Genomic DNA, 56,517 nt, shown 5'->3' with positions numbered 1-56,517 from the left:
GGCCAGTGGCGTGAACGCACGCGGGTTCTGCTGTGAGACCCTCGCAGGTACGGTCAACGCGCAAGTCCAATCTCAGCGAATGAGGCTTGCCTAACCTTACCTAAAAGGTACCCGATCGCGCCCCCTGAGGTGGGCCCGGTCACAGCAGCGTCGCTCAACGGGGGGTTGTTCGCGCTCAGCGGACATCGCCCGATCTGTGGAATCCGCTGGGCCCGACCTGCGTTGATGCTGATGTCAGAGTTCCACGGACGCGACTGTCCGCTGACGGGAACCACAGGCCTCGGTACCGCCCACTACAGTGGAGCCACGGTGCCGCGCTCACCAGGGTAGATCGGTGGAGCCGAGGACCGCCGACGCAGCAGTCAGGGAGTGCGAATGTTCGAAAGGTTCACCGACCGCGCGAGGCGGGTGGTTGTCCTTGCCCAAGAAGAGGCACGGATGCTCAACCACAACTACATCGGCACCGAGCACATCCTCCTGGGTCTGATCCACGAGGGTGAAGGTGTCGCCGCCAAGGCGCTCGAGTCGTTGGGGATCGCGCTGGAGGGCGTCCGCCAGCAGGTCGAGGAGATCATCGGCCAGGGCCAGCAGGCCCCGAGTGGACACATCCCCTTCACCCCACGCGCGAAGAAGGTCCTGGAGCTGTCGCTGCGCGAGGCGCTGCAGCTCGGACACAACTACATCGGCACCGAGCACATCCTGCTCGGCCTGATCCGCGAGGGCGAGGGCGTTGCTGCGCAGGTCCTCGTGAAGCTGGGCGCCGACCTCAACAGGGTGCGGCAGCAGGTGCTGCAGCTGCTGTCCGGCTACTCGACGGAGAAGGGCTCGTCGGAGGCCCCTGGCCGCGGCGAGGGCACCCCGTCGTCGTCCCTGGTCCTCGACCAGTTCGGGCGCAACCTCACGGCTTCGGCCCGTGAGGGCAAGCTCGACCCGGTGATCGGGCGCACCAAGGAGATCGAGCGGGTCATGCAGGTGCTGTCCCGCCGCACCAAGAACAACCCGGTCCTCATCGGCGAGCCCGGCGTCGGCAAGACGGCCGTCGTCGAGGGCCTGGCGCAGATGGTCGTCAAGGGCGAGGTGCCCGAGACGCTCAAGGACAAGCAGCTCTACACGCTCGACCTCGGCTCGCTGGTCGCGGGCTCGCGCTACCGCGGTGACTTCGAAGAGCGCCTGAAGAAGGTCCTCAAGGAGATTCGCACGCGCGGCGACATCATCCTGTTCATCGACGAGATCCACACGCTCGTCGGCGCGGGTGCCGCCGAGGGCGCGATCGACGCGGCGAGCATCCTCAAGCCGATGCTGGCCCGCGGTGAGCTGCAGACGATCGGTGCCACCACGCTCGACGAGTACCGCAAGCACGTCGAGAAGGACCCCGCGCTGGAGCGCCGCTTCCAGCCGATCCAGGTGGGCGAGCCGTCGCTCGAGCACACCATCGAGATCCTCAAGGGCCTGCGCGACCGGTACGAGGCGCACCACCGCGTCTCCATCACCGACTCCGCGCTCGTCGCCGCCGCCACGCTGGCCGACCGGTACATCAACGACCGGTTCCTGCCGGACAAGGCGATCGACCTCATCGACGAGGCGGGCGCCCGCATGCGCATCCGCCGGATGACCGCGCCGCCGGACCTGCGCGAGTTCGACGAGAAGATCGCGGACGTGCGTCGCGACAAGGAGTCCGCGATCGACGCGCAGGACTTCGAGCGCGCCGCCAAGCTGCGGGACGCGGAGAAGCAGCTCCTGGGCCAGAAGGCCGAGCGGGAGAAGCAGTGGAAGGACGGTGACCTGGACGTCGTCGCGGAGGTCGACGACGAGCAGATTGCCGAGGTCCTCGCCAACTGGACCGGCATCCCGGTGTTCAAGCTCACCGAGGAGGAGACCACGCGTCTGCTCCGCATGGAGGACGAGCTGCACAAGCGGATCATCGGCCAGGTCGACGCGGTCAAGGCCGTGTCGCAGGCGATCCGCCGCACCCGCGCCGGCCTGAAGGACCCGAAGCGCCCCTCCGGCTCGTTCATCTTCGCCGGCCCGTCCGGTGTCGGTAAGACCGAGCTCTCGAAGGCGCTCGCGAACTTCCTGTTCGGCGAGGACGACGCGCTCATCCAGATCGACATGGGCGAGTTCCACGACCGGTACACCGCGTCGCGGCTCTTCGGTGCCCCTCCCGGTTACGTCGGCTACGAAGAGGGCGGCCAGCTCACCGAGAAGGTGCGCCGCAAGCCGTTCTCCGTCGTGCTCTTCGACGAGATCGAGAAGGCCCACCAGGAGGTCTACAACACGCTGCTCCAGGTGCTGGAGGACGGCCGCCTGACCGACGGTCAGGGCCGGACGGTGGACTTCAAGAACACCGTCATCATCTTCACGTCGAACCTGGGCACGTCGGACATCAGCAAGGCCGTCGGCCTCGGCTTCACCTCGGGTCAGGACACCGCGTCCAACTACGAGCGCATGAAGAACAAGGTCAACGACGAGCTGAAGAAGCACTTCCGGCCCGAGTTCCTCAACCGCATCGACGACATCATCGTCTTCCACCAGCTGACTCAGGACGAGATCATCAAGATGGTGGACCTGATGATCGCCCGCGTCGAGACGCAGCTGAAGAACAAGGACATGGCGATCGAGCTGACCGACAGGGCCAAGTCCCTGCTGGCCAAGCGCGGCTTCGACCCGGTGCTGGGCGCCCGCCCGCTGCGCAGGACGATCCAGCGCGAGATCGAGGACACCCTGTCGGAGAAGATCCTGTTCGGCGAGATCCAGCCGGGCCAGATCATCATCACCGACGTCGAGGGCTGGGACGGCGAGTCGGACCAGCACGACAAGGCGAAGTTCGTGTTCCGCGGCGAGGCCAAGCCCACCCGCGTGCCGGACTCGCCCCCGGTCGACCTGACCGCCTCCGCCGCTGCCACCGAGCAGCAGGACGCGCCGGCCGCCGAGAACGAGTGACCGAGCACCACTAGCACGACCGGCACGACCCGAACCGGCCCCCAGGCACACCGCCTGGGGGCCGGTTCGCGTTCGGAGCCGGTGGCCGCGGTCACTCGACCGCGTGGATTTGCCCGTTTCGCCGCCTCGGTGTGCGGCCGCTGCCAGACTGCTGAGCACCGCTGACCCGAGAGTGTTGAGGAGCGTCACGGCAGTGTCGGCCGAGTTTGATCAGCTTGTCGCTCAGTTCGAGCGGTTCCAGGCCCAGATGCACCGCGTGGACCAGCAGTTCGCCGGCATCGGCGAGATGCAGCAGCAGCTCACCGAGCTGGAAGCCGTCGCCACCTCGGCGGACAGGGCGGTCACCGTCGTGGCCGGCCCGTCGGGGTCCATCAGGGACATCCGCCTCACCGACCTGGCCATGCGCCGCCCACCTCACGCACTGGCCGCCGAACTGATGTCCACGCTGCAGAAGGCCGTCGCCGAGGCAGCCCGCCGGCAGGCGGGCATCGTCGAAGGCGCGCTGGGCGATGACATGCACCTCAAGGACCAGGTGCTGGAAACCCAGGCGCAGCTCTTCGGCATGTCCAAGGAGGACCTCGTCCGCGCCACCGCCGAGCAGGACGCGGCCGCGGCCCAGCAGCCGCCCCAGCCGACTCCTCCCGCACCGCCCGTGCCGCCGCGCGCGCCGGTTCCGCCGCCCGTGCCGCAGGCGGGACAGGTCCGGCAGCCGCCACCACCGCCACAACGCCGGCCCGCGCGGGAGTCCCCGGAGGACTTCTCCGACCAGAACGTGCTGCGCGAGGACTCGTGGCAGTCCCGCTCGCAGCAACCACCTTCGCCGGCGCCACCGAAGCAGGGCGGCGGCTACCTCAACCTGTACGACGATGAGGACGGACGATGAGCGGCTTCGACGTCAACCCGGCCGAGCTGACCGCGTTCGCCGGGAAGCTCGACGGTTACCGCAGCGCCGCGAGCGAGCTCGCCGGTCTGGTCGGCCGGTCGGACGTGGGCGGCAAGTCGTGGGGCGTGATCGGCCTGTTCGTCAAGGACGAGTACACGCAGATGCTGAACGACCTGAACGAGCTGTTCAAGGACATGCAGAACGGTTTGCAGTCGGGCGCCGACAAGTTCCGCGGCACCGCGCAGGGCTACCAGGACCAGGAGGACGCGTTGATGCAGATCTTCGACGGGCTCCAGGTCGAGATCGACAGGGGGTAGGCGCGGCATGGCGGAAGAAACCTCGAACGTCAGCGAGGGCGCGCAGAACCTGACCGGCAGCGTCGAGATCACCGTCGGCGAGAAGACCACGGGTGAGAAAGCACTCGAGGCGACGCCGTTCGTCGGCAGCTACCTCAAGACGTCCGAGGCGTTCGAGAAGCGTGGCGAGGCCGGTGGCGCGAGCACGCTGGCGTCCGAGGGCAGCGCGCTGCTCAGCTCGGTCGGCTCGGCGGCGCAGGGCATTGCGGTGGACCCGATCGGCTGGCTGGTCGGTCAGGGGTTGAACTTCCTCATCAGCGTGGTCCAGCCGCTGGAGGATGCGATCCACTTCGTCAGCGGCGACGGCCCGGCGCTGTCGCAGGCCGCCGACAACTTCGGTGCCATCGCCCGGGGTGTCGCCACCCGCCGGGAGAACTTCGACGAGGACCTGTCCAGCTCCGTGCAGACCTGGGGCGGGGAAACGGCCGACATGGCCGCGACCAGGCTGGGTGAGTTCGCGAGTGGCATCAGCGGTGTCGCGGGCCAAGCCGGCGAGCTCGCCCAGATGCTGACGATTTCCAGCATGATCATGCAGATCATCGAGGACATCATCAAGGCGATCCTCACCGAGCTGATCACCTGGTTGATCCTCATCTGGGTCCCGGCGCTCGCCGCCGCCGCACCCAGCTTCGGTGCCTCCACCGCGGCGGCAGGTGCGGCCACCGGTGTGCGTGTCGCGTCCACCGCCGGGCGGGTGTCGCGCATCGTGGCCAAGCTGCGCCAGTTCCTGCAGAAGATCATGGAGTTCCTGCGCAACGTGGGCAGCCGCCTCAAGAACGTGCGGACCGCGTTCCAGAAGTCCATGGCGGACAAGAAGGCCGGTGTCGCGACCGCCGACAAGAACCTGGAGCGCCTCAGCCCGTTCGCGGTGCACCGGCAGTGGGGCGACAAGCTCAACAGCTCCAAGGGCGACGTGGGGGAGCGGATGAAGCACGGTTTCGGCAAGTCGATGGTGGAGGCCGTGGGTGGTGAGGCGCTGGCCCAGGTCAACCCGTCGCACGAGAAGGGCCTGCGCAACATCGCCGCGGTGGAGAAGGCAGCCGAGAACGACCAGATCGGCACAGACGAACCGAAGCACCGGATCCAGGGCTACCTGGACCTCTGACCACGCTGGGGGAGCTGGACGCATGAAACCGTGGGAGCTCAAGCTCGGGCTGTTCGTCCTGATCTTGGTGGTGCTGCTGGCGCTGATGTTCTGGTGGAGGTGGCGGGTCGCCAGGAGGGAAGCCGCCGACCACGCCGCCGACCTGGCCAGGTTCGCGGCGATGATGGGCGGGACCGCGTCGGGTCCGGGCGAGGACGTGAGCGCCTGGTCCGCCGGGCTCCTCCGCCCGTTCGCCCACGAGTACGGCAACGTGATCGCCTGGCTGGGACGCGTTTCCGACTCGCGGTTCGAGCACGCGTTGGACTTCGAACGACACGGGTGGCGCATCCGGGTGACCGAGGCGTCGATCGAGCTGCAGGACCCGACCAACGCCGACGTCGCGAACACCCATCACGAACGCCGTGTCGAGGTGGCCACGTCCGAGCTCCCGCCGCTGAAGCTGGTGGTCCGCTCCCCGGGTGGGGGCGAAGGGGCGCGGAACTGGGCTGGTGAGGCGCCTCGACCGGTCGCGGACGGTGGGTCTCGGGAATGGCGTGAACTGACGCTTCCCGCGGGCCTGGACCGGGCTTTCGCAGCCCTCACCGGTGACCCGCACCGAGCGGCCGCGATGTTCGTCCCGGAGGTGGTGCAGCGGTTGCTCGCCGAGGCCGGTGCGGACGACTTCCACAACCTGACGCTGGAGGGCGGCATCGCCTACTCGGTGCTGCCCGGCCAGATCGACCCCGAGCGCCTGCTGCAGGAGGTCGACGCGATAACCGGTCTGCTGCAGCGTTTTCCGGGTGTGAGACCGAGGAACCCCGCTTCTGCCGCATGAGCACACCGACGTCGTCGGATGCGCAGAAGAGCATCCAGTCCTCGGCTCCCGTTCGTCCCCCTGAGAGTTGGTGTTGAGATCAGGATGCACGAGGGGCCTGACAGTTCCGCGAGGCAACGCAACCGTGCCACCGGCCGTCCCCCGAACGTGGACACCCGGATCGACCTCAGGCAGCCCAGGAACGGCTTCACCACGTTCGTGCTGGTCATCTGCGCCGTCGCGTTCGTGGCGGCGGCGTTGGTGCGGCTGCTGGGCATCGACGGCACCCGGTACATGATCGCCACGACGGCGTTGACGCCGTACATCACGGTGGCGGGGTTGGTCATCGGGTTGTTCGCGTTGTTCCGCAAACGGTGGGTCGTCGGGCTGACGATGACGTTGGTGGCCGTCGTGCTGGTCGCGAACGTGGTGCCGCGGGCGTTCTCGGACCCGCGGCCGAACGTGGTCGGGCAGGAGGTCCGGCTGATGACGTCGAACCTCCTGGTGGGCCAGGCGGACGCCGAGTTCGTGGTCGCGCAGGTCAAGGCCCGCCGGATCGACGTGCTCGCGATGCAGGAGCTGTCGCCCGCGATGGTGCGGGACCTCCAACGCGCCGGGCTCGACCAGGTGCTGCCGAACCAGGTCCTCATCCCGGAGCCGGGCGGGTCGGGCTCCGGCATCGCGTCCCGGTTCCCGCTCACCCGGCGCGACCTCACGCCTCTGGGCACGTTGCGGCAGGCAGGGGCACTGGTCGACCTGCCGGGTGCGCAGGACATCGAGGTGGTGTCGGTGCACCCGCTGCCACCGGTGGTCGACGAGGGGCCGGAGCCGTGGCAGCGCGAGCTGGCCGGGCTGCCGAGCCCCGACTCCACCGGCTCGATGCGGGTGCTCGCGGGCGACTTCAACGCCACGCTGGACCACGTCGGCATGACGCGGTTGCTCAACAAGGGCTACGTCGACGCCGCCGACCAGGTCGGCAAGGGGCTGGTGCACACGTGGCCCAGCCAGAGCGGCATCTGGCCACCGCCGGTCACGATCGACCACGTCCTGGTGGACCCGCGGTGTCCCGTCGACACCGTGGACGTGTTCGACGTCCCGGGCAGCGACCACCGCGCCCTGGTTGCACAGTTCGTTGTACCGCGCTAGCGGGTTGCCGCTACAACGACGGCATGAAGATCCTCGCCACCGCGGCTCTGCTGGGGGGCTTGCTCGCGCCCGCTCAGGCCGAGGAGACCATCAGCTGCCAGGCTCCCGACCCGTTCGACATGCGCGTCCAGGAGCACTACGACTTCGCGTTGCTCTACAAGACGCAGTGCGCGTCCAAGCAGAACTGGGACCGCACCTTCGCCGACGTCACCATCGCGACGGACCGGGTGTCCGTCACGGCCTCGACGGCGCTGGCCGGTGCCATCGTCTCGGTGCGCCACGGCGGCCGGGAGTACATCGGCAGCGGCGGCCACGGGTCGGCGTTGCAGTGGGCCGTCCGCCCGTCGGTCGCGAAGCTCGGTCAAAGTGACGGCCGGCCGCACACCACCGAGTGCTACAACCCGACCCAGGCCGGCAGCCAGAAGGACGACCACGACGAGCCGCCGCCGTTCCACGGCCCCTCCACCAGCGCGCTCACCCGGTTCGAGAAGACCGGACCCACCAGCTACGCCGCCGCGAGCAGGCTGGCGATGTACGTGCCGCTGGGGGAGCGCAGCAAGTTCGACTCGTGCGACCCGGCGCACTACCAGGACCCCGCTCCCGTCGCCGGTGAGGCGGTCAACCCGATGCCGCTCGGGCTGTCGCGGTACTGGCTCAACCCGGACGTGGACGTGCGGGACAACGTCATCCGGCTCGGCGCCGGCCTGCACGTCGAGGACGCGGAACCGGCGGCGCACCTCGGCGAGGTCTACACGACGGTCGTCGCGTACACGCTGAAGGACTTCACCCGCCAGTACACCTACGTCGACGGCGGGGCGGTGCCGTTCGTGGACGACTGGGACCACAAGAACCGCCCGCTGCTGCGCTGCACCGAGGGCGGTGAGCACTGCCTGGGCCTGTACTGGCAGCGCAGCCGGTTCCCGCAGGGCACGGCCTACGCCTACCAGGCGAGCGTCGAGCCGAACGAGTACACCGCGTGGGGCGGCTCGTACACGGTCGAGGTGACGTTCAAGACCACCGGGCAGCGGCACGCCGCACTGGAGGCCTACGCGGCCGTGGGCACCCAGCAGGAGGTCATCGCGACCCTCGACCGATTGAGTCGCGAACTGCCGTGAGGGCTTCGAGGGCGTTCATCGGCAACGAGACGCCCCGGCCGTGCCTGACCTCCGGCTCGCGCGGGTTGATCCTGACCAGCGCACCGGAGGCGGCACTGGCCAGCTCGGCCTGCCGCCGCACGGTCGGCACCGCGGTGCCCGCACCGATCTCGACCACCACCAGCCGCCGCTGCTCCCGCCGCCACCGCGCGAGCGCGTCGAGCTGCGCCTGGCTGCGGTGCGGCACCCAGCCCCAGTCGCCGAACATCAGGATGTTCGGCCTGGCCAGCCCGCCGCAGTTCGGGCACGTCGGCAACGGGTCGAGCGCGCGCATCGACTCCGGGTCGACCTCGACGTCGAACGAGCACTCCCAGACGTCGTCGCAGCACGGTTCCACGCACTGCGAGTGGTGGATCGACCCGTGCACCTCGGCGACGTCGGTGAACCCGGCCCGCTGGAACTGGCCGTCCACATTGGACGTGAAGACGCGCGCACCCCACGACCGCAGGATCGCGAAACCCTCGTGCGGCACGGTGTTGCGGTACAGCGCGAGCCGGTGGCCGTAGAACCCCCACGCGAGCGCGGGGTCGTCGGCGAAGTGCGCCGGGTCGGCGAGCTCCTCGAACCGCAGCCCGAGCCGCTCGTACGGCGGGTAGGCCCGCCAGAACCCCTCGGTGCCGCGGAAGTCGGGCAGCCCGGAGTCCACGCCGATGCCGGCACCGGCGCAGACGAGCACCGCGTCCGCGCCGGCGACCAGCTCAGCGGCTCTCTCGACGGAGGCGCTGTCCACCGCGGTCACTGCTTGGGCTTGCTCCCGAGCACGACCTCGAACTCCAGCAGGTCGGCACCGGACGACACGGGACGCGCGCGCTCACCGGAGTGCGCGGCGGCACCGGCCTGCCCGTCGCGCCACGCGACGAAGTCCTCGTGCGTCTCCCAGTGCGTGACGACGAAGTAGCGGTCCTCGCCCGCGACCGGCCGCAGCAGCTCGAAGCCGAGGAACCCCGGCTGCTCGTCGACCGCGCCGAGACGGGCGGCGAAGCGCTTCTCGAGCTCGGGGCCGTTGCCCTCGGGAACCTTGATCGCGTTGATCTTCACGACTGCCATGCCACCCACACTAGCGGCGGAGTACGCCGGGCAGCAGGTACTGATCACCCGGAATGCCCGAGTCGTGGAACCACGCCTGGAAGAACCCGTCGAGCTGCTGCCCGGACGCCTTCGCGACGTGGTCCTCGAACTGCGGCCAGGACGCGTTGCCGTCGCGGTGCTGCGCGGTCCACGAGCGCAGCGCCGGGAAGAACACGTCGTCACCGACCTGCCTGCGCAGTGCGTGCAGCGCGAAGATGCCCTTGTCGTAGACGCCGCGGAACTCGTTGCCCTGGCCCATGTCGTAGAGCTTCGGCGACCAGAACCGGGTGCTGCCGCGCTTCTGCTCCAGTTCGCGGCGGTAGCGGTCGTCGAGGTCCTCGCCCTCGTACTCGGCCCACAGCCACTGCGAGTACGACGCCAGGCACTCGTTCAGGCAGATGTCCGCCCAGCTCCGCAACGTCACCGAGTCGCCGAACCACTGGTGGGCGTTCTCGTGCACGACGGTCTCCAGGTCCGCCCAGGCCGCGTAGATCGGCCGGGTCTGGGTCTCCAGCGAGAACCCGATCTGGTCGGCGACCCAGATGCTGCCGGCCGCGCGCTGCGGGTACGGGCCGAACTTCGACTCCAGCAGCGCGAGGACCTCCGGCAGCCGCGCCTGGACCGGCTTCTTCTGCGCGGACGTGCCGGGTGCGTAGGCGTCGACCACCGGGGTGCCGCCGGGCAGCTGCGAGCGGACGATCTCCCACCTGTCGATGGCCACCGTGACCAGGTACGTCGCCAGCGGCGTGTCCTCCTGCCAGCGGAACGTCGACCAGCCGCCGTCCTTCGTCACCTCGCCCTCCAGGCCGTTCGACACGACCGACCAGCCATCCGGCACGCGGGCGGCGACCTTCAGCGCGGCCTTGTCGCGCGGGGTGTCGTTGGCGGGGAACCACGTCGTCGCCGAGTGCGGCTGGCCCGCGGCGAACGCGCCACCGGTGGACGAGACCTGCCAGCCGCTGCGGCCCAGCGAAGCGTCGTTGATCGTGGTCGGCTTGCCGCCGTAGGTGACGGCGATGACGAACTGCCCGCCCTTCGCGACCGGTGCGGACGGCGTGATCACGAGCTCGTGGTCGCCCTCCCGCGCGAACTTCGCGGGCCGACCGCCGACCTCGACCCCGCTGACGTCGAGGCCCTCCAGGTCGAGGTTGAACCTGGCCAGGTCGTCCGTCGCGGTCGCGGTGATCGTCGCGACGCCGTCGAGCCGCTGCGAGCCGGGGTCGTAGGTGATCGCGAGGTCGTAGAGCCGCACGTCGTAGCCGCTGTTGCCGTCCGCCGGGTAGTAGGGGTCGCCCGCACCGGCGCCCGCCTCCACCGCGGCCTGCGGTGACGTGTCCTGGCGCTGCTGCTGCGCGGGGTCACCGCCGGGTGTGCGGAACACGACCAGCAGACCGGCGACGAGCACGACCAGCACGAGGGCGACGAGGTACGGACGGGCCTTCATGCGTTAATCATCCCTGTGTCGGTGGTGGAGTTCGGCGGAACGGGGCGGGGCGTCCTGCTGTTGCACGGCCTGATGAGCAGGGCCACGGCCTGGTGGCCGGTCGCGCAGTGGCTCACACCGCACGGCCGCGTGGTCGGGATCGACGCGCGGGGGCACGGCCGAAACCCGCAGCGGGGCCCCTACCGCACCGAGGACTTCGTCGCCGACGCCGCGGCGGCGATCGAGCGGCTCGGCCTCGGGCCCGCCGTCGTGATCGGGCACTCCATGGGCGGGCTGCACGCGTGGTGTCTCGCGGCGGCCCGTCCTGACCTGGTCAGCGCGATTGTGGTCGAGGACTTCGCCCCGGACAACAGGGGCCGCACGATCGACGAGTGGAAGTGGTTCTTCGACGCCTGGCCGGTGCCGTTCCAGTCGCTCGCGCACGTGACGTCGTTCTTCGGCGCGCCGGTGTTCGCCGAGTACTTCGAGGAACGCGAGGACGGCTGGCACCTGATCGCGGCGATGGACGACCTCTACGAGATCGCCGCCGAGTGGGGCACGCGGGCGTACTGGGACCAGATCGCGGCCGTCCGCTGCCCGTCGCTCGTCATCGAGGCGGGCCAGGGCGGGCAGCTGCCAGGGCAGATGGCGGCGGCGGCGCGGTCGTGCGGCGGGCAGTACCTCCACGTCCCCGAAGCAGGGCACCTGGTGCACGCCACCGCTCCGTGGGTCTACCGCGGTGCCGTGGAGGCCTTCTTGAGCACGTCGACCTCACCGGTCTGAGTGTCCACGACCGACACCTCGCGGACCTTCGCGCGGATCGGCTCGACCGGGAACACCTCGGCGAACGCCGACCGGATCGCCGCCTCGCCGACACCGTGCACGAGCGTGCAGTGGGGGACCCAGTTGCCCGGCAGGTAGTAGGCGCTGGGGTTCTTCACGTTGCCGGCCAGCACGTCGTGGATCGCCGAGTGGACGGCCAGCAGCTCGGCGTCGACGACGGCGGCGAGCATCAGCACGTTGTCGACCGCGGCGAACGTGCCCAGGTGGTGCAGCCACAGGTCCGGCAGCCAGAGCCGTTCGAGGTCCTCGCGCAGCTCCTTGCGCACCTTCTGGCCGATGGTCGTTGCCGCCGCGTAAGTGAGGTGCGGTGGGAAGCCGGGTGTTACGCCGATGCGTCGTTGCAGGTCGCGGACCTCCTTGTCCGCGTCGTCGTCGAAGAACGCCACCAGCGCGTGCATCAGTGCTCTCCCGGCAGCGCGAACAGGCCGTCGCGGGTCTGCTCGACCAGGCCGTCGTCCAGCAGCGAGACCAGGCACTTCTCCCGCTGCGTGACGTCGTTCCAGACGAGGTCGAGCTGGATCTTGGGCACCGGGCCGGGTGCGCCGCGCAGCACGTCGAGCAGCTTGCCCCGCACCTGCCGGTCGGTGCCGGCGAACTTCTGCACCTTCTTCTCCGGCCCGGCGTAGGCGGGCCGCCCGGCCAGCTGCCACGCGCACTCCGCGTACAGCGGGCAGTCGGCGCACTTCTGGTTCTTCGCCGTGCAGATCAACGCGCCGAGCTCCATCAGGGCGGCGCTGAACACGGCGGCGTCGTCCCGGTCCTCGGGCAGGATCGCCTCGACGTCCCGCAGGTCTCGCTTGGTCGACGGCGGACCCGCGTCACCGGCACCGTGCACAGCGCGCGCGACGACCCGGCGGACGTTCGTGTCCACGACGGCGCACTTCTGCCCGTACGCGAACGTCGCCACCGCACGAGCCGTGTAGCTGCCGATGCCCGGCAACGACTCCAGCGTCTCGATGTCCGACGGCACCACGTCGCCGTGGTCGCGCGCGATGGCCGTGGCCGCCTCGTGCAACCGCAGCGCGCGCCTCGGGTAGCCGAGCTTGCCCCACATCCGCAGCACCTCGCCCTGCGACGACGCGGCCATCGCACTCGGGACCGGCCACTTCGCCAGCCACTCGTGCCAGATCGGTTCCACGCGGCTCACCGGCGTCTGCTGCAGCATGATCTCGCTGATCAGCACACCCCAGGCGGTGCAGTCGGGTCGGCGCCACGGCAGGTCGCGGGCGGCGGTGTCCCACCAGCCCAGCAGCAACTCGTGATTCATCGCTCGCCATTGTCGCAAACGCACGCGGGGAGCTTTCGTACTCTCGTGGTGCACGAAGGCTCCCCGCGTGCCCCTGGAGGGCACGCGGAAGTCCGCATTCCCCTGGATGTCACGCGGGGAGTCCCGCATTCCCCTGGATGTCACGCGGGAGTCCCGCGTTCCCCTCAGGGAAACGCGGGGGCCCCGCGTGGCACGAGGTCAGGTGGCGGCGGGGTCAGGCGGCGGCGGTCTCCGCGGCGTCGACCTCGCGCAGCTCGCCGGTGTGCACGTCGTAGACGAACCCGCGGACCTTGTCGGTGTGCGGGATGAACGGGCTGCGCCGCAGGCGGGCCATCGACCCGCGCACGCTCTGCTCGACGACCTTGAACGCCTCCACGGCCCAGGTCGGCCGCAGACCGGTGTCGGACTCCAGCTCGTCCTTGAAGTCGTCCTCGGTGACCATCTCGAGGCCGCAGTTCGTGTGGTGCACCAGCAGCACCTCACGCGTGCCGAGCTTGCGCTGGCTCAGCGCCAGCGAGCGGATCATGTCGTCGGTGACGACGCCGCCCGCGTTGCGCAGCACGTGCGCCTCGCCCTGCTTCAACCCGAAGATCTCGAACACGCGGATGCGCGAGTCCATGCAGGTCAGGATCGCCACCTGCAGGGACGGCCGCGCGGAGGAACGGTCTCCGGGAACCACGTTCCCGAGCTCGTAGTTCCGCTTGAGCAGTTCGTCGATCGCGGTCATGACTACCCTCCATGGCCTACCGGCGGACCCCCGCTCGATGGAACTTCAGCGAGCGCGCGTTCACAAGGGCTTTCCGGCAATATCACGTTCACCGGATCGAGCGACGCTCGCCTACGCCTGGATTCCACGTCACCCCGCTACGTTCGGGCCGTGATCGAGCCCACAGCACCACTCTCGTCCTCGGTGTACTGGCGCCGCCGCATCGCCGCGATCGGCGCGGCGCTGGTCACGCTGCTGCTCGTGATCTGGATCGTCGGCCTCTTCGGCTCCGGCCCCGACCAGCCGTCGCAGCCCACCAACGCCGCGGCCGCCTCGGCCTCCACGCCACCGCCGACGATGTCGGAGGCCGGTGCGGCGTCCTCCTCGACGACCCCGCCGCCCGCGGTGAGCACCCCGACAGCCGCGCCGCCTCCGCCGCCCGGCCCGCCGCAGCCGTGTCCCGACGACGCGGTCGTGGTGGTCGCGAAGGTCGACAAACCGGTCTACAGCGGCGGTGACCAGCCGGAACTGTCGATGGACGTGGTCAACAACGGTCCGGCGCCGTGCATCAAGGACATCGGCCGCGAGCACCGCGAGCTGACCGTGCTGACCGCCGACGGGCACACGGTGCTGTGGTCGAGCAACCACTGCCTCGCCGCGACGGGCAGGGAGGTGCGGGTGCTGGCACCGAAGGAGGTCTTCAACTTCGGCACGAAGTGGGCCGCCTCGACCTCGCAGCCGGGGTGCGGACCGCACACCCGGCTGGGCGCCGGCGACTACCTGCTGGTGGCGAAGCTGGCCGGGAAGGCCAGCCAGCCCACCGTGTTCCGGCTGGGGAACTAGGAGCTGTTTGAAGTTTGGATCATGTGGTTGAGGTCAGGGTCCTCAACCACATGACCGCTGCCCGCAGGCGTAATCCGGCTTCGTAGCTGTGTGGTGACTTGTCATAGCGTGTGGCCAGGCCACGCCATGTCTTGATCTTCTGAAAGCAGCGTTCGACGGTGTTGCGCCGCTTGTAGAGCGTGGGATCGAAGCAGACCGGCCGCCCTCCGGCCGAGCCCTTGTTCTTCCGGTTGGCTTGCTGATCGGTCTTCTCCGGGATCACCGCGGTGATCCGCCGTCGACGCAGATAAGCCCGGTTGGCTTTGGAGGAATACGCCTTGTCCGCGGCCACCGCGCCCGGCCGGGTGCGCGGCCGACCGGCCGCGCCGGGGACCCGGATCTGGCCGAGCACGGCCTGGAATTGTGGGCAGTCCGCGGCCTGGCCGGGCGTGAGCACGAATGCCAGTGGCAGCCCGTGTGCGTCGACCGCGGCGTGGATCTTGCTGCTCAGCCCGCCTCGGGACCGGCCGAGCCCAGCCGCTTTCGCCCTGGCTTTGCGGCGCCGCCGGAGCGCGGCACGGCCCTGATCGGCAGACGTGCCCGCGCTTTCCTGATCCGCGCCCGCCTGTGATTGATCACCCGCAGAACCCGCTGCTGGGTGGGCAACGGAGCCCCTTTTTCCTCGGTCAGTGCCTGTTCCAGCGCATCGAGCGTCTCGCCGGCGATCGCCAGGCCGGCCGATTCGTGGTGAGCCCGCACGATCGTGGAGTCCACGCTGACCAGCTCAAGCCCGACCTGCCCGCGGGAGGCGGCCTCGGCGATCAGCGCGTCCATCAGCGCCTGGAACATCCCGGCCTTGGCCCAGGCGTTGAACCGGGAGTAGACGGTGGACCAGGGCCCGTACCGCTCGGGCACGTCACGCCAGCCCGACCCGGTGCGAAACCGCCACAGAATCCCGTTGAACTGATCCCGCACGCGCCGCGGCAACGGCCCCGTGGCCGCGACCGGCACATGCGGCTCGATCAACGCCCACTCGGCATCGGTCAGATCAAAACGCGCCACATTCGTGTTCTACCAGCACGCCACCGGCCAACCTAGATCCGAACTTCAAACAGCTCCTAGGCCCGGCTCACGGGCCGAACCAGCGCTCCTCCGCCCCGCCCCGCGGCGGGCCCGACGTGTTGCCGATCATCAGCTCGGTCGCGAGGTTCACCGACCGCGGCCGGGACCGCTCGTTGGCGTCGAGCAGCAGCTTGCCCGCCGCCCGCCCCTTCTCCAGCACCGGCTGGCGCACGGTCGTCAGCCCGGCCTCCTCGGCCCCGCGAATCCCGTCGAACCCGGTGACCGTGAGGTCGTGCGGCACCCGCAGCCCGCGCCGGGCCGCCTCGGTCATGGCACCCAGCGCCAGCACGTCCGAGGTGCAGATCAACGCCGTGACCTGCGGGTCCCGGTCGAGCACCTGGGCGGCACCGGAGGCACCGGACGAGGGGTTGTGGTCGAACCGCTCGACCACCGGCACCTGCGACCAGTCGACACCGGCCTCGCTGAACGCCTCGGCGAGACCGGAGAGGCGGTTGCGCTGCACGTGGAAGTGCGCGGCGTGCTGGCGGTCCGGCGTCACGAACCCGTCGTTGCGGTCGCGGGCCAGGCGCATGCACACGACGCCGATCCTGCGGTGCCCCAACGAAATCAGGTGCTGCGCGAGCTCGTACATCGCCCCGCGGTCGTCGATGCCGACGCGGTCGACGGTGCCGAGGTCGGGCTGGTCGCAGACCACCGTGGGCACCGGCCGCTCCAGCACGGCCGCGAGGTGCGGGTCGTCGTCGGGCACCGAGTAGACGACGAAGCCGTCGACGCCGGCGCGGTGGACGGACGCGACGTCCTCGCGTTCGGGGTTGGCGGGCACCAGCAGCAGGCCCGTGCCCGCGTCCTCGCACGCCAGCGCGAGGCCTTCGAGGAAGCCGATCGCCGCGGGGTCGCGGAAGGCGTAGGAGAGGTTCTCGGTGAGCAGCAGGCCCACCGCCCCCGCCTTGCGGGTGCGCAACGAGCGCGCCACAGGATCCGGGCCGGGGTAACCCAGCCTTCGGGCCGTGTCCAACACCCGGCGACGCAGCTCGGGGGAGAGCTGGTCGGGACGGTTGTACGCGTTGGACACCGTTGTCCGGGAAACGCCCAGCTCAGCGGCCAGGGAGGCCAGCGTCGCAGGACGTCGCACATGCATAGACCGCGCCATGAAAGGACCGTAACGGTTCAGAACCAATTCGTGAAGTCAGGGTGACCGGCGTCCCTCAAATGACGCATCCGCGCTGGTCGTCCCATCTGGCTTGTTCAGAATTTGGTCCAGACCAATATCCCCCGCCGGGTGTCTCACCTCGGGGCCGCTGACGACTCCCGCACGACCAGCCGCGGCCGGAACACGCGCGTGTAGTTGTCGTTGCCCTGCCTGCGCCGATCCGGGTCCAGGCGCTGCACGAGCTCGTCGATCGCGGCCGCCGCCATCTCCTCGATCGGCTGCGCCAGCGTCGTCAAAGCGGGCGAGGAGTAGGCAGCCAGCGGGATGTCGTCGAACCCGACGACGGACAGCCGATCGGGTACCGCGATCCCCCGCTGGTGTGCCTCGCGCATGACGCCCAGCGCCATGTGGTCCGACGAGCAGATCACCGCGGTCGGCGCCACCGTGTCGAGCAGCTGCGCCACCGCCTCGCCACCGCCCTCGGCGCTGAACGGCCCGTGCGCCACGTACTCCGAGCCCGCCGGCAGGTGGTTCTCCTCCAGGGCGGCGGCCCACCCGGCGCGCTTGAGCCGTGACGGCAGCGACCGCGCCGGCCCCGACACGAACCCGATCCGCTCGTGCCCGAGGTCGATCAGGTGCTTGGTGGCCAGGTAACCGGCCATCTGCTCGTCCACCGTCACGTCGGGCACGTCCAGCGCGGGCGTGGCGCCGTTCAGGAACACCATGTGCACGCCGTCGGCCAGCAGCTTCGCGTAGTAGCTCGGCCGCGGGGCCTGCCCGAGCGGGACCTCGACGTTGGTGATCTCCGGTGACACGAACACCATGCCCTCGACCCCGCGGGCGAGCAGCATCCGGACGTACTCCTCCTCGCCCATCGGCGCGCCGCTGCGGGTGTTGCACAGCAGCGAGGAGTAGCCCAGCCGCGCGGCGCGGGTCTCCAGCGCCTCCGCGAACGCCGGGAACACCGGGTTCGACAGCTCCGGCACCAGCAGGCCGATCACGCCCGTGCGCTGCAACGCGCCGAGTCCACGCGGGGTGTACGGCATCTCCGCGAGCACCGACAGCACCCGCTGGCGGGTCTCGTCGTTGACGCCCGCCCGCCGGTTCAGCACTCGGCTGACGGTCGAGATGGACACCCCGGCTGCCCTGGCGATCTCGGACAGTCCGGACACGTTGCCTCCCTGCTCAGCTTGGGTCGGCGCAAGCCTGCCGTGTCCAGAAAAATTTTGCAATGACGGTTCACGGGACGGGGCCGTTACGGCTTGGTTACGGTCGACGTCTTGACCTGACCATGGTTCGGGTAGTGAAATCGCCCGCAACATTCTCGCAAAACCTTGCAACACCTCGTCTCGCTCGGAGTCGAGGCCCCAGCTGGAGGGAACGGCAGCAACGATGCGACGGACAACCCTCGTGACCGCCATGGCGACGGGTGTCGCCCTCGTGCTCACCGCCTGCGGAAGCGGCGGATCGAGCAGCAACAGCGGATCCGACTCGGGCGAAGTGACGTTCTGGGACACCAGTGGCCCCAACGAGAGCCCCGCGTTCGCCAAGATCGCGAACGACTGCGCCTCGAAGGGCGGCTACAAGGTCAAGGTCGAGACGCAGGCGTTCGACACGGCGCTCGCGAACTACAAGACCGCAGCCCAGGGCGGCCAGGGCCCCGACGTCTTCCGCGCCGAGGTCGCCTGGGTGCCGCAGCTCGCCAAGCTGGGCTACGTCGCCGACCTCTCCGACACCGACCTCGCGAAGGACACCGGCGACTTCCTGGAGGCCCCGCTGGGCTCCACGAAGTTCGAGGGCAAGACCTACGCGGTGCCGCAGGTGACCGACTCCCTCGCGCTGCTCTACAACAAGAAGAAGCTCGCCGACGCGGGCGTCGAACCGCCGAAGACGTGGGACGAGCTCAAGGCAGCGGCCGCCAAGCTGGGCGGCGAGAAGGCGTTCTTCCTCAACAACGACGCGTACTACGCGCTGCCGTTCATCTACGGCGAGGGCGGTGACCTGGTCGACGCCTCCGCGAAGAAGATCGTGGTCAACTCCGAGAAGAACGTGAAGGCGCTGCAGACCGCGAAGGGCCTGCTCGACTCGAAGGCCGCGTTCACCTCGCTCGACGCCGGCAACTCCTACACCACGATGCAGGCCGCGTTCTCCAGCGGCGACGCCGCCATGGTGATCAACGGCCCGTGGGCGGTGGCCGACTACCTCAAGGGCACCGCGTTCACCGACCCGGCCAACCTCGGCATCGCGCCGGTCCCCGGCCCGACCGCGGGCAAGGGCAGCGCACCGGTCGGCGGCCACGACTACACGATCCGCCAGGGCACCAAGGCGAAGCAGTCGTCGATCAAGTTCGTCCAGTGCATGGCGTCGGCCGAGTCGCAGGCCGCCATCGCCAAGGAGCTGGGCCTGCTGCCGACCCGCAAGTCGGCCTACCAGAACGCCGACGTCAAGGCCAACGCCGTCGTCTCCGCGTTCGAGCCGGTCACCAAGGTCGCGCACGAGCGCGCCTGGATCCCCGAGGGCGGCCAGCTGTTCGACCCGCTGAAGATCGCCTACGCCGACGTCCTCGCCGGCAAGAAGGAGCCGAAGGCCGCTCTCGACGACGTCGCCAAGGCGTACAAGGAGCAGGTCGTCACCGAGTACTCGATCGGCTGATTGGTGTTGGACGGCCGGGGCCTGCCGCCCCGGCCGTCCGCCTGGGGTTCGGAGGAGATCGGTGCGTCGGTTCCTGGACCGGTACTGGTACGCGTATGCGATGGTGCTGCCGGTCGTGGTGGTCATCGCGGTGTTGGTGCTCTACCCGCTCGCGCAGGGCGTGTTCTTCACCTTCACGAACATCAACGAGGGCAACATCGCCAACCCGGTCCTGGACCGGCCCGCGTCCTACGACGTGGTGGGCTTCAAGAACTACCTCAACGTCCTGTCCGGCGGCGACTCCTACGGCGCCTTCTGGGGCACGCTGGTCCGCACGCTGATCTGGACGTTCGCCTGCGTGTTCTTCCACTACACCATCGGCCTGGGCCTGGCGATGCTGCTCAACCGCCAGGTGAAGGGCCGCTCGCTCTACCGCGTGCTGCTGATCCTGCCGTGGGCCGTGCCCGCGTTCATCAGCGCGTTCGCCTGGAAGTACATGTTCAACGCGCAGTACGGGATCATCAACCAGGTCCTGCGCGCCGTCGGACTGCCCGACCCGGTCTGGCTCGGCCAGTCCGACTGGGCCCTCGTGTCCGTGATCATGGTCAACGTCTGGCTGGGCACGCCGTTCATGATGGTGGCGCTCCTGGGCGGCCTGCAGTCGATCCCCGGCGACCTCTACGAGGCGGCGGAGATGGACGGCGCGACGCCGTGGCAGCGCTTCCGCCACGTGACCCTGCCCGGCCTGCGCTCGGTGTCGTCCACGGTGATCCTGCTCGGCATCATCTGGACGTTCAACATGTTCCCGGTGATCTACCTGGTGGCGGGCCCCAACCCGAACACCCGCATCCTGGTGACCTACGCGTTCGAGCGCTTCTTCTCCGGCGCGTCCCGCGACTACGCCATCGCGTCGACCTACGGCGTGCTGATCCTTTCGGTGTTGTTGGTGTTCGCCGCCGTCTACCGGCGGGCACTGCGCAAGCAGGGCGAGGTGTGGTGACGTGACGCTCGATGCTTCGTCCCTCCAGGTGGTCAAGGCCCCCGAACGCCGCCTGAGCCGGTCGGACCGCTCCGCCGGGTCCTCGATCCTGTTGCACGCCACGCTGATCACCGCGTCGGTCATCTCGGTGTTCCCGATCTTCTGGGTGTTCGTCACCTCGCTGAAGCCCGACGCCCGCGCCGTCGAACCGACGCCGAAGCTGTGGAACGAGTCCTCGTTCGACAACTACAGCCGCGTGCTGGCCGGCGAGAAGGGCGACTTCCTCGCCTGGTTCGGCAACTCCGTGGTGATCGCACTGCTGACCACCGTGCTCGGCGTGTTCATCTCGGCCACCGCCGGCTACGCGGCCTCGCGCTTCCGGTTCCCCGGCAAGCGCGGCCTGATGATGTCGTTCCTGCTGGTGCAGATGTTCCCGTTCGCGGTCCTGATCGTGCCGCTCTACAACATCCTGATCGCGTTGGGGCTCAACGGTTCCAGCATCGGCCTGGTGCTCGTTTACTGCACCACCGCGGTGCCGTTCTGCACGTACATGCTCAAGGGCTACTTCGACACGGTCCCCGCCGACATCGACGAGGCCGGCCGCGTGGACGGCCTGTCGCCGTTCGGCGTGTTCTGGCGGCTGATCATGCCGCTGGCCAAGCCGGGCCTCGCGGTGACGTCGTTCTACGCGTTCCTCACGGCGTGGGGCGAGGTGGCGTTCGCGTCGGCGTTCCTGTCGGCGGCGGACGAGTCGAAGACCCTGGCCGTCGGGTTGCAGGTGTTCGTGCAGCAGAACCGCACCGAGTGGGGCCACCTCGCGGCCGCGTCCATCCTGGTCGCCATCCCGGCGATCGTCGTGTTCTACCTGGTGCAGCGGTTCCTGGTGACCGGGCTCGCGTCCGGTGCCGTGAAGGGCTGACCGCGGGCGGCGCGTGAGAGCGCGCTCATCCATGCTGTCGGACGTAAGCGCTTGCGTTGCGAACTCGCGCAACGCAAGCGCTTACGGCCATTCCCGTAAGCGCTTGCAATGCATAACGTCGCGCCCAGACAAGCGGTGAAAGGTGCGTCACATGGCAGAGGTGTCCTACGTCAAGGCGTCGAGGGTGTTCTCCGGCAACCCGCCGGTGCGCGCGGTCGACGAGCTGTCGCTCGAGGTCGCTGACGGCGAGTTCCTGGTGCTCGTCGGCCCGTCCGGTTCCGGCAAGTCGACGGCGCTGCGCATGCTCGCCGGCCTCGAGGACATCGACGAGGGCGCCATCCACATCGGCGGCAAGGACGTCACCAACGTCCCGCCGAAGGGCCGCGACATCGCCATGGTGTTCCAGTCCTACGCGCTCTACCCGCACATGACCGTCGCCGAGAACATGGGCTTTGCGCTCAAGCTCCGCGGCGTCAACAAGACCGAGATCAAGGCGAAGGTCGAAGAGGCCGCCAAGATGCTCGACCTCACCAAGTACCTGGAGCGCAAGCCGAAGGCGCTCTCCGGTGGTCAGCGCCAGCGCGTCGCCATGGGCCGCGCCATCGTCCGCGAGCCCTCCGTGTTCCTCATGGACGAGCCGCTGTCCAACCTGGACGCCAAGCTCCGCGTCGAGACCCGCGCCAACATCGCCGCCCTCCAGCAGCGCCTCGGCACCACCACGATCTACGTCACGCACGACCAGGTCGAGGCCATGACGATGGGTCACCGCGTCGCCGTGCTCAAGGACGGCCTGCTGCAGCAGTGCGACACCCCGCGCGCGCTGTACGACCGCCCGGCCAACGCGTTCGTCGCGGGCTTCATCGGCTCGCCGGCCATGAACCTCAAGACCGTGCCGATCACGTCCGAGGGCGCGAAGCTCGACGGCGTCATCGTGCCGCTCTCGCGTGACGCGATCGCCGCCGCCGGTGGCCTGGACGAGGTCACCTTCGGCATCCGCCCCGAGGCCCTCGGCATCGTGCCGTCGGGCGAGGAGGGCATGGAGATGACCGTCGAGCTGGTCGAGGAGCTCGGCGCCGACGCGCTCGTGCACGGCGCCGTGAAGATCGGCGACTCGTCGCAGCGCTTCGTCGTCCGCGTCGACGGCCGCACGCCACCCACCCTGGGCCAGCACGTCAAGGTCGCCGTGCGCGACCACAGCGAGATCCACCTGTTCCACCCCGAGACGGGCGACCGCCTGGAGGCGTGAGTCACACGCGAAGGCCCCCGGCGTGACCGCCGGGGGCTTTTTCATGTCGTAAGCTGAACTCGACAACGGTTTCCATTACCTGATCGAGGGACGGCGTGATGACTCTCCGCAACGCTCTGGTCGGCACTCTCGCCGTCGTGAGCCTGGCAGCCTGCGGCACGACCACGCCGGCCGCGGACAACGGCAAGATCAAGGTGGTCACCTCCACCAACGTCTGGGGCAGCGTCGTCGCCGCCGTCGGTGGTGACGCGGTCGAGGTCAAGGCGCTGCTGGAGGACCCCGGCGCCGACCCGCACTCCTACGAGAGCAAGCCCGCCGACGCCGCACTGGTCAAGGACGCCAAGCTCGTCGTGTTCAACGGCGGCGGCTACGACGACTTCTTCGCGAAGCTGATCACCAGCGACGCCACCAAGAAGGTCGAGGCGTTCCCGCTGCGCGAGCACAGCCACGCCGAGGAGCCGGCCACCTCCACCGCCACCACGACCTCCGAGGCGCCCGCCGCGGACGACCACGGCCACGAGCACGGCGAGAACGAGCACGTCTGGTACGACCTGCACACCGTCCAGGCCGTGGCCGAGGCCGCGGCGAACGAGCTGAGCGCGCTCGCACCGGACAAGAAGGCGACGTTCGAGAGCAACACCCAGAAGTTCACCGCCGCGCTGGAGGACCTGGAGAAGAAGGTCACGGGCGTCGGCGCCGGCAAGAAGGTCGCCGCCACCGAACCGATCGCCCACTACCTGCTCGACGAGGCCGGCGCCGAGGACGCGACCCCCGAGGCGTTCAGCAAGGCCGTCGAGGAGGAGTCCGACGTCCCCGCCGCCGCGCTGGCCGAGATGAACCAGCTGGTCGAGGGCAAGAAGGTCAACGTGCTGGTCAACAACACCCAGACCGAGAACAACGTCACCAAGCAGCTCGTCGAGAAGGCCAAGGCGGCCGGTGTGCCCGTCGTCGAGGTCACCGAGACGTTGCCCGCGGGAACGACCGGCTACCTTGACTGGATGAGCAAGCAGGTGGACGCCCTTTCGCAGGCGCTCAAGGCATGACCGCGATCTCGCTGCGCGGCGCCCGGCTGTCCTACGGGGACAGAGTGCTGTGGGACTCCCTCGACCTCGACGTCGAACCCGGTGAGTTCCTCGCGGTGCTCGGCCCGAACGGCTCCGGCAAGACGAGCCTGATGCGCGTGCTGCTGGGCCTGCAACCGCTGTCCTCGGGCACGGTCGAGGTCAACGGCGGCAACCGCGCCATCGGCTACATCCCGCAGCAGCGAGCGCTCGACCAGTCCATGACGCTGCGCGGCCGCGACCTCGTCGGCCTGGGCCTCGACGGCTACCGCTGGGGCCTGGGCGTACGAGGTCGCGCCGCCCGCCGCATCCGCGTCGACGCGGCCATCGAGTCCGTGGGCGCCACCCGCTACGCCGACTCCCCGATCGGCCTGCTGTCCGGCGGCGAACAACAACGCCTGCGCGTCGCCCAAGCCCTCGTCGGCGACCCCACCGTGATGCTCTGCGACGAGCCACTCCTCTCACTCGACCTCGCCAACCAGCGCGTGGTGAGCGAGCTGATCGACAAACGCCGCCGCGAAGCCGCCACCGCCGTCCTCTTCGTGACGCACGAGCTGAACCCGGTCCTGCCACTCGTGGACCGGGTCCTGTACCTGGTCGGCGGCCGCTTCCGCATCGGCACCCCGGAAGAGGTCATGACCTCCGCGACCCTGTCCGAGCTGTACCGCACACCGGTCGAGGTCGTGCGCGTGCGCGACCAGATCCTGGTCGTCGGCGCCGGCGCCTGCGAGGAACAGACCCACCACCTGTCGGCAGGGGCCGCGTCGTGACCGCCTCCTCGTCCTCCACCCGTTCGTCGGCGGGAGCCGCGTCGTGACCTTCTTCGACCTCCTCGCCCTGGACTTCGTGCAGACCGCCCTGATCGCCGCTGCGGTCCTCGGCCTGGTCGCGGGCGCACTGGGCCCGTTCATCGTGACCCGCAAGATGGCCTTCGCCGTCCACGGCACCTCCGAACTCGCCTTCACCGGCGGCGCGGCCGCGCTGCTGCTCGGCGTCGGCGTCGGCTACGGCGCACTGGCCGGCTCGATCATCGCCGCGGTCCTCCTCGGTGTGCTGTCCCGCCGCGAGAGCGACCGCGACTCGGTGATCGGCGCGATCCTCGCCTTCGGCCTCGGCATGGGCATCCTCATGCTGGCCCTCTACAAAGGACGTTCGTCGAACAAGTTCGGCCTGCTGGTGGGCCAGATCGTCGGCGTCGACTCGACCGACCTGCAACTGCTGGTGATCTCCTCCGCAGCCGTCCTCGCCGTGCTGGCGGTGATCTACCGCCCCCTGTTCTTCGCCTCGGTCGACCCCGACGTGGCCGTCGCACGCGGCGTGCCGGTCCGCGGCCTGTCGATCGTGTTCGCGGTGCTCATAGGCGTCGCGACGGCGCTGTCGGTGCAGGTCGTGGGCGCTCTGCTGGTGCTGGCCCTCATGATCACCCCCGCCGCGGCGGCCATGCGGCTGACCGCGTCACCGGTGCGGGCGATCGTGCTGTCCGTCGTGTTCGCCGAGGTCGCCGCGGTGGGCGGAATCCTGCTGTCGCTGCAGCCCGGGCTGCCGGTGTCGGCGCTCGTCACGGCGGTGAGCTTCGTGATCTACCTGGTCTGTCGTGGGATCGGGGCTGTGCGGACCGGGGCTTCGCGGGCTGCGTGACAGGCCGCGGGTTGTCGCTCGGACGGGTGAATCCTGTCCGGATTTGCCTCGATCGTCGTCTGGTAGATGTCCGGGAAGCATGGTCATCTTCGCCCCGTGAGGAAGGAAGCGCGGGGGAGGCGGCAGGGGAACGTGGGGTTCTCATGGGAACGAGAATCAGCGAGTGCTGAGGGTTCGGCAGGCAGGATGATCGGGTCGCGCGGTCCGGGGCCGTGGCGTGAGGTCGCGGGCATGGGGTCGCGGGCGTGAGGGCGTGCCACTGGGCACGAGGCGCCATGGGTGTGAGACGCCACGGGCATGACGGCTGCCCCGAGCTCAGGCGGTCTCGGCCCAGACCGTGGTTGCTCGGACCGTGGTGTGCTCGGACCGTGCCTCGCCCGGAGCGCGCAGGCACCCGGCGAAGCGGCGACCCAGCCCGAACGCGGCTCAGGCCGAACGTGACGTGATGGGCTTCGTGACGTCGTCCGCCCGAGGAGCCGGCATCAACCGCGGCGGAATGTCCAGTCCGGCCACCCGGACCTGGTTGCGCCCGTTCTCCTTGGCCTTGTACAGGGCGGCGTCCGCGGAGTGCTGCGCGGTCGCCATGTCCGGGCCGTTGTCCGGGATGACGGCCACGCCGATGGACGCGGAGATGGCGCGCAGCGAGTCGCCGTCGGGTTCCGAGGGCTGGATCTCGCGGCCGTAGAGGGTCACCACGTTGCGGTGCTTGTCGGTGGTCGGGACGGCGAGACGGCCGATGGCCTCGCGGATGCGTTCGGCGATCGTCACGCCCTGGGCGACCGGGGTGTCCTTCAGGGCCACGACGAACTCCTCGCCGCCGTCGCGGCCGGCCACGTCGCCGGGGCGGAGCTTTTCGCGCAGGATGCGGCCGACCTCGGCCAGGACCGCGTTGCCCGCGGGGTGGCCCCAGGTGTCGTTGATGCGCTTGAAGTGGTCGAGGTCGATGACGAGGACGGTCATCGGGACGCCGTCGAGGCGGCAGCGTTCGGCGAGGCGGCCGGCGTACTCGGCGAGGCCGTTCGTGTTCAGCAGGCCCGTGCGGTAGTCGGTGTGCGCGTCGGCGGCGAGGCGTTGGTGGAGCTGCTCCTGTTCGCGCAGGAGTCGTTCGAGATGCGTGCGGCGCTCAGCCGCCCGGGACAACAGTGCGTTCACCAAGATCACGGGGACCACCAGCAGCAGGGGGCCGACCCAGTGGGAGGTCATGAGCATGCCGAGCATCGCGCCCGCGCCGAGCGTGCTCATCTCCAGCATGTTGTCGACGCGGGAGCCGAGGAACTCGAAGACCTTCGAGTTCGGGGTCACGATCTTGAACGCGACCGCCACGGTCATCACCTGGACGAACCAGTACACGAGGGCGGCTATCGCGAGGACCAGGACCAGGCCGAGGTCGGTGGGCACGTTTCCGGTCGCGGCCAGCGAGACACCCGAGAGGTGCACGAGCGCCCACGACAGCAGGGTGGAGGCCAGCATGGAGGCGGTGCCGAAGACGAAGCGGTACGGCTGGCGGCGGGCGATCGGCTGGATCAGGATGCGCATCCAGATCGTGGCGACCACCGCGAGGCCACCGGGCAGGGCGACCGCGGCGGCGAAGGTCCAGACCGATGTCAGGTCGATGTGGGGACCGGAGGCCTCGTTGCGGCGGGCCTCCTCGGCTCTGCGGACGATCGTCAGGTGGATCGTGATCGCGGCGATCAGCGCGCCGAAGCGCAGCCAGTCCGTGGTGGCGACCGGGGTGAGATTCGTCAGCAGCCAGATGGCGGCGCCGGTGACCGCGGCTTCGAGCACGAAGAAGTACGCGATCGCGCTGGGCGCAACGGTCCAAAGGTCCCAGTTGCGAATCGGAGTCAAGCCGAGTGCCCGCGATCGCCCGCGATCAGTCAAACTGTTCTTCACCACGACCCCCTACGCTCATGACACATCATGAGCAAGCCGCTGCTGACCCGGTCGTAGACCACCGCGCTGCTGCTCGTCGCAACGAGGAGGTGTCCTGCCATGAGCAACCGTGACTTCTGAACACCACCCTCCTCAATGCTTCGCCCGGAACCTCCGCGTTTGAGGTGCCTCCTCGATCGGGATATCGCTATTGGTGACCGTTCTGTTTCAGATTGCCACCGTCTTGCTGTCCGCGCGACGCCGCGCCCGGCGCCAGGCGAAGGTGGCCTGTGTCGCCAGCAGCAACCCGATGCCCCCCGCGCCCGCGATCGTTGCTGTGATCGAACCGACCGAATGGGCGACGACACCGGCCAGCGCCATTCCGCCGCCCTGGCTCGAACGCAGTGCCGCGCGCCCAATGCCATAGGCCCTTCCGCGGTACTGGTCGGGAAGTAGTCGCATCCACGCCGAACGAGCGGGTGTGTGATAAGCCCCGCCTATACCGGCGATGACCAACAAAACGATCGTCCACGTCAGGTTCGGGTTGAACGCGAACATGATCAACGGCGCCAGCGACAGGATCGCGAGCGGACCGATCAGGCGTTCCCGCTTGGCCGGGTCCCGCACGATGCGGAACAGCAACGCCACGCCGAGCACGTTCGCGGCCGGCTCGATCGCGAGGATCAGGCCCACCGCCCACACCGCGTCCAGGCTGGCCGCCAGCGGCACCGCCAGGCCTTCGGGGACCATCGCGAGCCCGGCCAGCAGCCGGACGCCCAGCAGGGTCCTCAGCCGCGGCTCCGTCACCATCAACGTGAGCACGCCGCGCGGCTCTTCGTCGTCCTTCTTCTTGCGTCCCAGCGGGTCCGCGGCAGGGCGGTGCTCGACCGACACCTGCACCAGGATCGCCAGGGCGGCGAACGTCACGGCGTTGATCGCCAACGCGATGCCGGGGTTCGTGTGGGCGACGAGGAAACCGGCGGCGGCGAGCCCGGCCATCTGAGCGATGTCCACGGACGTGCCGAAGAGCGCCACACCGTCGTCGTAGCGCTTGGCCGGCAGCACGTGCGGGAGGCTCGCCTCCTGGGCCGCCAGGTACGGCGAGGAAATCGCCAGCACCACGACCAGCAGCACGATCATCGCCCACAGCGGCATGCCGGGAATCGCCATCGCGGCCATGAGCACGGCCTGCATCCAGGCCGTCGTCACCATTACCGTGCGTCGCGGGAACCGGTCGGCGACCCAGCCGAGCAACGGACCCGAAATCAGCGGCGGGAAGAGCGTCAACGACCAGGTGAGCGCGGTCCACGCTGCGGATTGTGTTCGTTCGAACACGAGCAGCGACAATGCGACCGCGGCGAGTTGGTCACCGGCGGTCGAAGCGGTGGACCCGATCCACATGGCGCGGAACTCACGCAAACCCACGAGCTCGCGGAGCGCGCCTCGGGTCGTCATGCGTGTCCTCGGCGCGTCGCGGCCCGGCCGTGGCGAATCAGCTCGTCCTGATTCGTTCTACGCCGAGTCACGTCGCCCCCGCCGGTGGTAATCAATTCCTATCGACAATCACGGTAGAAGCTGCCTGACCGTTCAACGTCTGTCCTACCACAGTGTGTACCTAAACGGAGCAGGCCAGTTACCTAAAGTAGTTACAATAGCGAAACGCAGGCCTGATCTTCTTCACAGTTGACCTCGGATTCGCCTGGTTGGAGCCCAAATGGTCACGCAACGTGTCGCGTGGTGCCAATCGGTCCTCACCGGCTCGGCCAACCGGTGCAATCAGCTCCAACCGTCGTCCGCCGACTCCCGGCGGGTGCGGCAACAAAGGAACAGATGCGAAGGTACCCGCGCTCGGGAGTACCCGCGTAATAGGCCACGCCGATTGTCATCGCGGTCACCCGCAAGTGGCTGGCAACAGTTAAACGAGAACGTTTTCCCGCTCGCGGTCCGGCGTGGGTCCGCGAGCAGGAAAATGATCATTGACGTCGACTGCCGAGCCGTCTTTTCGTGGCGTGGCAGGGACTTGCGTCAGCCCTTGGCCGCGACCCGGCGACGGCGCGCCACTTCCGCGAGCACCACTCCGGCGGCGACGGAGGCGTTCAGCGACTCCACGCCCGTGGCCATCGGAATGGACACCGTCTGGTCGCAGGTCTCCTTCACGAGACGCCCGAGACCGCGACCCTCCGAGCCCACGACGACCACCAGCGGACCGGTCGCCAGTTCGAGGCCGTCGACGTCCACGTCGCCGTCCGCGTCGAGCCCGACGATCATCAGACCGGCCTCAGCCCAGTCACGCAGGGTGCGCGTCAGGTTGGTGGCCATCGCGATCGGCAGCTTCGCCGCCGTGCCCGCGCTGGTGCGCCAGGCAACCGCGGTCATCGACGCGCTGCGCCGCTGCGGCAGCACCACGCCGTGGGCACCGAACGCCGCCGCGGACCGCACGACCGCACCCAGGTTCCGCGGGTCCGTCACACCGTCCAGCGCCACCAGCAACGGCGGCTGGGTGGAGCGCTGCGCCTGCTCCAGCAGCTCGTTCGGCGTGGCGTACTCGAACGGCGGCACCTGCAGGCCGAGGCCCTGGTGCATCGCGCCACCGGTGATCCGGTCGAGCTCACCGCGGGCCACCTCCAGCACGGAGATGCCCCGGTCGGCAGCCAGGCGCACGGCCTCGGCCACGCGGTCGTCCGCGTCGATGCCCAGCGCCACGTACAGCGCCGTCGCGGGCGTGCCCGCACGCAGGCACTCCACGACGGGGTTGCGGCCGGCCACGGTCTCGGCCTGGGCCTTCTCGGTCTTCTGGCGGCGCTGCGTCTTCACCGCGTCGCTCTTCGCGACCGCCTTGGCCCGCTTGTAGGCGGGGTGGTTCGGGCGGTCCGTCGCCTTCGGGGTCGGACCCTTGCCCTGCAGCCCCTTGGACTTCTGCCCGCCGGAACCGACGACCGCGCCCTTCTTCGAGCCCGGATTGCGCATCGCGCCCTTGCGCTTGGAGTTGCCAGCCACGGAAGTCAGTCGTCCTTCAAAGTCCACTGCGGACCGTCGGGGGTGTCCTCGACGGCGATGCCCGCCTCGTCCAGCTGCTCGCGCAACGCGTCAGCGCGCGCGAAGTCCCTGGCCTTGCGGGCTTCCTGGCGCTCGACGAGCAGTCGATCCACCAGCGTGGTCAACGCCTGCCGCATGCCGGTGTCGGCGGACGACGCGTTGTTCCACTTCGGCGACAACGGGTCGACGCCGAGGATGTCGGCCATCCGGCGGACGCACTCGGCGGCCTCGCGGGCCGTGGTGTCGTCGCCGTCGGCGAGCGCGGTGTTGCCCTGGCGCACCTTGTTGTGCAGCGCGGCGAGCGCCTGCGGGGTGCCCAGGTCGTTGTCCATGGCCGCCACGAAGTCGGGGCACAGGGGACCCGCGAGGTCGATCGGGCCGAGCCTCTCCACCGCGCGGCGCAGGAACGACTCGACGCGCCGGTACCCGGTCACCGCGTCCTGCAGCGCGTCCCCGGAGTACTCGATGTTCGACCGGTAGTGCGGGCCGACCAGGTAGTAGCGCAGCTCGGCCGCGCTGACGAGCTTCAGCATCTCCGGGATCGACACCACGTTGCCGAGCGACTTCGACATCTTCTCGCCCGACATCGTCACCCAGGCGTTGTGCATCCAGTAGTTCGCGAAGCCGTCACCGGCCGCGCGCGACTGCGCCTGCTCGTTCTCGTGGTGCGGGAAGATCAGGTCCAGCCCGCCGCCGTGGACGTCGAAGGTGCTGCCCAGGTACGTCGTGGCCATCGCGGAGCACTCGAGGTGCCAGCCGGGCCTGCCGTTGCCCCACGGCGTCGGCCAGGACGGCTCACCGGGCTTCGCGGCCTTCCACAGCGTGAAGTCGCGCGGGTCGCGCTTGCCGCGGACCTCGGTCTCGCCCTGCTGCTGGTCGTCGATCTTGCGCCCGGACAGCGCCCCGTACTCGGGGAACGAGCGCACGTCGAAGTAGACGTCGCCGTCGACGTCGTAGGCGTGGTTCTTGTCGATCAGCCGCTGCATCAGGTCGACCATCTGCGTGACGTGCCCGGTCGCGCGCGGCGCGTACGACGGCGGCAGGCAGCCCAGCGCGTCGTAGGCGCTCTCGAACGCGAGCTCGTGCGTGTACGCCCACTCCCACCAGGGCCGGTCGTTCGCCGCGGCCTTGGTGAGGATCTTGTCGTCGATGTCGGTGACGTTGCGGACCAGCGTGACGTCGGCGCCGTCACGCCCCAGCCAGCGCCGCAGCACGTCGAAGTTCAGGCCGCTGCGGACGTGCCCGATGTGCGGGACGCCCTGCACGGTCGCCCCACACACGTAGATCGACGCCGTTCCGTTGACCTGCGGGTGGAACTCCCGCATGCTCCGGCTCGCGCTGTCGTAGATGTGGAGGCTCACACGGGAATGGTACGGGCCACATCCAGGAGCGCAGTGGGCCGGTCACTCGTCGGAACCGGATTGACGAGCCGGAAGGAGCAACCGACGGCTTCCGCTCCGCCGTCCGCCTCAGCGCTGTCGCCGACCATCACGGCGTTCGCCGGCGCGACGCCGAGCCGTTCGCAGGCGGTGGTGAAGATCTTCGGGTCCGGCTTGACCACGCCCTCCTCGTAGGAGAGCACGAACTCGTCCACCAGGTGCGTCAGCCCGTGCAGCTCGAACACGGACCGGATGTCCCACCCGATGTTGCTGACGACCGCGACCGGCACGTCGGCCAGGTGCTCCAGCGTCGCCTTCACGTCCGGGTAGGGCCGCCACGACTCGGGCGAGATGAGCTGCTCGTAGAACGCCTCGGCGTCCGGCACGAGCGCGTCGCGCAGCACCTTCACGTGGACCCAGCGGTGGACCTCGGGGTCGAGGTCGCGGCGGAACCAGGCGTCGGCCAGCTCGGGGTCCACGCCGTCGGCGATCCCGACCGGTGCGGTGAGCGCCCGCATCAGGTCGCCGTTGGACTCCAGCCCGGGGTGCTCGAGCCGGAAGAGCGTGCCGGAGAAGTCGAAGAGAGCGGCGCGGATCGTCACGCCGCGACTCTACGTGCCGCCGGGCTAGTTGGTCTGGACCTTTGTGAGCTCTGCCTCGACCTCGGCCGGGTCGTAGTCGATGGTCAGCCGCAGCTCACCGGACCCGCGCGCGTCCGCGAACCGGCGCACGAACTCGTCGATCTGCGCCAGCGGCTGGTCGGCGAGCCGCGCGGTGGCGGCGTAGAGGGGGCGGAACTTCTCCGGCGTGGCGGTGCCGCGCAGCTCGGCGGCCCAGGTCAGCAGGTTGTCGTAGACCTCGACGAACATCGTGGCCAGCCGGGTGATCTTCTCCTCGTCGCCCCTGTGGCCGTTCGCTCCGAACGCCAGCAGCTGCCGCTGCGGGGACAGGACCTCGGCGATGGCGTTGATGATGTTGTCGAACGCGCGCGTGCGGGCCGCGAAGTAGTCGAGCGCCTCGGTGTCCGTGGTGAACGTGCGGACGTTCCTCGCGAACGCCATGTCGTGGTCGACCCGCTTGCTCTGCAACCCGCGCAGACCCGCGCGCACGGTGTCCGCGAACAGGGCGTACTCCCAGCCCTCCGCCCGCTGCGGCGGGGTGGCGGTGCCGAGCTTCCTCGCCACCATCTCGGCGAGCCGCCGGGGGGTGACCCTGGCGGCGTCGAGGTAGCCGACACCCGTGCGCAGGCCGGGCAGCTCCGTGGCGTCGAAGCGCACCGGCAGCACGTACTCGTCGTCCTGGGTCATGGCCCGGTCGAACGCGCTCTGGCGCTCGTGCTTGGTCCACATCTTCGCCGCGTAGTGCCGCGAGACGAACATGACGCAGAAGCGGGACTCCTTGCGGTAGACCTCGTCGAGGTACTCGGTGAGGTTCTTGCCCCACAGGTCGACCTGCTCGTCGTCGTCGTAGAAGACCTTGACGCCCAGCTCCTTGAGGTGGCGGGCCACCTCGTCGACGTAGGTGCGGTCCTCGCCGGCGAACGACAGGCAGACGTCGTACTTGGTCACCGCGCGAACTCTAGTGGTGGGAACCATCACGTCCGGCGGGAAGTTCTCCGTTCATGAGCCCGGGCTACCTCTTCGCGCTGTCCCTGCCGGCGTTGGTCGCGGCCCTGTTCGTGTTGGCGGTGGTCGAACGGGTGGTGCGCCGCAGGAAGGGCACGCCGATGGCCACCGCGGGCATCGGGGAGCTGGGCGCGACGTTCGAGCCGGGCAAGCGCGACGAGGTCGAGTTCCGCAAGGAGGAGCGGCAGCTGCGCGACGAGGAAGGCGACGCGGCGCCGCCGAGGAGCCGGGTCGACCTGGACGGCGGCACGGCCGTGCTCAGGCTGCCGGACTAGGGGACGGGCACCAGCAGTGCCGTGGCGATCGCCGCGATGCCCTCGCCGCGACCCGTGAGGCCCAGGCCGTCCGTCGTGGTGCCGGCCACCGACACCGGGCCGCCGACGGCCGCGGACAGCGCGTCCTGCGCCTCCTCGCGGCGCTTGCCGATGCGCGGCGCGTTGCCGATCACCTGCACTGTGGCGTTTCCCACACGGTATCCGGCCTCCTCGACGAGCCGGCGGACCTCGGTGAGCAGCACCACACCGTGGGCGCCCGACCAGCGCGGGTCCGACGTGCCGAAGACCGCGCCCAGGTCGCCCAGGCCAGCGGCGGAGAGCAGCGCGTCGCACAGCGCGTGGGAGGCGACGTCACCGTCGGAGTGGCCCGCGCAGCCGTCCACGCCCTCCCACAGCAGCCCGGCGACCCAGCACTCACGGCCTGCCTCGATCGGGTGGACGTCGACGCCCTGGCCGATTCTCACTCTCGTTCCCCCGCGAACAGTGCCGCCGCGACCGCGAGGTCGAACGGCGTGGTGATCTTCATGGCGTGCGCGTGGCCGGGAACCGTGTGGACCTCGCCACCGTTCTTCTCCACAAGACCTGCGTCATCAGTCGCGGCGACACCGGAGCCATAGGCGGCTTTGAGAACGTCGACGCGGAAACCCTGCGGGGTCTGCACGACCCGCAGGCCGGCACGGTCGGGCGTGGAGACGACCACTCCGACCTCGTCCACCTGTTTGATCGTGTCGGCGACGGGCAACACCGGGACGACGGCGTCGTGACCGTCGCGCACAGCGGCCACGACCCCGGCGATGACCTCGGGAGGGGTGAACGCACGAGCGGCGTCGTGGACGAGCACGATGGAGGTGTCGGGCACCACGCGGAGCGCGTGGTCGAGGGCGAGGCGCACCGAGTCGGTGCGTTCGGAGCCCCCTGAAAGCACGTGCACCGCCCCGCCGGCCGGGGCCAGCGAGGCGGTAGCGGTGTGCACTTGGTCCACATCGGACGGTGGAGCTGCGATGACGACGTGCTGGACCTGACCCGACGCGAACAGGCCCTGAACGGCACGGGTCAACAGCGGTGTTCCGTTGACCGGTACCAGCGCCTTGGGCATTCCGTAGCCCAGGCGCTCACCTCGCCCTGCCGCAGGCACGAGCGCGACAACACTCATGTGCGGCGTTATCCGATGCTCAGTGTGTTCTGCCGAGAACTACGAGGCCGTGGCGAGAACTTCGTCGAGGAGGACCTCGGCCTTGTCCTCGTCGGTGCCCTCGGCCAGCGCCAGCTCGCTGACCAGTATCTGCCGCGCCTTCGCCAGCATCCGCTTCTCGCCGGCGGACAAACCGCGATCCTTCTCGCGCCGCCAGAGGTCGCGCACCACTTCCGCAACCTTGTTCACGTCGCCGGAGGCGAGCTTCTCAAGGTTGGCCTTGTACCGCCGAGACCAGTTGGTCGGCTCCTCGGTGTGGGGAGCGCGCAAGACCTCGAAGACCCGGTCGAGTCCCTCCTGGCCGACAACGTCACGCACGCCGACGATCTCGGCGTTGTCAGCGGGAACCCGAACGGTGAGGTCGCCCTGCGCCACCTTGAGGACGAGGTACTTCTTCTCCTCGCCCTTGATAACGCGGGTCTCGATTGCTTCGATGAGAGCGGCACCGTGGTGCGGGTAGACGACGGTCTCTCCGACCTTGAAAACCATGTGTCCTCTGCCCCTTTCGCTTCCTCCATCCTAACACGTCCGGCAACCCTTCCCACGCCGCTCGATGATCCGTTAGCGCTGGTCAGGGCCGCGCGGGGGGTTGACAAACCACCTGTTCGCGTGCAACGTAGCGGCCACACAAGATCGATTGGCACCACGTCGAGTCGGCTTTCCGGGCCCCGGTTAGGCTCTTTGCCTGGTGGTTGTTCCCTAGGAAGGACGCTGGAGCCGTGAACTCAGGAGTGTCTCGCCGGATGATCGTGACGGCAGCGCTGGCCGCGGGCCTCGGCCTGGTGGCGGTCGGCTGCAGCGCCGGTCAGATCACCCAGACCGACACCCAGGTCGCCGCCGTCGACGGTGCGAGCGGCAACGCGGGCCCGATGGCGGTCCGCAACGCCATGCTGGCCTTCCCGCCGGACGGCAACCGGTACCGCGAGGGCGAGGACGTGCCGCTGACGTTCGTCATCGCGAACACCGGCAACGACCCGGACAAGCTGCTGTCGATCAAGTCAGAGGCCTCCGGGTCCGAGCTGGAGATCGTCGGCAGCAAGGACGTCCCGGCCCAGTACGCGCTGCGCGCCGAGTACGACGCGTCCCACGCGCCGTCCAAGACCTCGTCGCCGTCCTCGTCGTCGCAGTCGTCCTCGTCGGTGTCGCTGACCCCGTCGTCGGGTGCGCCGTCCTCGGGTGCGCCGTCGACCACCGGCTCGCCGTCCTCGGGTGCCCCGACCTCCGGTTCGGTCGCGTCCTCGTCGGTCGCGTCGTCCTCCGGCAGCCCGTCGGGCTCGTCGTCCGTGTCGCCGACCTCGTCGTCGGCCGCGCACGACCAGTCGCTCGAGGTGCTGCAGATCCGCTGCACGCTCAAGAAGCTGAACAGGGACGTGACCGCCGCGCAGACGGTGAAGCTGACGTTCCTGTTCGAGAAGGCCGGTTCCGTGACGCTGGAGGTGCCGGTGGCGCCTTCGGGCCACAAGCGCGTCAGCGAAGGCCACGACGGCGGCCATTGAGTCGCTGCTGAACGCCGAAACGCCGCTCCGGGCCTGCCCGGGGCGGCGTTCGCGTTCCGGGGGCTCTCAGCGCGCCTGGAGCATCGGGCGGAACCGGTCGCGGTAGGCCCACGCCAGCCCGATCTCCGCGGCGACGACGACGAGCGCCGTCACGAGGCCGCCGGGCTCCAGGAACACGTGGAACAGGAAGATGTTCACCACGACCGGAGCGAGCAGCGCGAGCGCCAGCGGCACGAACCGGCCGACGACGAGCAGCAGGCCCGCCACGAGCTGCGTGGCCGAGGTCAGCTGCAGCATGTAGCCCGTCTCGTAGAGCGCCCCGCTGAACTTCACCCCCGCCTCCGCGAGCGTGCTGGGATCGGGTGCGGGCATGAAGTTCAGGAACCCGTTCAAGCCGGTCGTGGTGTAGAGCAGGCCGATCAGCACGCGGGTGACGGCGGTGGCGTAGCGGCCGGCGTTCACCTTGGTGGCGGGGCGGGTCGCGGTGGTGGTGGTCATTGCGGTCTCCTCGGTGGCTGTCGGGTCCTTCCACTGATGCGTCGAACGGCCACCACTCCGGATCGACAAGCCTGCAGAAGAATCTTGGAAGTTTCTTCTGCGACCCCCTCTGAGCTGGGTCTTCCGGTTTCTGTCGGTGCCGTGCTCTACCGTTCGACCCGTGGCGAAGACAGCGCGGCCGATCTTCCGTTGTGCCGAGTGCGGGCACGAGGTGGCGAAGTGGTTCGGCCGCTGCCCCGAGTGCCAGGCGTGGGGCAGCATCGAGGAACGCGGCACCGCGTCGGTGACCCGCGTGGTGGCCGGCGCCCCCACGTCGACGGCCCGCCCGATCGGCGAGGTGGACATCGAGTCCGCCCGCGCCCTGTCGACGGGCGTGAGCGAGTTCGACCGGGTCCTGGGCGGCGGCCTGGTGCCCGGCGCGGTCGTGCTGCTGGCGGGTGAACCGGGCGTCGGCAAGTCGACCCTGCTGCTGGAGACCGCGCACCGCTGGGCCGAGTCCCACGGCCGCTGCCTCTACGTGACCGGTGAGGAGTCCGCGGGCCAGGTCCGCCTGCGTGCCGAACGCACCGGCAACCTCCACCCCGAGATGTACCTGGCCGCCGAGTCGGAGCTGAGCGCGCTCCTGGGGCAGGTCGACGCGGTGAAACCGGCGATGCTGATCGTCGACTCCATCCAGACCATGTCGACGGTGAGCGTGGAGGGCGTGCCCGGCGGCGTGACCCAGGTCCGCACCGTCGCGTCCGGCCTGATCGCCATGGCCAAGGAACGCGGCCTGCCCGTGGTCCTGGTGGGCCACGTGACGAAGGACGGCTCGGTGGCCGGCCCCCGCGTCCTCGAACACCTCGTGGACGTGGTCCTGCAGTTCGAAGGCGACCGTCACTCGTCCCTGCGCCTGCTGCGCGGCATCAAGAACCGCTACGGCGCCGCCGACGAGGTCGGCTGCTTCGAGCTGCGCGACGACGGCATCGTCGGCGTCCCCGACCCCTCCGGCCTCTTCCTGACCCGCCGCGAGAAGGCCGTGGAGGGCACCTGCGTCACCGTCATCGTCGAGGGCAAGCGCCCCATGCTCGGCGAGGTGCAGGCCCTGGTCGCCAAGACGAACCTCCCCGCACCGCGCCGCGCGGTGAGCGGCCTCGACTCGGCCCGCATCTCCATGGCCCTCGCGGTCCTGGAGAAGCGCGGCAAGGTCAACCTGTTCCAGAAGGACGTGTTCACGGCGACCGTCGGCGGCATGCGCCTCGTGGAACCCGCGGCAGACCTGGCCGTCGTCCTGGCCGTGGCCTCCGCGGAACGCGAGATCGCCCTCCCCGCGGACCTGGTGGTCCTCGGCGAGGTAGGCCTGGCCGGCGAGATCCGCCGCGTGAACGGCGTCGGCAAACGCCTCCAGGAGGCCGCGCGCCTCGGCTTCAAGAAGGCCCTCGTCCCCCCGGACCACGGCCCCCTGCCCGACGGCGTGCGCGCGCTGGTGGCCAACGACCTGGTGTCGGCGCTGGAGGTGCTGGGCCTGAACCGCCGTCGCAGCGGCGGTGGCGGTGGCGGCAAGGACAAGCCGGAGGACGACGACTAGCCCCGCAGCCAACCGCACCGCTGAGCGTTGCGCGGGCGCGGCGTTCAGGGTTCCTCGGGCGGGGCCGCGCAGGAGGCGGGGTTGTCCACTGCAACACGACCACCCACCGCAACCACCGGCCTACGCCGAACCGGCATCCGTCACCGCAACCGGGGGACGCCATCACCCCCACCCACCCGAGGTGATCGAATACCCCACGTGCTGGGGAGACACGACCACGAGGTCGGCGAGCTGCTGCGCCTGGCCGCCGCGCAGGTGCCCGCCGACGTGCGGTCCGAGGACCTGCTCGACTACCTCGACCACGAGGAGTGGGACCTGGTCCTCGACCTCCTGGGCGACCACCCCGGCAACACCTGGCAGACGCCGCGCTTCTGGGCCCTCCTCGCGGAGGCGGCGACGGAGCTGGACCAGGACGAGGCCTGGTTCCAGTGGCGGTGCGTGGAGTCGATCCAAGGCCTGTTGCGGGTGCAGCTGACGCTCGCGCACGACGCGGAGCCCCTGGAAGCGCGCAACCAGCGCCCGACCTGGGACCTGACCGGCGACGAACGGGTCGCCGCGCTGTGGATCGAGTCCAAGCCGACGTTGTACGCCGGGGAACGCGCCACGGCCCGCCTGCGCCCGTTCGTCCCCACGGCCTGGGCGCACCTGGCGAAGGGGGACCGGATCTCGCTGCTGGGCCGGTCACCGGGGACGGCGACGGTCATCGAAAAAGTGCCGCCGCGGCCGTAGGAGCACGACCGCGGCGGCACTTGCGAAGAAGATCCCCTACTGCGACAGCAGCTGCGCGCACCTGATCAGGCCGAGGTGCGAGTACGCCTGCGGGTGGTTGCCCAGCGAGCGTTCCGCGATCGGGTCGTACTCCTCCGGCAGCAGACCGGTCGGGCCGGCCGCGGCGACGATCTGGCCGAACAGCTCCTCGGCTTCGGTGCGCCTGCCGGTGAGCAGGTACGCCTCGATCATCCAGGCGGCGCAGAGGTGGAAGCCGCCCTCGTCGCCCGGCAGGCCGTCGTCGCGGTGGTAGCGGTACACCGTCGAGCCGGAGCGCAGCTCTGCCTCGATGGCGGTCACCGTCGACTGGAACCGCTCGTCGGCCGGGTCGATCAGGCCGGACAGGCCGACGAACAGCGAGGCCGCGTCGAGGTCGTCGCCGTCGTAGGCCGTGGTGAACGACTGGACCTCGTCGTTCCAGCCGTTCTTCAGCACGTCGGTGGCGATCGTGTCGCGCAGCGGCACCCAGGACGGGTCCAGCTCGCGGCCGAACTGCTCGCCGAGCTTGATCGCGCGGTCGATGGTCAGCCAGCACATGACCTTCGAGTACACGTGGTGGCGCGGCGCGTGCCGTTCCTCCCAGATGCCGTGGTCGGGCTCGTGCCAGCGCCGCGACACCGCTTCGGCCATCGCCTGGACCATCGTCCAGTCGGCGTCCGACAACGACCCGCGGGCCGAGGCCAGCTGCACCACCAGGTCGACGACCGGGCCGAACACGTCGAGCTGCACCTGCTGGTTCGCGAGGTTGCCGACGCGCACCGGGCGGGAGCCCGCATAGCCGGGCAGTGTGTCGATCACGGCCTCGGCGCCGAGTTGCGTGCCGTGCAGCGTGTAGAGCGGGTGCAGGCGCTCCGGGCCCGGGATGGTCTCCAGGACGCCGTGCAGCCAGCCCAGGAAGCCGTCGGCCTCCGCGAACGAGCCGACCGACACCAGCGCGGCGGCGGTCATCGCGCCGTCGCGCAGCCAGCAGTAGCGGTAGTCCCAGTTGCGGACGCCGCCGAGCTCCTCCGGCAGCGACGTGGTCGCCGCTGCCATGATCGAGCCGGAGTCCTTGTGCACCAGGCCGCGCAGCGTCAGCGCCGAGCGCAGCACGAGGTCCGTCTGCACCTTCGGCAGGTTCAGGCCCGCCGCCCAGTCCGACCAGTAACCGGCCGCGCGGTCGCGGCGGACCGACTCGCCCAGCGCGTGCTCGGAGATGTCGTCGGTGCCGCAGCGCAGCTCCAGCAGCACCGGGGCGCCCTCGCGGGGGCGGACCACGGCGCGTGCGGTCTCCTGCACGCCGTCCGAGGTGATCTCCCAGTCGACGCCGGGGGAGCGCAGCACCATCGGGTCGGAGGTGCCGACCACGCGCAGGCCGTCGCGTTCGCGGATGAACCTGACCGGCACCTGGCCGAACTCCGGGCGCGGGGCGAACGTGATCACCGCGTTCGTCGAGCCGGAGATGCGCCGCACCAGGTCGGTGCGGTGCGAGGCGAGGTCGTGCTCCAGGTAGTCCGTGACCAGCAGGCGCGACCAGCGGGTCTCCACGATCATCGTGCCCGGCAGGTAGCGCTGGCCCAGCGGCAGCGACCCGTGCTCCGGCTTGATCGAGAAGTGGCCCGCGGCCGGTCCGCCGAGCAGGTCCGCGAAGATCGCGGCCGAGTCGGGCTCCGGGTGGCACAGCCAGTTGATCTTGGCGTCCGGGGTCACGAGGGCCACGGAACGCTCGTTGGCGAGCATGGTCAGGCGCTCGATCGGCACGGCCTGGTCGCCGTGCAGCCACGCGCGCCGTTCCTCCAGCAGGAACGCCAGCACCGTGGCCACGTCGGACGGGTCGTCGACCAGGTACTGGGCGAGCGACTCGCCGGCGCCGACGCGGATGCCCACGTCAGGGCCGGTCAGGCGGGCGAACGCCTTCTCGTCGGTGACGTCGTCACCGAGGAAGATCGCGGCGGTCGCACCGACCTGGTGGCGCAGGATGTCGAGGGCGTGGCCCTTGTTGGTCTCGACGACGGCCAGCTCGATGACGGCCTTGCCCTCGGTCACCTGCACGCCGTCCCACGTGCACGGGCCGGAGCGCACGGCGTCGAGGACGGCCTCGCCGATCTCCTCGGACGCGGCACGGCGGACGTGCACGGCGACGGAGGCCGGTTTGACCTCCAGCTGCACGCCCTCGTGGCCGTCGACGATCTCGTCGAGCTCGGCCTCGATGCGCCGCAGCAACGCCTTGGCGTCGGCGTCGAGCGCGTGCACGAAGCCGACGTCGAACTCGGAGCCGTGGGACCCGACGAGGTGGACCTCGCCGGGCAGGCGGGACAGGGTGGCCAGGTCGCGCAGTGCGCGACCGGAGATCACGGCCGACGTCGTCTCGTGCAGCGACGCGAGTGAACGCAGCGCGTTCACCGACTCCGGCAGCGGACGGGCCGCCTCCGGGTCGCTCACGATCGGCGCGAGTGTTCCGTCGTAGTCGCTTGCGACCAGCAGTCGCGGGGTACGGGCCAGCTGCACGATGGCGCGGCGCAGGTCGGCGGGGAGGGCCTCGGCGGTCAACGCCCCTCCTGGAGCACTCGATGGGTCAAGGGGATCTGAAAGGATTCAGACCGAGGTCTGCGTGCCCAGCGCCTCCAGGAACGACCTTGCCCAGCGGTCAACGTCGTGGGTGAGGACTTGGCGGCGCAGCGCGCGCATCCTACGGCGGCCTTCGGCGGGATCGATGTCGAGGGCGGCCTGCAATGCGTTCTTGACACCGTCCAGATCATGGGGGTTCACCAGGAACGCACTGGTCAGTTCAGCGGCTGCACCGGCGAACTCGCTGAGCACCAGAGCTCCACCAAGATCATATCGGCAGGCCACGTACTCCTTGCAGACGAGGTTCATACCGTCCCGAACGGGCGTGACGACCATGACGTCCGCCGCGCTCATGAACGCGACGAGCTCCTCGCGGTTCACCGACTGGTGCAGGTAGTGCACGACGGGCTTGCCGACCCGCCCGAACTCGCCGTTGATCCGGCCGACCGACTGCTCGATGTCCTTGCGCATCGTCACGTAGTGGTCGACCCGCTCCCGGCTGGGCGTGGCCAGCTGGACCATCGCGACGTCCTCCGGGTCGATCCGACCGTCCGCGATGAGCTCGTAGAGGGCCCTGATCCGGACGTCGATGCCCTTGGTGTAGTCGAGCCGGTCCACGCCCAGCAGGATGCGCTTCGGGTTGCCGAGGTCCTCGCGGATCTGCTTCGCGCGGGCCTGGGTCTCCTTCTTGCGCGCGACCGCGTCGAGGCCGGCGCTGTCGATGGAGATCGGGAACGCGCCCACGCGCACCGTGCGGTCACCGACCTGGACCACACCCGGCCGGGTCCGCACGCCGACGGTGCCGCGGCTCGGCTCCAGGCCCACCAGGCGCCGGGCCAGCCACAGGAAGTTCTGCGCGCCGCCGGGCCGGTGGAAACCGACCAGGTCGGCGCCGAGCAGCCCGCGGATGATCTCCGTGCGCCACGGGAGCTGCATGAACAGCTCGACCGGCGGGAACGGGATGTGCAGGAAGAAGCCGATCTTCAGGTCGGGCCGCTGCTCGCGCAGCATCGCCGGGACCAGCTGCAGCTGGTAGTCCTGCACCCACACCGTCGCGCCCTGGGCGGCCACCTTCGCGGTCGCGTCGGCGAACCGCTGGTTGACCTTCACGTAGGCGTTCCACCAGTGCCGGTGGAACGCCGGCTGCGCCACGACGTCGTGGTAGAGCGGCCAGAGGGTGCCGTTCGAGAACCCCTCGTAGTAGTCCTCGACCTCCTTGGCCGACAGCGACACCGGGTGCAGCAGCAGGCCGTCGTCCTCGAAGGGCGACACGTCGGCGTCGGCGACCCCCGGCCAGCCGACCCAGGCGCCGCTGTGTGAGCGGAGGAACGGTTCGAGCGCGCTGACCAGCCCGCCGGGGCTGTGCTTCCACCGTTCGGTTCCGTCGGGCAAGCGCTCCAGGTCAACCGGCAGCCGGTTGGCCACGACTACGAATTCCGCCCCGTTCTCGCCAATGTCCATGCTCACATTTCTGAGGCTAGTGCGGTCGCGCTCCCTCGGCGTGTCGTGTAACCCCCGTCACAGCGGGTTTCACTCCAACCGACGCTTCGTGGGTTTGAGCGGACCGGACATGCGCGGACCAGCGAACTTGCGCTCCAAACGGCCCAGTCCGGTGCGCACCGGCTGCGCCAGGTACTCGCCGAACACCACCCCACCGGCCAGGGCGAGAGCAATGCCACTCGCGAAGACGAGCGTGCTCAGCCCGGCCGGGTCGCCCTCCGCGGTCAGCTGGAACAGGCCGCGGTAGGTGGTCCAGCCCGGCAGCAGCGGCACCACGCCCGCCTGCACCACGACCAGCGTCGGGATGCGCAGCCTGCGGGTCATCGTCGCGCCGCCGAACCCGGTGATCGCGGCCGCCACCGCCGACGCGAGCAGCGCGTCCACCCCGAAGCTCGTGGCGAGGCCGTAGGAGGCCGTGCCGATCGCACCGGACACCGCGGCGGCCACCAGCGCACGCGGCCGGGCGTAGCAGGCGAGCGCGAAGAACGCACTGGTCGCCGCGCCTGCCGCGAACTGCATCGGCACCGCCGAGATCAACGCGGGCAGCGGGTCGCTGAGCCGGATGGGCAGCCCGAAGTGGACGGCCGTGCGGATGGCCAGCGCGACACCCGCGATCAGACCGGCGCTGAGCAGCACGGTCTCGACGGTGCGCCCGGCGGCCGTGACGTTGTAGCCGGAGATCGCGTCCTGCACGGTGCTGACCAGCGCCAGCCCGGACAGCAGCACCACGATCCCGACCGCGACCAGCAGGCTCGGCCGCACCGCGGGCAGCAACCCGGTCCAGTACACGGTCAGCGCGGCCCCCGTGGCGAGCGCGCCGCCGACCAGCTGCTGGAAGAAGAACGGCAGCGCGCGCCGGTTCAGCACCCGGCCGACCCGGTCGATCACGGCCGTGACGACGGCCGCGGTGATCACGAGCGACAGCCCGCCGCCGACCAGGAACGCGACCGAGGCCGCCATGCCGGCCCACGCGGCCGTGGCGACCCAGCGCGGGTACGGGTGCGGGGCGTTGGTGATCTGCTCGAGCTCCGAGTGCGCCTCCTCGATCGGCCCGAGGTTGCGCACCAGGTGCTCGACGGCGGCGAGCCGGGTGTAGTCGAGGCTGCGCTGCCGCACGACGCGGACGGCGGTGATCGGTGGTGCGGCCGTTCCCCGGTGGCACGACACGCTGATGGAGGTGTAGATCACGTCGACCTCGGTGTGCGGGAGCCCATAGCTCTCCGTGACCGAGAGGATCGTGGCTGTCACGTCCGCCGCGCCGGCTCCGCTGGCCATCTGGACCTCGCCGATCTTGAGAGCGAGATCGAGTACCAGGTGAACCGTGGTGTCGTCGGGCAATGAGGGACCGTGCAGGTTGTTCGGGTAAATCGCGCGCACCTCCGTCGTGTGATCGTGGGAAGTTCTCGTGCCGTTGCTGTGGCGTCGGCCACCTCCGATCGGGCGACCCGAAAAGGAGGACATGATCACTGTCCGTTGGTTACCCTCCTGACCTGGTCAAGGCGAGCGGTTCGGCGCTTTGCGCCACTCAGTTGGTTGGTCCGCCTCCGGTCGGAGCAATCCGATCACACTGAGAGCAGACCGTTCGCCGCAGGTAGCTCCCGCAACGGGCGCTTACGATGTTCGCGAACACGAGCCAGGCCGGCGTAGCTCAATCGGCAGAGCACTCGCCTTGTAAGCGAAAGGTTAGGGGTTCGATTCCCCTCGCCGGCTCTTCGACAACGGGGGTTCGCCCAGGTGGGCGGGCCCCTGTCGCATTCACGGGAGGCACTTCACCGGCTATTGCGACCGGGTTCGGTAATGGCTCCGGCACACAGCGTGGCGAACCGCCGATTGCGGTTCCGCATGCCGCCGACGGCCTGGTCCGTTCGCCAGTTCGGCGCCCGGTGTGCCTTCGGGGCGCGGGACGGGAATGGCGAGATCGGCCGCAAGACTGATCCTGTTCACCGGTGAACAGGCCGTGACCGCCCATTCATGTCCTGCTCCGTCCTGCTGGGACGTGACATTGTGAGCATCATGTCCTACCTCGCGGATAGCGCGCGCTACGACCAGATGACCTACCGGCGCACGGGACGCAGCGGCCTCAAGCTGCCCGCCATCTCCCTCGGCCTGTGGCACAACTTCGGCGGCGACCGGCCGTACGAGTCCGGCCGGGGCATCGCGCGCAGGGCGTTCGACCTCGGTGTCACGCACTTCGACCTCGCCAACAACTACGGACCTCCCTACGGTTCCGCGGAGATCACGTTCGGGCAGATCCTGAAGGACGACCTCCGGCCGTACCGCGACGAGCTCGTCATCTCCACGAAGGCCGGCTACGACATGTGGCCCGGCCCGTACGGCGAGTGGGGCAGCCGCAAGTACCTGCTGAGCTCGCTCGACCAGTCGCTGACCCGCATGGGCCTCGACTACGTTGACATCTTCTACTCGCACCGGTTCGACCCGGAGACGCCGCTGGAAGAGACCATGGGCGCGCTCGTGTCCGCGGTGCAGCAGGGCAAGGCGCTCTACGTCGGCATCTCGTCGTACTCGCCGGCCAAGACCCGCGAGGCGGCCGAGCTGCTGCGCAGCGCGGGTGTGCCGCTGCTGATCCACCAGCCGAGCTACTCGATGCTCAACCGCTGGATCGAGCCGGAGCTGCTGGACACCCTGGAGGAGGTCGGCGCCGGCTGCATCGCGTTCTCGCCGCTCGCCCAGGGCATGCTGACCGACCGCTACCTCGACGGCATCCCCGAGGGCTCGCGCGCCACGCAGGGCAAGTCGCTGTCCACGGACCTGCTCTCCGAGGAGAACCTCGGCCGCATCCGGTCGCTCAACGAGATCGCGAAGTCGCGCGGCCAGTCGCTGGCGCAGCTCGCGCTGACGTGGACGATCCGCGACCCGCGGGTCACCTCGGCGTTGATCGGCGCTTCGTCGGTCGAGCAGCTGGAGCAGAATCTCGCCGCCCTGCAGGCCCCGCCGCTGACCGACGACGAGCTCGCCGAGATCGACAGGTACGCCGTCGAATCGGGCATCGACCTCTGGGCCTCTTCGTCACAAGCCGAATGATCCCCCGGCACGCGGGAGTCCCGCGTTCCCCTCTGGGGCACGCAGGAGTCCCGCGTGCCCCTCTGGGCCCCGAGCTCCCAGGCCGAGTGACCGAACCGCACGCGGGGAGCTTTCGTACTCTCTGAGAGTGCGAAAGGGCCCCGCGTGCCGTCAGCGGTGGCGGGGGAGGCGGATTGTGAAGATGGTTGAGCCGGGGCGGCTGGCGAGGGTGATGGTGCCGCCGTGGGCGTGCACGAGCGACTGGACCACGGCGAGGCCGAGGCCGGAGCCGCCGCGCTGGCGGGTGCGGGAGTCGTCGACGCGGTAGAACCGGTCGAAGATCCGCGCCTGGTCCGCCTCCGGAATTCCGGGACCGGTGTCGGAGACCCTGATCACCGCCGAGCCGTCCTCTGCCGTCACCCGCAACGACACCAGCGTGCCGGGCGGGGTGTGCACGGCCGCGTTGGTCAGCAGGTTGTCGAGCACCTGCCGCAACCGGGTCGGGTCGGCGGCCATGGTCACCGTGTCCGCGTCGACCTCCAGCCCGTGCGTCGGACGGGCCGCCCGGAACGCGTCGGCGGCCGCGTCCGCCACGACCGCCAAGTCCAGCTCCTCGACGCGCAACGGCGGTTCGGTCGCCGCGGAGTCCAGGCGGGCCAGCAGCAGCAGGTCGTCGAGCAGCACGCTCATCCGCGCCGCCTCCGACCGCAGCTTCTCCAGGTGCTGCTCGCGTTCGCCCGGCTCGTTGGCCGCCGCGTACCGGAAGAGGTCCGCGTAGCCGCGCAACGACGTCAGCGGCGTGCGCAGCTCGTGCGAGGCGTCGGCGATGAACCGGCGCAGCCGCTGCTCGGCGGCCGTGCGCGCGGCCAGCGACGAGTCGATGTGCGCCAGCATGGTGTTGAACGCCTCGCGCAGCTCCTCGACCTCGACCCCGCCGCCGGCGCCGTTCACCCGCACCGCCAGGCGGTTCGAGTCGGTCAGGTCGTGCGAGGAGATGTCGTGCGCGGTGTCGGCCATGTCCGACAACGGCCGCATGCCCTTGCGGATCAACGCCTGACCGCCCACGACCAACGCGACCAGCGCGGCCAGGAACGCGATCACGCCGACCGTGATGAGCTGCGACAGCGTGCCGTCCCTGTCATCCATCGGGGCGCCGCTGACCAGCACGATCTCGTCCTTGACGATCTGGCACGCGCGCAGCCGGAACTTGCCGTCACCGCGCAGGTACTCGGTCTCGAACGTGTCCCCGTTCAGGGCCTTCCTCGCGAGCGCGTCGAACTCCGCGCGGTCGGCGGGCTGCTGGTCACCGGGCTGGGGCCGCAGCTCGCCGTCCTGCTTCACGTAGACGACCGCGTACCAGTCCGGCGGGATCTTGCCGACCCGCCAGTGCGCCTTGACCTCGTTGGCAGCGCCCTGCTGGCTGATCGCCATCTGGTCGTCGAGCCGCCGGTCGAGGAACGTCTGCATCGAGGCGACCATGACCCAGCCGACGATCACGAACACCGTGAGCGCCAGCGCGCCGAGTGCGAGTGCGAGGCGGGTGCCCAGCCGCCACCGGCTCAGCGGCTTCATTCCGCTGCTCGGCGCAGCACGTACCCCACGCCGCGCACGGTGTGGATCAACGGTTCGCGGCCGTCGTCGAGCTTGCGGCGCAGGTGCGAGATGACCAGCTCGACCACGTTGGACCGGCCGCCGAAGTCGTACTCCCACACGTGGTCGAGGATCTGCGCCTTGGTCAGCACGGCGGGGGAGCGCCGCATCAGGTACCGCAGCAGCTCGTACTCGGTCGGCGTCAGCGTGACGAGCTTGCCGCCGCGGCGGACCTCGCGGGTGTCCTCGTCCAGCACCAGGTCGGCGACCTTCAGCACCGACCGCTTCCACGACGGCCCGGTGGAGCGCCGCAGCACCGCCCGCAGCCGGGCCATCAGCTCCTCGACCGAGAACGGCTTCACGAGGTAGTCGTCACCACCGCGGGTGAGGCCCGCGACCCGGTCCGCGGTGCCGTCGCGCGCGGTCAGGAACACCACCGGCACCATCGCACCGGCCGACCGCATCCGGTCCAGGACCGTGAAGCCGTCGAGGTCGGGGAGCATCAGGTCGAGCACGACGATGTCCGGCTGGAACTCGGCTGCCGCTCTGAGCGCGTCCTCGCCGTTGTGCGCCGTCGAGGCCGTCCAGCCCTCGTAGCGCGCGACCGTCGCGACCAGGTCAGCGATGTGCGGCTCGTCGTCCACGACGAGCAGTCGAACCGAGTTGCCCTTGTCCACGTGCTCATGGTGCGTCACCTGGTGCCCCGCCCGCTCGATCGACAGGAAGTCGACAGCCCGGGCAAAGCGGGGCCACAGCTCGGACGCTGAGGATCGAGGAAGACCACCGAGATCGACGAGACCGCCCGACCGAGGAGCCCACCGTGACGACCACCCTGCAGCCTCCCGCGCGGCCGGCCGCTGCCGGGCGTGCGACGCCGCACAAGGCGCTGGCCAAAGCCGGCCTCTACGTCTTCCTCCTGGCCAACGCGGCGTTCGTCACCTACCTGTTCAACGCGGCCGGTGTCGGCTCGAACAAGCTGGTCAACCTCGGCCGGCTGACCGGGCTGTACGGCGCGCTCGCGATGGCGTTCCAGCTGCTGCTGATCGCACGGCTGCCGTGGCTCGACCGGCGGCTCGGCATGGACAAGCTCACCTCGTGGCACCGCTGGGTGGGCTTCACGATCTTCTGGATGCTCGTCGGGCACCTGACGTTCATCGCCTTCGGCAACGCGGGCCCGGACGGCCCGGTCGCGGAGGTCGTCCGGCAGGCCACCGAGCTCGAAGGCATCCTCCGCGCGCTGGTCGCGTGGGTGGTCATCATGGTCGTCGGCGTGGTGTCCGCCCGGTTCGCCCGGCGCCGGATGGCCTACGAGACCTGGCACTTCATCCACCTCTACACCTACGTCGCGATCTTCCTCGCGTTCACGCACCAGGTCGCGGTCGGCAGCACGTTCCGCAAGTCCGAGCTCGCCACCGCCTACTGGTGGGCGCTGTGGACGTTCGCGATCGGCGCCGTGGTCGCCGGCCGGCTCGTGCTCCCGCTCTGGCGCAACCGGCGCCACCGGTTCCGCGTCGCCGCCGTGGTGCCCGAGGCGCACAACGTCGTCTCCGTCTACGTCGAGGGCAGGGACCTCGACCGGCTCGGTGCGAAGGCGGGCCAGTTCTTCCTGTGGCGCTTCCTGACCAAGGACCGCTGGTGGCAGGCCAACCCGTTCTCGCTGTCCGCGGCACCGAACGGCAAGTACCTGCGCCTCACCGCGAAGGCGCTGGGCACCGGCAGCGCCGACCTCCGCAACGTCCGGGTCGGCACCCGCGTGTTCGCCGAGGGCCCGTACGGCGCCTTCACGACCATGCACCAGACCAGGCCGAACGCGCTGCTCGTCGCCGGTGGCGTCGGCGTCACGCCGATCCGCGCGCTGCTGGAGGAGATCAGGGGCCACGTCGTGGTGCTGTACCGGGTGAGCGACCCGCGCGAGGCCGTGCTGCTGCGCGAGCTCGAAGGCCTCGCCCGCTCCAAGGGGGCGGTGCTGCGGCTGGTCACCGGTTCCTCCGGGACCACCACCGCCAACGGGCCGCTGCTCGGCCCGGAGAACATCGCCGCGCTGGTCCCCGACGTGGCCGACCGCGACGTGTTCATCTGCGGCCCGAACGGCATGACCGACGCCGTCGTCCGCAGCCTCGACGAGCTGGGAGTGCCGTCGGGTCAGGTCCACGCCGAGCGCTTCGCGCTGGCCGACTGAGAGGGTTCGACGTGAAGAGGGCGATCCCCGCACTGGTGCTCAGCGTCGCCGGACTCGTGCCGGTGTGGCTGTACCAACCGGGCGCGGCGCACGAGGGTGAGATCAACGAGGCCGCCGCCGCACCGGAGACCCCGGCGCAGGGCCAGGCCCCGCCGACGACGACCGCACCCCGGTCGACCGCGCCGCAGACCGGGGCGCCCAGGACCTCCGCCGCCGCCGCGCCGACGACCCAGCCGCAGCAGCAGGACCAGGCCAGGACCGTCTCCGGGCCCGCGGTGCAGACCGACGAGGGCACCGTGCAGGTCCAGGTCACGTTCCAGGGCACGAGGATCACCGACGTGAAGGCGGTGCGGGCACCCAACTCCAACCCGACCAGGACGGCGCTGCCGATCCTGCGCCAGGAGGCGTTGAAGGCCCAGAGCGCCGACATCGACACGGTCTCCGGTGCCACCGCGACCTCCGAGGGCTACAAGCGGTCGCTGCAGGCCGCGCTCGACTCGGCGAGGTAGGGGTGCGAACCCTGCGACGCGTCGAGCAGGTCATGGGCCTGCCGATCTCGGTGGACCTGCGCGACGGTGACGACGAGCTGGCCGAGCTGGTGTTCGCCTCACTGCGGGACGCGGACGCGCGGTTCTCGCCGTTCAAGCCGGACAGCGAGGTCTCGCGGCTCGACCGGGGCGAGCTCACCGCGCGGGAGCTCACCCCCGACCTCGTCGAGGTGCTCGACCTGTGCGACTGGTACGAGACCTCGACCGGCGGCGCGTTCACAGCACGGGTGCCGGGCCGCGGCCTCGACCCGTGCGCGGTCGTGAAGGGCTGGGCCGTGCAGCGCGCCGCCGACCTGCTGCGGGCCGCCGGGGCCGGGCGGTTCTGCATCAACGCGGGCGGCGACGTCGTGGTCGCCGGCGAGCCGGAACCCGGAAAGCCTTGGCGCGTCGGCGTTCGGCACCCCGACCAGGCCGACGCGCTGTGCGCTGTGCTCGGCGTGCGCGACGGAGCCGTTGCCACGTCGGCGTTGTACGAGCGCGGGCAGCACATCCTCGACGGCCGCACCGGCGAGCCGGTGCGCGGGTTGCTTTCGGTCACAGTCGTCGCGGCCGACCTGGCGATCGCGGACACCACCGCCACCGCGGCGTTCTCCCTTGGGAGAGAAGGGATCGAGTGGGCTGCCGCGCAGCCGGACTGCGAGGTGCTCGTCGTCGACGAAGATCGGCGGGTGCACCGGAGTCCTGGACTTCCGGTACACATCTGTTAACATCCCGGCACAACGGGGCTTTGATCTCCGGGGCACATTTCGTTGATCAAGAGCTGACGCGGGGCTCGCGCTCGGGGTGAGACCAGGCCAGCTGTCGACCAACACTCGTGCGAAACGGTCTTGGGTACGCGCTATTCGGGAGCGCGCACCCAAGACCTTTTCTGTGTTCGTCGGCGCTCGCTCGCTCGCGCGGCGAGTTCGTCGAGAAGCCGGTCGTCCGCCCGACTCGCTCGCACCGAAATGGGCTTCGCCGATTCCGGCACGAGCGGGTGACCGGACGACCGGCACGAACTCGCACAACGTTTCCGGTCAGACGTAGCGGTGTTCGTCGAACTCGGCGTTCACCGCGGACCGGCCGAGGTCGCGGCCCATCGTGTCCAGCACGTCCACCAGCTCCAGCCCGACCAGCCAGTCCCGCGGCAGCGCGTCGGTGCCGTGCAGCGCGCCGAGGACGTTCCCGGTCAGCGCCGCCGTCGCGTCACTGCCGCCGGAGTGGTTGGCCGCGGCCCGCATCGCGTCGACGAACTGCACCGGCTTCGGGTGCGTCAGCACGGTGTAGACGGCGATGGCCAGCGCCTCGGGGCCGGTCCAGCCGCTGCCGAGCCGGTCGACCCGCACCGGGGTGGCGCCGTCGTGTTCCTCGGCCAGCACGACCGCGCGGGTCAGCACCGTCGCCGTGTACGTGTCGTCGCGCAGCACCCGGCCGATGACCTGGTCGATCGCCTCGCGCAACGGGCGGCCCTTCACCGCGAGCAGGTGCACCAGCAGCGCCAGCGCGCCACCGGAGACCCAGCCGCCGGTGCCGCCGTGGGTGAGCGCCGCGAACCGGCAGCCCAGGTCGTAGGCGATGGCCGCGGACGGCGCGAAACCGGCGGGCGCGGTGCGGGTGACGCCGTTGCAGCCGGAGGACTCGTTGTGCGGGTTCTCCGGAGTGGACGGTGTCTCGGCGGCCAGCGCGCGCAGGCACGTCAGACCGGGCGAGCGGCTCTCGTAGAGCCGTTCGTCCGCCAGCAGCCCCACCGCGTTGTGCTCGGGGGCCGGTTGCTGCTGGGTGACCAGCCAGCGCCGGTAGCTGTGCCAGACCATGTCCGACGGCTGCCACTCGCCGGTGTGCTTCCCGCGCACCCAGGCGCGCAGGTACCCGTCGGCGGTGAAGAGCGTCAGCTGGGTGTCGTCGGTGACCAGGGCGGGCTTCGGCGGCGCCAGTACGCCCTCGGTGCCGTGTTCGCGCTGGATGTCCGCCCAGCCCAGGTACTGCACCGGTGCGCCGAGCGCATCACCGAGAGCGCCGCCGAGCAGGCACCCGGCGCCGCGGTCAACCACGGAGTTCGGATCTCGCGGCACGGGTGAACAGTAGCGTCCCGCCGACTCGGGCCGCACTTGTATCTGAGACCAGCGGCGGCCCACCTGTACAAGCAACGAGGTCAGGAGCACTTGAGGGAGGGGCATGCGGAGCAAAACCGGACTCGAGTTCGGCGTGCTCGGTCCACTCCAGGTGCTCGCGGACGGCCGGGTGGTCACGCTCGGCCGCCGCGGCATGCGCGGTCTGCTCGCGATGCTGGTGGTCGAGGCGAACCGACCTGTCTCGATCGACCAGATCGTGGACGCGCTGTGGACGGACGCGCCGCCGGCCACGGCCCGCACGATCGTGCACGGCTACGTGTCACGGCTGCGCAGGGTGCTGGAGGAGGCCGACCCGTCGGGCTCCGCGAAGATCCGCACCACGCCGACCGGGTACCAGCTGACCGTCGACCCGTGGCGCCTCGACCTGCACCGCGCCCGGCAGCTCGTGGCGTCGTCGCGCGGCAAGCCCGCCGCCATCAGGGCGGGCTTGCTGCGCGAGGCCCTCGGGTTGTGGCGCGGGCCGGTGCTGGCGGACGTGCCGGGCGACCCGCTGACCTCCGACCTGGAGGAGCTGCGGCTCTCGGCGCTGGAGGAGCGCATCGAGGCCGAGCTGGAGCTGGGCCGCCACCTGGAGCTCGTCGGCGAGCTGCGCGGGCTGTGCACGGAGTTCCCGTTCCGCGAACGGCTCGTCGCGCACAGCATGCGCGCCCTCTACCGGTCCGGGCAGCGGGCCGACGCGCTGGAGGCCTACCAGCGGTTCCAGCGCCGCGCGGTGGACGAGCTCGGCCTCGACCCCGGACCAGAGCTGCGGCTGCTGCAGGAGCAGGTGCTGCGCGACGACCCGGCGCTCAGCCTCCTCGGCGCGGTCGACAGCCGGCCGGTGGCGCCCCGCGCGGGCATCGTCGCACCGGCGCTGCTGCCCGCGTCCGCGTCGCGCCTGTTCGGCCGGGACGACGACCGCAGGTGGCTCGACAACGTCTGCGCGACCAGGAACCTGCTCGCGACGACGGTGGCCGTGCTGACCGGCCCGCCCGGCGTCGGCAAGAGCGCCCTCGCGATCACGTGGGGGCACGAGAACAGCGAGATGTTCCCGCACGGCGTGCTGTTCGCCTCGCTCGGCGACGCCGAACCCGGCGAGGTGCTGACCCGGTTCCTGGTGGCGCTGGGCGTGCCCGCCGACGGCGTTCCCGTCGCCGTGGAGGACCGCATCGGGCTCTACCGCTCCCTGCTCAACCGCCGCCGCGTGCTCGTGGTCCTCGACGACGCGACCGGGTTCGACCAGGTCCTGCCGCTGCTGCCGCCGGGCTCCGGCTCGGTGGTGCTGGTGACCTCCCGCAGCCGGATGGAACGGCTCGTCGTCACCAACAGCGCGCGGGTGCGCAAGCTCGGGCCGTTGGCCGAGGAGGCCGCACGCGCACTGCTCGACGACGTGCTCGGCCGGCCGCTGTCGACGGAGGACCCGGTCGCCGCGCGCAAGCTCGCCGAGCTGTGCGGCGGTCTGCCGCTGGCGCTGCGGGTGGCCGCGGCCAAGCTGGTGATCAGTCCTGCGTGGACGGTCGAGGAGCTGGTGGGGGAGCTGGCCGACGACGGCCACCGGATGCGCGGCCTGGACCTGCCGGAAGCGGGCGTGGGGGTGTCGCGGGCGCTCGACCTGTCGACCCGCGACCTGCCCTCCGAGCTGAGCCAGGTGTTCACCTCCGTCGGCCTCGCGCCCGGCCGCTGGATGTCCTCGCACGCCGTCGCCGCGCTCACCCGCATCCGGGTCGAGTCGGCGCGGGACCGGCTGGAGCGGCTGGTCGAGGTCAACCTGCTGGTCGAACCGTGGCCGGACGGCTTCACGATGCACGAGCTGGTGCGCCTGTACGTGCGCGGCTCCGGCCGCGCGGACGTGGACTCGTTGCGGCGCCTGGTGAACTACTACCTCGTCGCCTGCGACCACGTCCGCCGCGCCATCCGGCCGGCCCGCGACGGCCTGGACTTCGCGCTGGGGGACAACGGGTCCACGTCGCTGCCCGGCTACGACGACCCGGTCGCGTGGTTCGACCGGGAGTGGCCGAACATCGTCGCGGTCGTGCACGCCGCCGCCGAGTCCGGCCTGCACGACCAGGTCTGGCAGCTGGTCCGGATGCTGCACCCCTACGCGACCGTGCGCGCGTTGACCGGCGAGTGGCTCGCGCTGGTCGGTTTCGGCACGGCCGCCGCCGAGGTCACCGGCAGCCGGCTCGGCCAGGTCCTCATGCTCGACACCACCTACGTCACGAACGCCCGGCTGGGCCGCCCGGTGCTGCTGCCCGACGCCCGCCGCGCCCACCGCCTGGCCACCGAGCTGGGTGAACGCCAGTACCTCGTGCTGACGCTCGCGCAGCTCGCGGACGTGCTGTTCCGGCTCAAGCAGCACGACGAGGCACTGCTGCACTTCTGGGAGTCCGTGCAGCTCGCGCAGCAGTCCGGTGACCTGGTCGGCGAGGGCCACGGCCTCAACAACGTCGCCCAGGTCGAACAGGCCCGCGGCCGCGTCGACGTCGCCCTGCGGCACCAGGCGCACGCCGTGGACGTCTACCGCCGCTCCGGCGACCAGCCCGCACTCGTCGACGGCCTCGCGAACCTCGCGGAGCTGCACCTGCAGGCGGGCCACCTCGACGACGCGGAGGCACTGGCCCGGCAGGCCGTTGACCTCGCCGCCGCCGCGGCGATGACCTACACCGAGGGCTTCGCCAGGCAGGTGCTGTCCGGGGTGCTGCTCCAGCGCTCGGAATGGGGTGCGGCCTCAGCGGAGCTGACCGCGGCGCTGCGGCTGTTCGCGCAGGTCAACTCGGCCCGCGTGGTGGAGGTGCGGGCCGCCCTGGACGCGTTGTCGTCCGAGGTTTAGCGGGCGTTTAGTCGACTGGTCCCAAAAAATGGGATGTTGGACGTGCAGGCCGCCGAGTGGGGGAATCACCGAGGGGGCGGCGCCTGCACCGAAGAGGGCCGACCGGCATTCGGGGGAGAGTGCCGGTCGGCCCTCGACGTCACTGCAGGTTCTCCTCGGAGCAGCGGACCAGCGGCAGCAGCTCCGGCCGCTTCGGCGCCAGACCGTCCCCCATGGACTCCCCGCGCAGCTGCCGCCTGATCCACGGCACGACGTGCTCCCGCGCCCACTTCAGGTCGGCCTTGCGCTGGGTCACCCAGTCCGCCTGCTCCAGCACCGGCCACGGCACGTTCCACGCGTGGTCGTCCGCGAGCCCCAGCACCTCGTACGCCTTGAGCGCCACCCGCTGGTGCCCCTCCGGTGACAGGTGCAGCCGGTCCGCGCTCCACGCGCGACGGTCGTGCAGCACGTGCATCGCCCACAGGTCCACCATCCGGCAGTGGTACCGCTCGGCGATCGACCACAGGTGCGTGTTGTAGATCGCGATCTTGCCCCGGATGCTGCGCAGCAGCGGGGTCGACCGCGTGTCGAACCCGGTGAAGATGACGACGTCGCTCCCGGCGGCCCGCAGGTCGGCGACGGCCACCTCGTACACCTCGGCCAGCGCGTCCGGGTCGCTGTTCGGCACGAGGATGTCGTTGCCGCCCCCGCAGAACGTCACCAGGTCCGGCTTGAGCGAGATCGCGAGCGGCACCTGCTCGTCCACGATCTCCTGCAGCATCTTGCCCCTGATCGCGAGGTTGGCGTACCGGAACTCCGGTGCCCGACGGGCGATCATCCCCGCCAACCGGTCCGCCCACCCGAGATAGGTGTCCCCTGGACCGGGATCGTCCATCCCCTCGGTGAAACTGTCCCCCAGGGACACCAGACTGTTCCAGCGCAGCACAACAACCCCCTTTCACCCGCGGCTCCCGTTCGCGGCGACTGGTCAGCATGCACAACCGGCCACCGGTTACGCCACCGTCGGTTGCGGCAGCCCGGGACTCGACGCAGTGGGTGATGATCCTTTTACCACTCGATCGAGCGAAGCTTGAGGCGGTTCAGGGGGATTCGTCTCTTTGAGTCGCTAGCTTCTGCCGGGTGCGTTCGGTTTTGCCGCTTCCGTCCGTCTCCCTGGGTGTCGCACTCATCACAGCCGCGATCTTCGCCGCAGCGGTGCTGAACCCGGCCCAGGAGACCGCCACACCCCCGTCCGCCCCGGAGGCCGCCGCACCGACCGAGGGCGGCACCCGGCCGCCGATGGAGTTCACGC

Annotated in this window: 52 protein-coding genes, 1 tRNA gene and 1 pseudogene (2 of these 54 running past the window's edge); 27 read left to right on the top strand and 27 right to left on the bottom strand. The window is 70.1% G+C overall.

The window, feature by feature from the left end; genetic code table 11:
* Positions 1-57 carry the beginning of a (2Fe-2S)-binding protein gene (locus ACZ7CF_RS12525; RefSeq protein ID WP_360385240.1) on the bottom strand. Its footprint begins 738 nt before the window's first position, so only the first 57 of its 795 coding nucleotides appear in the window; it begins with the start codon at positions 55-57; the stop codon falls past the left edge of the window.
* Between the two features lie 318 nt (positions 58-375).
* On the opposite strand from ACZ7CF_RS12525, the gene ACZ7CF_RS12520 reads away from it, so the two are divergent.
* The 7 genes from ACZ7CF_RS12520 to ACZ7CF_RS12490 all read left to right on the top strand — a co-directional run bounded on the left by ACZ7CF_RS12520 (position 376) and on the right by ACZ7CF_RS12490 (position 8,338).
* Positions 376-2,940 carry an ATP-dependent Clp protease ATP-binding subunit gene (locus tag ACZ7CF_RS12520; protein WP_360385242.1) on the top strand — a complete coding sequence of 855 codons (2,565 nt, stop codon included), beginning with the start codon at positions 376-378 and terminating at the stop codon, positions 2,938-2,940.
* A gap of 247 nt (positions 2,941-3,187) precedes the next feature.
* Complete coding sequence (locus ACZ7CF_RS12515) at positions 3,188-3,823, top strand: YbaB/EbfC family nucleoid-associated protein (RefSeq protein ID WP_470369681.1); 636 nt, start codon at positions 3,188-3,190, stop codon at positions 3,821-3,823.
* Positions 3,820-4,140, top strand: coding sequence for a WXG100 family type VII secretion target (locus ACZ7CF_RS12510; protein ID WP_470369604.1), 321 nt, complete (start codon positions 3,820-3,822; stop codon positions 4,138-4,140). Before ACZ7CF_RS12515 ends, ACZ7CF_RS12510 begins: the two co-directional genes overlap by 4 nt.
* A 7-nt stretch (positions 4,141-4,147) precedes the next feature.
* On the top strand, positions 4,148-5,284 hold the full coding sequence (locus tag ACZ7CF_RS12505) for a hypothetical protein (RefSeq protein ID WP_470369603.1): 1,137 nt from the start codon (positions 4,148-4,150) through the stop codon (positions 5,282-5,284).
* Between the two features lie 22 nt (positions 5,285-5,306).
* The gene (locus ACZ7CF_RS12500) at positions 5,307-6,098 is read left to right on the top strand and encodes a hypothetical protein (protein ID WP_458429628.1); all 792 of its coding nucleotides are present in this window, start codon (positions 5,307-5,309) and stop codon (positions 6,096-6,098) included.
* A gap of 147 nt (positions 6,099-6,245) precedes the next feature.
* Positions 6,246-7,223, top strand: a complete 978-nt coding sequence (locus ACZ7CF_RS12495) for an endonuclease/exonuclease/phosphatase family protein (protein WP_470369602.1) — start codon at positions 6,246-6,248, stop codon at positions 7,221-7,223.
* 23 nt (positions 7,224-7,246) lie between these two features.
* A complete protein-coding gene (locus ACZ7CF_RS12490) occupies positions 7,247-8,338 on the top strand; it encodes a hypothetical protein (protein WP_470369601.1) in 1,092 nt (363 codons plus the stop codon).
* Here the strand turns inward: ACZ7CF_RS12490 and ACZ7CF_RS12485 are convergent.
* Genes ACZ7CF_RS12485 through ACZ7CF_RS12475 form a run of 3 tightly spaced genes read right to left on the bottom strand, consistent with a single transcriptional unit; the run spans position 8,298 to position 10,889 of the window.
* Entirely contained in the window at positions 8,298-9,107 is an 810-nt protein-coding gene (locus tag ACZ7CF_RS12485; RefSeq protein ID WP_470369600.1) for an SIR2 family NAD-dependent protein deacylase, read from the bottom strand. The two genes, ACZ7CF_RS12490 and ACZ7CF_RS12485, sit on opposite strands and share 41 nt — an antisense overlap.
* 5 nt (positions 9,108-9,112) lie before the next feature.
* A complete protein-coding gene (locus tag ACZ7CF_RS12480; protein ID WP_360385256.1) occupies positions 9,113-9,424 on the bottom strand; it encodes an antibiotic biosynthesis monooxygenase family protein in 312 nt (103 codons plus the stop codon).
* 10 nt (positions 9,425-9,434) lie between these two features.
* Positions 9,435-10,889: a M1 family metallopeptidase gene (locus tag ACZ7CF_RS12475; RefSeq protein ID WP_470369599.1), complete on the bottom strand. Its 1,455-nt coding sequence runs from the start codon at positions 10,887-10,889 to the stop codon at positions 9,435-9,437.
* Between the two features lie 15 nt (positions 10,890-10,904).
* On the opposite strand from ACZ7CF_RS12475, the gene ACZ7CF_RS12470 reads away from it, so the two are divergent.
* Complete coding sequence (locus tag ACZ7CF_RS12470; RefSeq protein ID WP_470369598.1) at positions 10,905-11,651, top strand: alpha/beta fold hydrolase; 747 nt, start codon at positions 10,905-10,907, stop codon at positions 11,649-11,651.
* Here the strand turns inward: ACZ7CF_RS12470 and ACZ7CF_RS12465 are convergent.
* From ACZ7CF_RS12465 to ACZ7CF_RS12455, 3 genes are all read right to left on the bottom strand, one after another.
* Positions 11,600-12,109, bottom strand: coding sequence for a 2'-5' RNA ligase family protein (locus ACZ7CF_RS12465; RefSeq protein WP_470369597.1), 510 nt, complete (start codon positions 12,107-12,109; stop codon positions 11,600-11,602). The two genes, ACZ7CF_RS12470 and ACZ7CF_RS12465, sit on opposite strands and share 52 nt — an antisense overlap.
* On the bottom strand, positions 12,109-12,978 hold the full coding sequence (locus ACZ7CF_RS12460) for an A/G-specific adenine glycosylase (RefSeq protein WP_360385264.1): 870 nt from the start codon (positions 12,976-12,978) through the stop codon (positions 12,109-12,111). The genes ACZ7CF_RS12465 and ACZ7CF_RS12460 overlap by 1 nt, the downstream gene beginning before the upstream one ends.
* A gap of 214 nt (positions 12,979-13,192) precedes the next feature.
* A complete protein-coding gene (locus tag ACZ7CF_RS12455; protein WP_458429621.1) occupies positions 13,193-13,705 on the bottom strand; it encodes a beta-class carbonic anhydrase in 513 nt (170 codons plus the stop codon).
* 150 nt (positions 13,706-13,855) lie between these two features.
* On the opposite strand from ACZ7CF_RS12455, the gene ACZ7CF_RS12450 reads away from it, so the two are divergent.
* Positions 13,856-14,527 carry a hypothetical protein gene (locus ACZ7CF_RS12450; RefSeq protein ID WP_470369596.1) on the top strand — a complete coding sequence of 224 codons (672 nt, stop codon included), beginning with the start codon at positions 13,856-13,858 and terminating at the stop codon, positions 14,525-14,527.
* Positions 14,528-14,546: 19 nt separating this feature from the next.
* Here ACZ7CF_RS12450 and ACZ7CF_RS12445 read toward each other — a convergent pair.
* From ACZ7CF_RS12445 to ACZ7CF_RS12435, 3 genes and pseudogenes are all read right to left on the bottom strand, one after another.
* Positions 14,547-15,568: pseudogene (locus tag ACZ7CF_RS12445) on the bottom strand (IS5 family transposase).
* Between the two features lie 67 nt (positions 15,569-15,635).
* Positions 15,636-16,739 (bottom strand): LacI family DNA-binding transcriptional regulator, encoded by a 1,104-nt coding sequence (locus ACZ7CF_RS12440; protein WP_360385270.1) that lies wholly within the window; start codon positions 16,737-16,739, stop codon positions 15,636-15,638.
* Between the two features lie 134 nt (positions 16,740-16,873).
* Entirely contained in the window at positions 16,874-17,911 is a 1,038-nt protein-coding gene (locus ACZ7CF_RS12435) for a LacI family DNA-binding transcriptional regulator (RefSeq protein ID WP_360385272.1), read from the bottom strand.
* A gap of 220 nt (positions 17,912-18,131) precedes the next feature.
* Between ACZ7CF_RS12435 and ACZ7CF_RS12430 the strand changes: the two genes are divergently transcribed.
* The 7 genes from ACZ7CF_RS12430 (at position 18,132) to ACZ7CF_RS12400 (ending at position 25,213) form a co-directional block, all read left to right on the top strand.
* Complete coding sequence (locus ACZ7CF_RS12430; protein ID WP_360385274.1) at positions 18,132-19,391, top strand: extracellular solute-binding protein; 1,260 nt, start codon at positions 18,132-18,134, stop codon at positions 19,389-19,391.
* A gap of 61 nt (positions 19,392-19,452) precedes the next feature.
* A complete protein-coding gene (locus ACZ7CF_RS12425) occupies positions 19,453-20,370 on the top strand; it encodes a carbohydrate ABC transporter permease (protein WP_470369595.1) in 918 nt (305 codons plus the stop codon).
* A gap of 1 nt (position 20,371) precedes the next feature.
* A complete protein-coding gene (locus ACZ7CF_RS12420) occupies positions 20,372-21,268 on the top strand; it encodes a sugar ABC transporter permease (protein ID WP_470369594.1) in 897 nt (298 codons plus the stop codon).
* A gap of 151 nt (positions 21,269-21,419) precedes the next feature.
* Complete coding sequence (locus tag ACZ7CF_RS12415) at positions 21,420-22,514, top strand: ABC transporter ATP-binding protein (RefSeq protein WP_360385278.1); 1,095 nt, start codon at positions 21,420-21,422, stop codon at positions 22,512-22,514.
* Between the two features lie 98 nt (positions 22,515-22,612).
* Complete coding sequence (locus ACZ7CF_RS12410) at positions 22,613-23,557, top strand: metal ABC transporter solute-binding protein, Zn/Mn family (RefSeq protein WP_360385280.1); 945 nt, start codon at positions 22,613-22,615, stop codon at positions 23,555-23,557.
* Positions 23,554-24,345, top strand: coding sequence for a metal ABC transporter ATP-binding protein (locus ACZ7CF_RS12405; RefSeq protein ID WP_360385282.1), 792 nt, complete (start codon positions 23,554-23,556; stop codon positions 24,343-24,345). Before ACZ7CF_RS12410 ends, ACZ7CF_RS12405 begins: the two co-directional genes overlap by 4 nt.
* Positions 24,346-24,388: 43 nt before the next feature.
* Positions 24,389-25,213, top strand: coding sequence for a metal ABC transporter permease (locus ACZ7CF_RS12400; protein WP_360385284.1), 825 nt, complete (start codon positions 24,389-24,391; stop codon positions 25,211-25,213).
* A gap of 426 nt (positions 25,214-25,639) precedes the next feature.
* Here ACZ7CF_RS12400 and ACZ7CF_RS12395 read toward each other — a convergent pair whose 3' ends face one another.
* The 6 genes from ACZ7CF_RS12395 to ACZ7CF_RS12370 all read right to left on the bottom strand — a co-directional run bounded on the left by ACZ7CF_RS12395 (position 25,640) and on the right by ACZ7CF_RS12370 (position 33,068).
* Complete coding sequence (locus ACZ7CF_RS12395; RefSeq protein ID WP_360385286.1) at positions 25,640-27,061, bottom strand: GGDEF domain-containing protein; 1,422 nt, start codon at positions 27,059-27,061, stop codon at positions 25,640-25,642.
* A 252-nt stretch (positions 27,062-27,313) separates the two neighbouring features.
* A complete protein-coding gene (locus tag ACZ7CF_RS12390) occupies positions 27,314-28,540 on the bottom strand; it encodes an MFS transporter (protein WP_360385288.1) in 1,227 nt (408 codons plus the stop codon).
* A 570-nt stretch (positions 28,541-29,110) separates the two neighbouring features.
* Positions 29,111-30,082: a 23S rRNA (guanosine(2251)-2'-O)-methyltransferase RlmB gene (gene rlmB / locus ACZ7CF_RS12385; RefSeq protein WP_360385290.1), complete on the bottom strand. Its 972-nt coding sequence runs from the start codon at positions 30,080-30,082 to the stop codon at positions 29,111-29,113.
* A gap of 5 nt (positions 30,083-30,087) precedes the next feature.
* Entirely contained in the window at positions 30,088-31,482 is a 1,395-nt protein-coding gene (gene cysS, locus ACZ7CF_RS12380) for a cysteine--tRNA ligase (protein WP_470369593.1), read from the bottom strand.
* A complete protein-coding gene (locus ACZ7CF_RS12375) occupies positions 31,479-32,102 on the bottom strand; it encodes an HAD family hydrolase (RefSeq protein ID WP_470369592.1) in 624 nt (207 codons plus the stop codon). The genes cysS and ACZ7CF_RS12375 overlap by 4 nt, the downstream gene beginning before the upstream one ends.
* A gap of 24 nt (positions 32,103-32,126) precedes the next feature.
* Positions 32,127-33,068 carry a toll/interleukin-1 receptor domain-containing protein gene (locus ACZ7CF_RS12370; RefSeq protein ID WP_360385296.1) on the bottom strand — a complete coding sequence of 314 codons (942 nt, stop codon included), beginning with the start codon at positions 33,066-33,068 and terminating at the stop codon, positions 32,127-32,129.
* A 53-nt stretch (positions 33,069-33,121) separates the two neighbouring features.
* Here ACZ7CF_RS12370 and ACZ7CF_RS12365 point away from each other — a divergent pair, with 53 nt between their 5' ends.
* Positions 33,122-33,400, top strand: coding sequence for a DUF6191 domain-containing protein (locus tag ACZ7CF_RS12365; protein WP_360385298.1), 279 nt, complete (start codon positions 33,122-33,124; stop codon positions 33,398-33,400).
* Here ACZ7CF_RS12365 and ispF read toward each other — a convergent pair.
* The 3 genes from ispF to ACZ7CF_RS12350 are packed head-to-tail and all read right to left on the bottom strand — an operon-like array spanning position 33,397 to position 35,081.
* Complete coding sequence (ispF, locus tag ACZ7CF_RS12360; protein WP_360385300.1) at positions 33,397-33,864, bottom strand: 2-C-methyl-D-erythritol 2,4-cyclodiphosphate synthase; 468 nt, start codon at positions 33,862-33,864, stop codon at positions 33,397-33,399. The genes ACZ7CF_RS12365 and ispF overlap by 4 nt on opposite strands.
* Positions 33,861-34,553, bottom strand: coding sequence for a 2-C-methyl-D-erythritol 4-phosphate cytidylyltransferase (gene ispD, locus ACZ7CF_RS12355; protein ID WP_360385302.1), 693 nt, complete (start codon positions 34,551-34,553; stop codon positions 33,861-33,863). The genes ispF and ispD overlap by 4 nt, the downstream gene beginning before the upstream one ends.
* A gap of 39 nt (positions 34,554-34,592) precedes the next feature.
* The gene (locus tag ACZ7CF_RS12350) at positions 34,593-35,081 is read right to left on the bottom strand and encodes a CarD family transcriptional regulator (RefSeq protein WP_065915127.1); all 489 of its coding nucleotides are present in this window, start codon (positions 35,079-35,081) and stop codon (positions 34,593-34,595) included.
* A gap of 254 nt (positions 35,082-35,335) precedes the next feature.
* Between ACZ7CF_RS12350 and ACZ7CF_RS12345 the strand changes: the two genes are divergently transcribed.
* The gene (locus ACZ7CF_RS12345) at positions 35,336-36,088 is read left to right on the top strand and encodes a hypothetical protein (protein ID WP_470369591.1); all 753 of its coding nucleotides are present in this window, start codon (positions 35,336-35,338) and stop codon (positions 36,086-36,088) included.
* Positions 36,089-36,154: 66 nt separating this feature from the next.
* On the opposite strand, the gene ACZ7CF_RS12340 is transcribed toward ACZ7CF_RS12345, so the two are convergent.
* Positions 36,155-36,586, bottom strand: coding sequence for a hypothetical protein (locus ACZ7CF_RS12340; protein ID WP_470369590.1), 432 nt, complete (start codon positions 36,584-36,586; stop codon positions 36,155-36,157).
* Between the two features lie 160 nt (positions 36,587-36,746).
* Between ACZ7CF_RS12340 and radA the strand changes: the two genes are divergently transcribed.
* Together radA and ACZ7CF_RS12330 are read left to right on the top strand one after the other, a co-directional pair.
* Positions 36,747-38,153, top strand: a complete 1,407-nt coding sequence (gene radA, locus ACZ7CF_RS12335; RefSeq protein WP_360385309.1) for a DNA repair protein RadA — start codon at positions 36,747-36,749, stop codon at positions 38,151-38,153.
* A gap of 198 nt (positions 38,154-38,351) precedes the next feature.
* Positions 38,352-38,882, top strand: a complete 531-nt coding sequence (locus tag ACZ7CF_RS12330; RefSeq protein ID WP_360385311.1) for a hypothetical protein — start codon at positions 38,352-38,354, stop codon at positions 38,880-38,882.
* A 36-nt stretch (positions 38,883-38,918) separates the two neighbouring features.
* On the opposite strand, the gene otsB is transcribed toward ACZ7CF_RS12330, so the two are convergent.
* The 3 genes from otsB to ACZ7CF_RS12315 form a co-directional block, all read right to left on the bottom strand.
* Positions 38,919-41,450, bottom strand: a complete 2,532-nt coding sequence (gene otsB, locus ACZ7CF_RS12325) for a trehalose-phosphatase (protein WP_360385313.1) — start codon at positions 41,448-41,450, stop codon at positions 38,919-38,921.
* 45 nt (positions 41,451-41,495) lie between these two features.
* Positions 41,496-42,929, bottom strand: a complete 1,434-nt coding sequence (locus tag ACZ7CF_RS12320) for an alpha,alpha-trehalose-phosphate synthase (UDP-forming) (RefSeq protein WP_470369680.1) — start codon at positions 42,927-42,929, stop codon at positions 41,496-41,498.
* Between the two features lie 69 nt (positions 42,930-42,998).
* Positions 42,999-44,306: a threonine/serine exporter family protein gene (locus ACZ7CF_RS12315; RefSeq protein WP_470369589.1), complete on the bottom strand. Its 1,308-nt coding sequence runs from the start codon at positions 44,304-44,306 to the stop codon at positions 42,999-43,001.
* A 299-nt stretch (positions 44,307-44,605) separates the two neighbouring features.
* Between ACZ7CF_RS12315 and ACZ7CF_RS12310 the strand changes: the two genes are divergently transcribed.
* A tRNA-Thr gene (locus tag ACZ7CF_RS12310) sits at positions 44,606-44,678 on the top strand.
* A gap of 303 nt (positions 44,679-44,981) precedes the next feature.
* Positions 44,982-46,010, top strand: coding sequence for an L-glyceraldehyde 3-phosphate reductase (gene mgrA / locus ACZ7CF_RS12305; protein WP_470369588.1), 1,029 nt, complete (start codon positions 44,982-44,984; stop codon positions 46,008-46,010).
* Positions 46,011-46,160: 150 nt separating this feature from the next.
* On the opposite strand, the gene ACZ7CF_RS12300 is transcribed toward mgrA, so the two are convergent.
* Both ACZ7CF_RS12300 and ACZ7CF_RS12295 read right to left on the bottom strand, forming a co-directional pair.
* Positions 46,161-47,561, bottom strand: coding sequence for a sensor histidine kinase (locus ACZ7CF_RS12300; protein WP_470369587.1), 1,401 nt, complete (start codon positions 47,559-47,561; stop codon positions 46,161-46,163).
* Positions 47,558-48,256 carry a response regulator transcription factor gene (locus ACZ7CF_RS12295; RefSeq protein WP_470369586.1) on the bottom strand — a complete coding sequence of 233 codons (699 nt, stop codon included), beginning with the start codon at positions 48,254-48,256 and terminating at the stop codon, positions 47,558-47,560. Before ACZ7CF_RS12295 ends, ACZ7CF_RS12300 begins: the two co-directional genes overlap by 4 nt.
* A gap of 143 nt (positions 48,257-48,399) precedes the next feature.
* On the opposite strand from ACZ7CF_RS12295, the gene ACZ7CF_RS12290 reads away from it, so the two are divergent.
* The 3 genes from ACZ7CF_RS12290 to ACZ7CF_RS12280 are packed head-to-tail and all read left to right on the top strand — an operon-like array spanning position 48,400 to position 51,013.
* Complete coding sequence (locus ACZ7CF_RS12290) at positions 48,400-49,758, top strand: ferredoxin reductase family protein (protein ID WP_458429606.1); 1,359 nt, start codon at positions 48,400-48,402, stop codon at positions 49,756-49,758.
* 11 nt (positions 49,759-49,769) lie between these two features.
* Positions 49,770-50,267 carry an FMN-binding protein gene (locus tag ACZ7CF_RS12285; RefSeq protein WP_470369585.1) on the top strand — a complete coding sequence of 166 codons (498 nt, stop codon included), beginning with the start codon at positions 49,770-49,772 and terminating at the stop codon, positions 50,265-50,267.
* 2 nt (positions 50,268-50,269) lie between these two features.
* Complete coding sequence (locus ACZ7CF_RS12280; RefSeq protein ID WP_470369584.1) at positions 50,270-51,013, top strand: FAD:protein FMN transferase; 744 nt, start codon at positions 50,270-50,272, stop codon at positions 51,011-51,013.
* A 309-nt stretch (positions 51,014-51,322) separates the two neighbouring features.
* On the opposite strand, the gene ACZ7CF_RS12275 is transcribed toward ACZ7CF_RS12280, so the two are convergent.
* A complete protein-coding gene (locus ACZ7CF_RS12275; protein WP_470369583.1) occupies positions 51,323-52,357 on the bottom strand; it encodes an ADP-ribosylglycohydrolase family protein in 1,035 nt (344 codons plus the stop codon).
* Positions 52,358-52,460: 103 nt separating this feature from the next.
* Between ACZ7CF_RS12275 and ACZ7CF_RS12270 the strand changes: the two genes are divergently transcribed.
* The gene (locus ACZ7CF_RS12270) at positions 52,461-55,226 is read left to right on the top strand and encodes an AfsR/SARP family transcriptional regulator (protein WP_470369582.1); all 2,766 of its coding nucleotides are present in this window, start codon (positions 52,461-52,463) and stop codon (positions 55,224-55,226) included.
* A 139-nt stretch (positions 55,227-55,365) separates the two neighbouring features.
* Here ACZ7CF_RS12270 and ACZ7CF_RS12265 read toward each other — a convergent pair whose 3' ends face one another.
* Positions 55,366-56,130, bottom strand: coding sequence for an SGNH/GDSL hydrolase family protein (locus ACZ7CF_RS12265; protein ID WP_470369679.1), 765 nt, complete (start codon positions 56,128-56,130; stop codon positions 55,366-55,368).
* 215 nt (positions 56,131-56,345) lie between these two features.
* On the opposite strand from ACZ7CF_RS12265, the gene ACZ7CF_RS12260 reads away from it, so the two are divergent.
* Positions 56,346-56,517, top strand: the start of a protein-coding gene (locus tag ACZ7CF_RS12260) for a hypothetical protein (RefSeq protein ID WP_470369581.1). 227 nt of this gene lie beyond the right edge of the window; only the first 172 of its 399 coding nucleotides appear in the window; it begins with the start codon at positions 56,346-56,348; the stop codon falls past the right edge of the window.

The organism is Lentzea sp. NPDC036955 (assembly GCF_055608005.1).
This window is presented reverse-complemented; position numbering and strand designations above follow the sequence as displayed.

Excerpts from the sequence above, each read along its gene's own strand:
- ACZ7CF_RS12520 (WP_360385242.1), top strand. The coding sequence starts at position 376 with ATGTTCGAAAGGTTCACCGACCGCGCGAGGCGGGTGGTTGTCCTTGCC.
- ACZ7CF_RS12515 (WP_470369681.1), top strand. The coding sequence starts at position 3,188 with ATGCACCGCGTGGACCAGCAGTTCGCCGGCATCGGCGAGATGCAGCAG.
- ACZ7CF_RS12510 (WP_470369604.1), top strand. The coding sequence starts at position 3,820 with ATGAGCGGCTTCGACGTCAACCCGGCCGAGCTGACCGCGTTCGCCGGG.
- ACZ7CF_RS12505 (WP_470369603.1), top strand. The coding sequence starts at position 4,148 with ATGGCGGAAGAAACCTCGAACGTCAGCGAGGGCGCGCAGAACCTGACC.
- ACZ7CF_RS12500 (WP_458429628.1), top strand. The coding sequence starts at position 5,307 with ATGAAACCGTGGGAGCTCAAGCTCGGGCTGTTCGTCCTGATCTTGGTG.
- ACZ7CF_RS12490 (WP_470369601.1), top strand. The coding sequence starts at position 7,247 with ATGAAGATCCTCGCCACCGCGGCTCTGCTGGGGGGCTTGCTCGCGCCC.
- ACZ7CF_RS12480 (WP_360385256.1), bottom strand. The coding sequence starts at position 9,424 with ATGGCAGTCGTGAAGATCAACGCGATCAAGGTTCCCGAGGGCAACGGC.
- ACZ7CF_RS12475 (WP_470369599.1), bottom strand. The coding sequence starts at position 10,889 with ATGAAGGCCCGTCCGTACCTCGTCGCCCTCGTGCTGGTCGTGCTCGTC.
- ACZ7CF_RS12465 (WP_470369597.1), bottom strand. The coding sequence starts at position 12,109 with ATGCACGCGCTGGTGGCGTTCTTCGACGACGACGCGGACAAGGAGGTC.
- ACZ7CF_RS12460 (WP_360385264.1), bottom strand. The coding sequence starts at position 12,978 with ATGAATCACGAGTTGCTGCTGGGCTGGTGGGACACCGCCGCCCGCGAC.
- ACZ7CF_RS12455 (WP_458429621.1), bottom strand. The coding sequence starts at position 13,705 with ATGACCGCGATCGACGAACTGCTCAAGCGGAACTACGAGCTCGGGAAC.
- ACZ7CF_RS12440 (WP_360385270.1), bottom strand. The coding sequence starts at position 16,739 with ATGGCGCGGTCTATGCATGTGCGACGTCCTGCGACGCTGGCCTCCCTG.
- ACZ7CF_RS12430 (WP_360385274.1), top strand. The coding sequence starts at position 18,132 with ATGCGACGGACAACCCTCGTGACCGCCATGGCGACGGGTGTCGCCCTC.
- ACZ7CF_RS12415 (WP_360385278.1), top strand. The coding sequence starts at position 21,420 with ATGGCAGAGGTGTCCTACGTCAAGGCGTCGAGGGTGTTCTCCGGCAAC.
- ACZ7CF_RS12410 (WP_360385280.1), top strand. The coding sequence starts at position 22,613 with ATGACTCTCCGCAACGCTCTGGTCGGCACTCTCGCCGTCGTGAGCCTG.
- ACZ7CF_RS12405 (WP_360385282.1), top strand. The coding sequence starts at position 23,554 with ATGACCGCGATCTCGCTGCGCGGCGCCCGGCTGTCCTACGGGGACAGA.
- ACZ7CF_RS12390 (WP_360385288.1), bottom strand. The coding sequence starts at position 28,540 with ATGACGACCCGAGGCGCGCTCCGCGAGCTCGTGGGTTTGCGTGAGTTC.
- ACZ7CF_RS12365 (WP_360385298.1), top strand. The coding sequence starts at position 33,122 with ATGAGCCCGGGCTACCTCTTCGCGCTGTCCCTGCCGGCGTTGGTCGCG.
- ispD (WP_360385302.1), bottom strand. The coding sequence starts at position 34,553 with ATGAGTGTTGTCGCGCTCGTGCCTGCGGCAGGGCGAGGTGAGCGCCTG.
- ACZ7CF_RS12350 (WP_065915127.1), bottom strand. The coding sequence starts at position 35,081 with ATGGTTTTCAAGGTCGGAGAGACCGTCGTCTACCCGCACCACGGTGCC.
- ACZ7CF_RS12345 (WP_470369591.1), top strand. The coding sequence starts at position 35,336 with ATGATCGTGACGGCAGCGCTGGCCGCGGGCCTCGGCCTGGTGGCGGTC.
- ACZ7CF_RS12340 (WP_470369590.1), bottom strand. The coding sequence starts at position 36,586 with ATGACCACCACCACCGCGACCCGCCCCGCCACCAAGGTGAACGCCGGC.
- ACZ7CF_RS12320 (WP_470369680.1), bottom strand. The coding sequence starts at position 42,929 with ATGGACATTGGCGAGAACGGGGCGGAATTCGTAGTCGTGGCCAACCGG.
- mgrA (WP_470369588.1), top strand. The coding sequence starts at position 44,982 with ATGTCCTACCTCGCGGATAGCGCGCGCTACGACCAGATGACCTACCGG.
- ACZ7CF_RS12300 (WP_470369587.1), bottom strand. The coding sequence starts at position 47,561 with ATGAAGCCGCTGAGCCGGTGGCGGCTGGGCACCCGCCTCGCACTCGCA.
- ACZ7CF_RS12270 (WP_470369582.1), top strand. The coding sequence starts at position 52,461 with ATGCGGAGCAAAACCGGACTCGAGTTCGGCGTGCTCGGTCCACTCCAG.